61 protein-coding genes and 1 tRNA gene (2 of these 62 cut by a window edge) are annotated in these 55,010 nt (G+C 63.8%); 20 read left to right on the top strand and 42 right to left on the bottom strand.

Features of this window, described 5'->3' with window-relative positions:
- The 8 genes from HDG32_RS16670 to HDG32_RS16635 all read left to right on the top strand — a co-directional run.
- Nucleotides 1-233, top strand: partial view of a PAS domain-containing sensor histidine kinase gene (locus HDG32_RS16670; RefSeq protein WP_184069013.1) — the 3' portion only. Its footprint begins 2,194 nt before the window's first position; 233 of the gene's 2,427 nt are visible here — the last part of the coding sequence; its start codon lies off the left edge, out of view; it ends in the stop codon at nt 231-233.
- The gene (esaR, locus tag HDG32_RS16665) at nt 234-923 is read left to right on the top strand and encodes a response regulator transcription factor EsaR (RefSeq protein WP_184069010.1); all 690 of its coding nucleotides are present in this window, start codon (nt 234-236) and stop codon (nt 921-923) included.
- 93 nt (nt 924-1,016) lie between these two features.
- Nucleotides 1,017-1,092: transfer RNA gene (locus tag HDG32_RS16660), tRNA-Phe, on the top strand.
- Between the two features lie 395 nt (nt 1,093-1,487).
- Nucleotides 1,488-2,219, top strand: coding sequence for a 7-cyano-7-deazaguanine synthase QueC (gene queC, locus HDG32_RS16655; RefSeq protein ID WP_184069007.1), 732 nt, complete (start codon nt 1,488-1,490; stop codon nt 2,217-2,219).
- A 54-nt stretch (nt 2,220-2,273) separates the two neighbouring features.
- Nucleotides 2,274-2,906, top strand: a complete 633-nt coding sequence (queE, locus tag HDG32_RS16650; protein WP_184069004.1) for a 7-carboxy-7-deazaguanine synthase — start codon at nt 2,274-2,276, stop codon at nt 2,904-2,906.
- 9 nt (nt 2,907-2,915) lie between these two features.
- Nucleotides 2,916-3,371 (top strand): 6-carboxytetrahydropterin synthase QueD, encoded by a 456-nt coding sequence (queD, locus tag HDG32_RS16645; protein ID WP_184069061.1) that lies wholly within the window; start codon nt 2,916-2,918, stop codon nt 3,369-3,371.
- 191 nt (nt 3,372-3,562) lie between these two features.
- Complete coding sequence (locus HDG32_RS16640) at nt 3,563-4,345, top strand: HpcH/HpaI aldolase/citrate lyase family protein (RefSeq protein ID WP_184025828.1); 783 nt, start codon at nt 3,563-3,565, stop codon at nt 4,343-4,345.
- Nucleotides 4,346-4,374: 29 nt separating this feature from the next.
- Nucleotides 4,375-5,076: a tetratricopeptide repeat protein gene (locus HDG32_RS16635; protein ID WP_409340037.1), complete on the top strand. Its 702-nt coding sequence runs from the start codon at nt 4,375-4,377 to the stop codon at nt 5,074-5,076.
- 83 nt (nt 5,077-5,159) lie between these two features.
- Here the strand turns inward: HDG32_RS16635 and rodA are convergent, their stop codons facing one another.
- From rodA to HDG32_RS16610, 5 genes are all read right to left on the bottom strand, one after another.
- On the bottom strand, nt 5,160-6,308 hold the full coding sequence (gene rodA / locus HDG32_RS16630; protein ID WP_184025834.1) for a rod shape-determining protein RodA: 1,149 nt from the start codon (nt 6,306-6,308) through the stop codon (nt 5,160-5,162).
- Between the two features lie 10 nt (nt 6,309-6,318).
- Nucleotides 6,319-8,694, bottom strand: a complete 2,376-nt coding sequence (gene mrdA, locus HDG32_RS16625; protein WP_184068997.1) for a penicillin-binding protein 2 — start codon at nt 8,692-8,694, stop codon at nt 6,319-6,321.
- A 79-nt stretch (nt 8,695-8,773) separates the two neighbouring features.
- Nucleotides 8,774-9,286 carry a rod shape-determining protein MreD gene (gene mreD / locus HDG32_RS16620; RefSeq protein WP_090802227.1) on the bottom strand — a complete coding sequence of 171 codons (513 nt, stop codon included), beginning with the start codon at nt 9,284-9,286 and terminating at the stop codon, nt 8,774-8,776.
- A complete protein-coding gene (gene mreC, locus HDG32_RS16615; protein WP_184068994.1) occupies nt 9,283-10,419 on the bottom strand; it encodes a rod shape-determining protein MreC in 1,137 nt (378 codons plus the stop codon). The genes mreD and mreC overlap by 4 nt, the downstream gene beginning before the upstream one ends.
- A 155-nt stretch (nt 10,420-10,574) precedes the next feature.
- Nucleotides 10,575-11,618 (bottom strand): rod shape-determining protein, encoded by a 1,044-nt coding sequence (locus HDG32_RS16610; protein ID WP_004189550.1) that lies wholly within the window; start codon nt 11,616-11,618, stop codon nt 10,575-10,577.
- A gap of 372 nt (nt 11,619-11,990) precedes the next feature.
- Between HDG32_RS16610 and gatC the strand changes: the two genes are divergently transcribed.
- From gatC to HDG32_RS16585, 5 genes are all read left to right on the top strand, one after another.
- Nucleotides 11,991-12,290, top strand: a complete 300-nt coding sequence (gene gatC / locus HDG32_RS16605) for an Asp-tRNA(Asn)/Glu-tRNA(Gln) amidotransferase subunit GatC (protein ID WP_184068991.1) — start codon at nt 11,991-11,993, stop codon at nt 12,288-12,290.
- Between the two features lie 158 nt (nt 12,291-12,448).
- The gene (gene gatA, locus HDG32_RS16600; protein WP_184068988.1) at nt 12,449-13,936 is read left to right on the top strand and encodes an Asp-tRNA(Asn)/Glu-tRNA(Gln) amidotransferase subunit GatA; all 1,488 of its coding nucleotides are present in this window, start codon (nt 12,449-12,451) and stop codon (nt 13,934-13,936) included.
- A gap of 5 nt (nt 13,937-13,941) precedes the next feature.
- A complete protein-coding gene (gatB, locus tag HDG32_RS16595; RefSeq protein WP_184060899.1) occupies nt 13,942-15,417 on the top strand; it encodes an Asp-tRNA(Asn)/Glu-tRNA(Gln) amidotransferase subunit GatB in 1,476 nt (491 codons plus the stop codon).
- Between the two features lie 143 nt (nt 15,418-15,560).
- Nucleotides 15,561-16,400, top strand: coding sequence for a PPK2 family polyphosphate kinase (locus tag HDG32_RS16590; RefSeq protein WP_184068985.1), 840 nt, complete (start codon nt 15,561-15,563; stop codon nt 16,398-16,400).
- 52 nt (nt 16,401-16,452) lie between these two features.
- Complete coding sequence (locus tag HDG32_RS16585) at nt 16,453-17,238, top strand: exodeoxyribonuclease III (protein ID WP_184025852.1); 786 nt, start codon at nt 16,453-16,455, stop codon at nt 17,236-17,238.
- Nucleotides 17,239-17,283: 45 nt separating this feature from the next.
- Here HDG32_RS16585 and HDG32_RS16580 read toward each other — a convergent pair whose 3' ends face one another.
- From HDG32_RS16580 to argB, 7 genes are all read right to left on the bottom strand, one after another.
- Nucleotides 17,284-18,579: a M48 family metalloprotease gene (locus tag HDG32_RS16580; RefSeq protein WP_409340035.1), complete on the bottom strand. Its 1,296-nt coding sequence runs from the start codon at nt 18,577-18,579 to the stop codon at nt 17,284-17,286.
- Nucleotides 18,576-19,970 carry an AmpG family muropeptide MFS transporter gene (locus HDG32_RS16575; RefSeq protein ID WP_184068979.1) on the bottom strand — a complete coding sequence of 465 codons (1,395 nt, stop codon included), beginning with the start codon at nt 19,968-19,970 and terminating at the stop codon, nt 18,576-18,578. The genes HDG32_RS16580 and HDG32_RS16575 overlap by 4 nt, the downstream gene beginning before the upstream one ends.
- Before the next feature lie 14 nt (nt 19,971-19,984).
- Complete coding sequence (metW, locus tag HDG32_RS16570) at nt 19,985-20,593, bottom strand: methionine biosynthesis protein MetW (RefSeq protein WP_090802214.1); 609 nt, start codon at nt 20,591-20,593, stop codon at nt 19,985-19,987.
- Nucleotides 20,590-21,735, bottom strand: coding sequence for a homoserine O-acetyltransferase (locus HDG32_RS16565; RefSeq protein ID WP_184068976.1), 1,146 nt, complete (start codon nt 21,733-21,735; stop codon nt 20,590-20,592). The genes metW and HDG32_RS16565 overlap by 4 nt, the downstream gene beginning before the upstream one ends.
- A 321-nt stretch (nt 21,736-22,056) precedes the next feature.
- Nucleotides 22,057-22,767: a nucleoid occlusion factor SlmA gene (gene slmA, locus HDG32_RS16560; RefSeq protein ID WP_184068973.1), complete on the bottom strand. Its 711-nt coding sequence runs from the start codon at nt 22,765-22,767 to the stop codon at nt 22,057-22,059.
- Nucleotides 22,768-22,808: 41 nt separating this feature from the next.
- Complete coding sequence (locus HDG32_RS16555) at nt 22,809-23,576, bottom strand: pyrimidine 5'-nucleotidase (RefSeq protein WP_184068970.1); 768 nt, start codon at nt 23,574-23,576, stop codon at nt 22,809-22,811.
- Between the two features lie 152 nt (nt 23,577-23,728).
- Nucleotides 23,729-24,628, bottom strand: a complete 900-nt coding sequence (gene argB, locus HDG32_RS16550) for an acetylglutamate kinase (protein ID WP_184068966.1) — start codon at nt 24,626-24,628, stop codon at nt 23,729-23,731.
- Between the two features lie 265 nt (nt 24,629-24,893).
- Between argB and HDG32_RS16545 the strand changes: the two genes are divergently transcribed.
- From HDG32_RS16545 to HDG32_RS16535, 3 genes are all read left to right on the top strand, one after another.
- Nucleotides 24,894-25,118 (top strand): cysteine-rich CWC family protein, encoded by a 225-nt coding sequence (locus HDG32_RS16545; protein WP_184068962.1) that lies wholly within the window; start codon nt 24,894-24,896, stop codon nt 25,116-25,118.
- A gap of 336 nt (nt 25,119-25,454) precedes the next feature.
- Nucleotides 25,455-26,765: an ATP-binding protein gene (locus HDG32_RS16540; protein ID WP_184068959.1), complete on the top strand. Its 1,311-nt coding sequence runs from the start codon at nt 25,455-25,457 to the stop codon at nt 26,763-26,765.
- On the top strand, nt 26,762-27,304 hold the full coding sequence (locus HDG32_RS16535) for a response regulator transcription factor (RefSeq protein WP_184068956.1): 543 nt from the start codon (nt 26,762-26,764) through the stop codon (nt 27,302-27,304). Before HDG32_RS16540 ends, HDG32_RS16535 begins: the two co-directional genes overlap by 4 nt.
- Before the next feature lie 133 nt (nt 27,305-27,437).
- On the opposite strand, the gene hslU is transcribed toward HDG32_RS16535, so the two are convergent.
- From hslU to HDG32_RS16480, 11 genes are all read right to left on the bottom strand, one after another.
- On the bottom strand, nt 27,438-28,784 hold the full coding sequence (gene hslU, locus HDG32_RS16530) for an ATP-dependent protease ATPase subunit HslU (protein WP_090802203.1): 1,347 nt from the start codon (nt 28,782-28,784) through the stop codon (nt 27,438-27,440).
- 10 nt (nt 28,785-28,794) lie between these two features.
- Nucleotides 28,795-29,331 carry an ATP-dependent protease subunit HslV gene (gene hslV, locus HDG32_RS16525; protein ID WP_184051150.1) on the bottom strand — a complete coding sequence of 179 codons (537 nt, stop codon included), beginning with the start codon at nt 29,329-29,331 and terminating at the stop codon, nt 28,795-28,797.
- 339 nt (nt 29,332-29,670) lie between these two features.
- Nucleotides 29,671-30,090 (bottom strand): RNA polymerase-binding protein DksA, encoded by a 420-nt coding sequence (dksA, locus tag HDG32_RS16520; RefSeq protein ID WP_090802202.1) that lies wholly within the window; start codon nt 30,088-30,090, stop codon nt 29,671-29,673.
- Nucleotides 30,091-30,772: 682 nt separating this feature from the next.
- The gene (locus tag HDG32_RS16515) at nt 30,773-31,873 is read right to left on the bottom strand and encodes a GTP-binding protein (protein WP_184068953.1); all 1,101 of its coding nucleotides are present in this window, start codon (nt 31,871-31,873) and stop codon (nt 30,773-30,775) included.
- Between the two features lie 237 nt (nt 31,874-32,110).
- Nucleotides 32,111-33,313, bottom strand: a complete 1,203-nt coding sequence (locus HDG32_RS16510; RefSeq protein WP_184068949.1) for a class I SAM-dependent rRNA methyltransferase — start codon at nt 33,311-33,313, stop codon at nt 32,111-32,113.
- A gap of 61 nt (nt 33,314-33,374) precedes the next feature.
- Nucleotides 33,375-34,298: a tyrosine recombinase XerC gene (gene xerC, locus HDG32_RS16505; protein WP_184068947.1), complete on the bottom strand. Its 924-nt coding sequence runs from the start codon at nt 34,296-34,298 to the stop codon at nt 33,375-33,377.
- Between the two features lie 30 nt (nt 34,299-34,328).
- Complete coding sequence (locus HDG32_RS16500) at nt 34,329-35,087, bottom strand: DUF484 family protein (protein WP_184068944.1); 759 nt, start codon at nt 35,085-35,087, stop codon at nt 34,329-34,331.
- A gap of 57 nt (nt 35,088-35,144) precedes the next feature.
- On the bottom strand, nt 35,145-36,080 hold the full coding sequence (dapF, locus tag HDG32_RS16495; RefSeq protein WP_184068941.1) for a diaminopimelate epimerase: 936 nt from the start codon (nt 36,078-36,080) through the stop codon (nt 35,145-35,147).
- Between the two features lie 297 nt (nt 36,081-36,377).
- Nucleotides 36,378-36,848 (bottom strand): DNA-binding transcriptional regulator, encoded by a 471-nt coding sequence (locus tag HDG32_RS16490; RefSeq protein WP_184069058.1) that lies wholly within the window; start codon nt 36,846-36,848, stop codon nt 36,378-36,380.
- A 2-nt stretch (nt 36,849-36,850) separates the two neighbouring features.
- Nucleotides 36,851-37,159 (bottom strand): DUF4258 domain-containing protein, encoded by a 309-nt coding sequence (locus HDG32_RS16485; protein ID WP_184068938.1) that lies wholly within the window; start codon nt 37,157-37,159, stop codon nt 36,851-36,853.
- A 140-nt stretch (nt 37,160-37,299) separates the two neighbouring features.
- Nucleotides 37,300-37,503 (bottom strand): hypothetical protein, encoded by a 204-nt coding sequence (locus tag HDG32_RS16480; protein WP_184068935.1) that lies wholly within the window; start codon nt 37,501-37,503, stop codon nt 37,300-37,302.
- 717 nt (nt 37,504-38,220) lie between these two features.
- On the opposite strand from HDG32_RS16480, the gene HDG32_RS16475 reads away from it, so the two are divergent.
- The 3 genes from HDG32_RS16475 to HDG32_RS16465 all read left to right on the top strand — a co-directional run bounded on the left by HDG32_RS16475 (nt 38,221) and on the right by HDG32_RS16465 (nt 40,367).
- Complete coding sequence (locus tag HDG32_RS16475; protein ID WP_184068931.1) at nt 38,221-38,997, top strand: hypothetical protein; 777 nt, start codon at nt 38,221-38,223, stop codon at nt 38,995-38,997.
- A gap of 10 nt (nt 38,998-39,007) precedes the next feature.
- Complete coding sequence (locus tag HDG32_RS16470) at nt 39,008-39,424, top strand: DUF4279 domain-containing protein (RefSeq protein WP_184068928.1); 417 nt, start codon at nt 39,008-39,010, stop codon at nt 39,422-39,424.
- A gap of 619 nt (nt 39,425-40,043) precedes the next feature.
- Nucleotides 40,044-40,367 carry a Rha family transcriptional regulator gene (locus HDG32_RS16465; protein ID WP_184069054.1) on the top strand — a complete coding sequence of 108 codons (324 nt, stop codon included), beginning with the start codon at nt 40,044-40,046 and terminating at the stop codon, nt 40,365-40,367.
- A 794-nt stretch (nt 40,368-41,161) separates the two neighbouring features.
- On the opposite strand, the gene HDG32_RS16460 is transcribed toward HDG32_RS16465, so the two are convergent.
- The 19 genes from HDG32_RS16460 to HDG32_RS16370 all read right to left on the bottom strand — a co-directional run bounded on the left by HDG32_RS16460 (nt 41,162) and on the right by HDG32_RS16370 (nt 54,709).
- Nucleotides 41,162-41,752 carry a hypothetical protein gene (locus HDG32_RS16460; RefSeq protein WP_184068925.1) on the bottom strand — a complete coding sequence of 197 codons (591 nt, stop codon included), beginning with the start codon at nt 41,750-41,752 and terminating at the stop codon, nt 41,162-41,164.
- Nucleotides 41,743-42,234 (bottom strand): hypothetical protein, encoded by a 492-nt coding sequence (locus HDG32_RS16455; protein ID WP_184068922.1) that lies wholly within the window; start codon nt 42,232-42,234, stop codon nt 41,743-41,745. The genes HDG32_RS16460 and HDG32_RS16455 overlap by 10 nt, the downstream gene beginning before the upstream one ends.
- A 4-nt stretch (nt 42,235-42,238) precedes the next feature.
- Nucleotides 42,239-43,108: a hypothetical protein gene (locus tag HDG32_RS16450; protein ID WP_184068920.1), complete on the bottom strand. Its 870-nt coding sequence runs from the start codon at nt 43,106-43,108 to the stop codon at nt 42,239-42,241.
- 280 nt (nt 43,109-43,388) lie between these two features.
- The gene (locus HDG32_RS16445) at nt 43,389-43,763 is read right to left on the bottom strand and encodes a single-stranded DNA-binding protein (RefSeq protein ID WP_184068917.1); all 375 of its coding nucleotides are present in this window, start codon (nt 43,761-43,763) and stop codon (nt 43,389-43,391) included.
- A gap of 91 nt (nt 43,764-43,854) precedes the next feature.
- Nucleotides 43,855-44,118: a hypothetical protein gene (locus HDG32_RS16440; protein WP_184068914.1), complete on the bottom strand. Its 264-nt coding sequence runs from the start codon at nt 44,116-44,118 to the stop codon at nt 43,855-43,857.
- Entirely contained in the window at nt 44,115-44,513 is a 399-nt protein-coding gene (locus HDG32_RS16435; protein ID WP_184068911.1) for a hypothetical protein, read from the bottom strand. Before HDG32_RS16435 ends, HDG32_RS16440 begins: the two co-directional genes overlap by 4 nt.
- A complete protein-coding gene (locus tag HDG32_RS16430) occupies nt 44,510-44,845 on the bottom strand; it encodes a hypothetical protein (RefSeq protein ID WP_184068909.1) in 336 nt (111 codons plus the stop codon). The genes HDG32_RS16435 and HDG32_RS16430 overlap by 4 nt, the downstream gene beginning before the upstream one ends.
- 288 nt (nt 44,846-45,133) lie before the next feature.
- Nucleotides 45,134-47,908 (bottom strand): DUF927 domain-containing protein, encoded by a 2,775-nt coding sequence (locus HDG32_RS16425; RefSeq protein ID WP_184068907.1) that lies wholly within the window; start codon nt 47,906-47,908, stop codon nt 45,134-45,136.
- Complete coding sequence (locus HDG32_RS16420; RefSeq protein WP_184068904.1) at nt 47,901-48,245, bottom strand: hypothetical protein; 345 nt, start codon at nt 48,243-48,245, stop codon at nt 47,901-47,903. The genes HDG32_RS16425 and HDG32_RS16420 overlap by 8 nt, the downstream gene beginning before the upstream one ends.
- Nucleotides 48,238-48,639, bottom strand: a complete 402-nt coding sequence (locus HDG32_RS16415) for a hypothetical protein (RefSeq protein WP_184068901.1) — start codon at nt 48,637-48,639, stop codon at nt 48,238-48,240. The genes HDG32_RS16420 and HDG32_RS16415 overlap by 8 nt, the downstream gene beginning before the upstream one ends.
- Before the next feature lie 43 nt (nt 48,640-48,682).
- Nucleotides 48,683-48,880 (bottom strand): hypothetical protein, encoded by a 198-nt coding sequence (locus HDG32_RS16410; RefSeq protein ID WP_260336493.1) that lies wholly within the window; start codon nt 48,878-48,880, stop codon nt 48,683-48,685.
- Between the two features lie 28 nt (nt 48,881-48,908).
- Nucleotides 48,909-49,130 carry a hypothetical protein gene (locus HDG32_RS16405; RefSeq protein ID WP_184068895.1) on the bottom strand — a complete coding sequence of 74 codons (222 nt, stop codon included), beginning with the start codon at nt 49,128-49,130 and terminating at the stop codon, nt 48,909-48,911.
- A 228-nt stretch (nt 49,131-49,358) separates the two neighbouring features.
- Nucleotides 49,359-49,625, bottom strand: a complete 267-nt coding sequence (locus tag HDG32_RS16400) for an XRE family transcriptional regulator (protein WP_184053157.1) — start codon at nt 49,623-49,625, stop codon at nt 49,359-49,361.
- Nucleotides 49,626-49,765: 140 nt separating this feature from the next.
- Nucleotides 49,766-49,996: a helix-turn-helix domain-containing protein gene (locus HDG32_RS16395; protein ID WP_184068893.1), complete on the bottom strand. Its 231-nt coding sequence runs from the start codon at nt 49,994-49,996 to the stop codon at nt 49,766-49,768.
- Nucleotides 49,996-50,706 (bottom strand): Rha family transcriptional regulator, encoded by a 711-nt coding sequence (locus tag HDG32_RS16390; RefSeq protein ID WP_184068890.1) that lies wholly within the window; start codon nt 50,704-50,706, stop codon nt 49,996-49,998. The genes HDG32_RS16395 and HDG32_RS16390 overlap by 1 nt, the downstream gene beginning before the upstream one ends.
- Before the next feature lie 3 nt (nt 50,707-50,709).
- Nucleotides 50,710-50,937, bottom strand: a complete 228-nt coding sequence (locus tag HDG32_RS16385; protein WP_184068887.1) for an AlpA family transcriptional regulator — start codon at nt 50,935-50,937, stop codon at nt 50,710-50,712.
- 113 nt (nt 50,938-51,050) lie between these two features.
- Nucleotides 51,051-52,133 (bottom strand): hypothetical protein, encoded by a 1,083-nt coding sequence (locus tag HDG32_RS36430; RefSeq protein ID WP_260336492.1) that lies wholly within the window; start codon nt 52,131-52,133, stop codon nt 51,051-51,053.
- Between the two features lie 3 nt (nt 52,134-52,136).
- Nucleotides 52,137-53,429: a site-specific integrase gene (locus HDG32_RS16375; RefSeq protein ID WP_184068884.1), complete on the bottom strand. Its 1,293-nt coding sequence runs from the start codon at nt 53,427-53,429 to the stop codon at nt 52,137-52,139.
- A 395-nt stretch (nt 53,430-53,824) separates the two neighbouring features.
- Entirely contained in the window at nt 53,825-54,709 is an 885-nt protein-coding gene (locus HDG32_RS16370; RefSeq protein ID WP_184068881.1) for a lipid A biosynthesis lauroyl acyltransferase, read from the bottom strand.
- 285 nt (nt 54,710-54,994) lie between these two features.
- Between HDG32_RS16370 and metK the strand changes: the two genes are divergently transcribed.
- Nucleotides 54,995-55,010 carry the start of a methionine adenosyltransferase gene (gene metK / locus HDG32_RS16365; RefSeq protein ID WP_184068878.1) on the top strand. The gene runs 1,175 nt beyond the window's last position, so the window shows 16 of its 1,191 coding nt (coding positions 1-16); it begins with the start codon at nt 54,995-54,997; the stop codon falls past the right edge of the window.

Genomic DNA, 55,010 nt, shown 5'->3' with positions numbered 1-55,010 from the left:
GTCTGGGACTTGCGATGGTCAAGAAGATCGTCGACGAACATGGCGCGCGCATCGACATTCGCAATCGCATGAAGGCCGGCGACGTGATCGAAGGCGCGCAGATTTCGATTCTCTTCCTTCAACTGGCGGACGACCCCGCGCAGCCGGGTGCACCTGGTTTGGGTGCCCATCCGGCGCACGGCGGCGCGTCGCAGGGAACGACAAAAGCAACAGTGCAGACAAGGGCAGCGTAAATGGCAACCATCCTGGTGGTAGATGATGAAATGGGCATCCGGGAACTGCTCTCGGAGATCCTCAGCGACGAGGGACACGTCGTGGAGGCCGCTGAAAACGCGCAGGAGGCGCGCGAGTTCCGTCTGCGTCAGGCGCCGGACCTCGTGCTGCTCGACATCTGGATGCCGGACACCGACGGCGTGACGCTGCTCAAGGAATGGGCCGCGCAAGGTCAATTGACGATGCCCGTGATCATGATGTCCGGTCACGCGACGATCGACACCGCGGTCGAGGCCACCAAGATCGGCGCGCTCAACTTCCTCGAAAAGCCGATCGCGTTGCAGAAGCTACTAAAGGCGGTCGAGCAGGGACTCGCGCGTGGTAACGCGGCGGCCGTGCCTGGCGGCGTGGCTGCGAAGCCGGCGTTGCCGGTCAGCGCATCGTCAGTCGCGTCGGCGGCCGCGTTGCCGATACTGTCGTCCGATGGCGTCGGCGGCGGCGCGCTCGCCGCGCAAACCGCGTCGATCTCGTTCGACATTCCGCTGCGCGATGCGCGCGATGCGTTCGAGCGCGCGTACTTCGAATATCACCTCGCGCGCGAGAACGGCAGCATGACGCGTGTCGCGGAGAAGACCGGTCTCGAGCGCACGCATCTTTATCGCAAGCTGAAGCAACTCGGCGTCGATCTCGGCAAGAACAAAGGGGAGTGAGCGCCACGTGTTGCATGCGAACGCGGCCCGGCAAATTATTTATGAAGGGGCTTGCTGAACTGCGGATCGCTTGATATAGTTTCGTTCTTCGTTGGCCCGGTAGCTCAGTTGGTAGAGCAGCGGATTGAAAATCCGCGTGTCGGTGGTTCGATTCCGCCCCAGGCCACCAGGATTCAGCCCCAGGAAATCGCAAGATTCCCTGGGGCTTTTCCGTTTGGCGGACAAGTCGTCACTTCGGCTTGCCATGCAGTTGAAGCCGCGCGCGTGGGGCAGCTGGCGTCGGCGACATTCGGTGTCGCGTGATAAAATCGCGCCAGTTCAAGGACTTGCATGCAGGCGTCGCACGCGGTCGTGCACCGCGCGAATGCAGTGCCGAGCATGTCGCACCGAAGCACCCAATCCTTCGCCCGACGATCGGCGGTATAAGCGCCCAGTCACGTTCCCGCGCAACGCGCGACCTATACTGCTTTGGGCCGGCACAGTGCCGGCACACGTCGCGCCGCGTTGCTTGCATGGCGCACCTCGCGCAGCGCGACGTGGCACTCTCATTCACGGAGTATCACGGTGATCCGCAAAGACGCTAAGCGTAGCGCGCTCGTGCTGTTTTCCGGCGGCCAGGATTCTGCCACGTGTCTCGCGTGGGCGCTCGACCGTTACGACACGGTCGAAACGGTCGGCTTCGATTATGGTCAGCGTCATCGTGTCGAACTCGAATGCCGCGAAGGATTCCGTCAGGCCGTCGCGCGTGCGTTTCCGGCGTGGGCCGATCGTCTCGGCGACGATCACACGATCGACCTGTCGCTGCTCGGCGCGATCAGCGACACCGCGATGACGCGCGAGATCGAAATCGAAGCCACGGCCAATGGGTTGCCGAACACGTTCGTGCCGGGCCGCAATCTGATGTTCATGACGATCGCCGCGGCCATCGCGTATCGGCGCGGTTTGCAGGTGCTGGTCGGCGGGATGTGCGAGACGGACTTCTCGGGCTACCCCGATTGCCGCGACGACACGATGAAGGCGCTGCAGGTCGCGCTGAATCTCGGCATGGACGCGCGCTTCGCGCTGGAGACGCCGCTGATGTGGCTCGACAAGGCCGACACGTGGCGCCTCGCGCGCGAGCTCGGCGGCGACGCATTGGTGGAACTGGTGCGCGTCGAGACGCATACCTGCTACGTCGGCGAACGGGCCGAGTTGCACTCATGGGGCTTCGGCTGCGGCGAATGCCCGGCATGCCGGTTGCGCAAACGTGGCTATGAGGCCTACCTCGCCGGAGAAAAAGTCACCGAGCCGGTCTGACGGCTCGCGCGAGAGCGCCCATCATTGATTCAGGAACACAGGACAGAAAGCAGCATGACGTACGCGGTCAAGGAAATTTTCTACACGTTGCAGGGCGAGGGCGCGAATGCCGGGCGGCCGGCCGTGTTCTGCCGTTTCGCGGGCTGCAATCTGTGGTCCGGCCGCGAAGAGGATCGTGCGGAGGCCGTCTGCCGTTTCTGCGACACCGACTTCGTCGGCACCGACGGCGAGAACGGCGGCAAGTACCGCACACCTGACGACCTGGTCGCGATGATCGCGTCGCAATGGCCGCAGGGCGAGGGCGAACGCTTCGTCGTGTGCACCGGCGGCGAGCCGATGCTGCAGATCGATCAGCCGCTCGTCGACGCGCTGCACGCGGCCGGCTTCGAGATCGCGATCGAGACCAACGGCTCGCTGCCGGTGCTCGACACGATCGATTGGATCTGCGTGAGCCCGAAGGCCGACGCGCCGCTCGTCGTGACGAAGGGCAACGAACTGAAAGTCGTGATCCCGCAGGACAACCAGCGCCTCGACGACTACGCCAAGCTCGACTTCGAGTATTTCCTCGTCCAGCCGATGGACGGCCCGTCGCGCGACATCAACACGAAGCTCGCGATCGACTGGTGCAAACGTCATCCGCAGTGGCGCCTGTCGATGCAGACTCACAAGTATCTGAACATTCCCTGATTTGCCGTGCTGACGATTACCCGAAAACTCGAATTCGACGCGGGCCACCGCATTCCCGATCACCGCAGCCAGTGCCGTAATCTGCATGGCCATCGCTACGTGCTCGAAATCACGCTGCAAGGCGATCTGGTCGACACCGAAGGCGCGCCCGATCGCGGCATGGTGATGGACTTCGCCGACGTGAAGTCGCTCGCCAACGAGCACCTGGTCGACAAGTGGGACCACGCGTTTCTCGTCTACGAAGGCGACACGCAGGTGCGTGACTTCCTCGACAGCATGGCGGGTCACAAGACGGTCGTGACCGATCGCATTCCGACCGTCGAAAACCTCGCCGCGATTGCGTTCGACATTCTCGCGAACGTCTACGACGCGCACTACGGCGTGAACCTGCGCCTGCACAAAGTGCGTCTGTACGAGACGCCGAATTGCTGGGCCGAGGTGGTCCGCGACTCGCTTCCCACCTGAATCCACGCCCCGCCACGCGAACGAACTCTCGCGTTATTGTCACGGTATGATCGTTCCGACCAACACACGGAGCGAGACATGCCGGTCACCGCATCGCGTCGCAGCAGGCAACGAGGCCGTCAGCGCCCCGGTGCCTGCCTGATCCACTATCTGGCCCCGCTTCGCATTGCAAACCTGCGCGAGGCCAGCCGATGAGCACCTTCACCAACTCCCTCAAACAACGTCTGAAGGACAACGCGCCGCTGATCGGGCTGTGGTTGTCGCTCGGCAGCGAGGCCGCCGCGGAAGCACTCGCGCACGCCGGCTTCGACTGGCTGCTGATCGACATGGAGCACGCGCCCAACGATAGCGGCGGCGTCGAGTCGCAATTGCGCGCGATTGCCGCCGCCCATCTGCCGAGCGAGCCGGTGGTGCGGGTGCCCGCGAGCGAGCCGTGGCTCGTCAAGCGCGTGCTCGACGCCGGCGCGCGCACGCTGATGTTCCCGAACATCGAATCCGCCGAAGACGCGGCACGCGCCGTGCGGCTCACCCAATATCCGACCGCCGAGGCGCTCGACGGCCTGCGCGGCGTCGCGGGCGTCGTGCGCGCGGCCGGTTACGGCATGCGGCGTGATTACGTGCAGACGGCCAACGCACAGATCGCGACGATTGTGCAGATCGAATCGGCGCGCGGTCTGCGGGAGGTCGAGCAGATCGCGGCGACGCCGGGCGTCGATTGCGTGTTCGTCGGGCCGGCCGATCTCGCCGCGAGCCTTGGTCATCTCGGCGACGCGAAACACGCGGACGTGCAGGCGGCGATGGCGCGTATCGTCAGCGCGGCGGACAAGGCCGGCATTGCCGCCGGCATCTTCGCGATGGACGTGGCGAGCGCGCGGCAGCATCGCGACGCCGGTTTTCGCTTCGTCGCGCTAGCCGCCGACGTGATCTGGATGTTGCGCGCGACGCGCCAGGCATTACAGGAGGTGAGGTCATGAACGGCACAGTGCAGGGGGGCGCCGGGCGGATGATCACGCGAGTGACCGCGCAAGTGACCATGGCGGCGGCGCTGCTCGCGACTGGGGCGTGGAACGCCGCGTATGCACAGGATCGCGTCGCCAAGGCGAACGATCCGCAGACGCAATCCGCGGTGGCCGACTACAACGCCGGCAACCTTGGCGCGGCGCTGAGCGAATTCCGCCAGGCCGCCGAGCGCGGCAGCCGGCTTGCGCAGTTCAACTACGCGATGATGCTGCTCAACGGCGAAGGCACGCCGGTCAACGTCGACGAAGGCAAGAAGTGGCTGCGCAAGGCCGCCGACGCGAACATGTCGCACGCGCAATACGTGTACGGCAAGATGTACGACGATGGCGAGTTCGTCGAGCGCGATCCGGTGGAGGCGCATCGCTGGTTCATGAAGGCGGCCGCGCAGGGCCATGTGCAGGCGGAGCTCGCGCTCGCGAATCAGTTCCTCGACGGACGCGGTACCGAGCGTGACAACAAGCAGGCGTTCGTCTGGTACAAGAAAGCGGCGCAGGGCGGCGACATGACCGCGCAGTACGTGACCGGCTCGTTCTACGAGCGTGGCGGCGATGGTGTCGACCGGAATCTGAATGTGGCGCGCGCGTATTACGCTGCCGCGGCGGCGCAGGGCGATCCGGCCGCGCGCCTGAAGTATCAGCAGTTGAGCGCGCAGCTGCGCGATCAGAAGGAAGTGAAGCCGCAGTAATGAAGCAGCAATAAAGCAACAGGGCGCTCGCAACGAGCGCCCCTTTTTTGCATTGTCGTTTGCTGCGTGCCGCTAGCTACGGGTTAGCTCTGCATCAACCGCTTCTGTCGCGCGACGCTCATGATCAGCCCGATCGCGACGCCCAATGTAGTCAGCGCGGTGCCACCGTAACTCATGAACGGCAACGGCACGCCGACCACCGGCAGAATCCCGCTCACCATGCCGATATTGACGAACGCGTACGTGAAGAATGCCATCGTCAACGAGCCGGCCAATAATCGCCCGAACAATGTCGCGCCGTTGGCCGCGATGTAGAGCCCGCGCGCGATCAATAGCATGTACAGCGTGAGCAGCACGATTCCGCCTGCCAAACCGAACTCTTCCGAAAACACCGCGAAGATGAAGTCGGTGTGCTTCTCGGGGATGAACTCCAGATGCGCCTGCGTACCCTTCAGCCAACCCTTGCCGAGCGGGCCGCCCGAGCCGATCGCGATCACCGCTTGAATCGTGTGGAAGCCTTTGCCGAGCGGGTCCGAGGTCGGATCGAGCAGCGTGCAGATGCGGTGCTTCTGGTAGTCGTGCATCAGCGGCCACTGCACTTCGGGCTGACAGATCTTGTCCTGGAACGCCGCGATCGACGCAACCGCAATCACGGCCGCGATCAGCACCGGCACGATCAGCTTGAAGCTCAGCCCCGCGAAGTAAATCACGAACAGGCCGGCCGCGAACACGAGCACGGCCGTGCCGAGGTCGGGCTGCTTCGCGATCAGGCCGACCGGCACGATCAGGATCACGAAGCCGACCAGGTAGTCGTACCAGCGCATCACGCCTTCGCGGCGCTGGTAGTACCAGGCGAGCATCAGCGGTGTGGCGATCTTCATGATTTCCGATGGCTGGATCACCACGCCGACGTTGATCCAGCGCTTCGCGCCCTTGCGCGTAAGGCCGAACATCGCGACCGCGACCAGTAGCGCGATCCCGAACGCGTAGAGCGGGACCGCGAAGCGCATCAGCGTATTGGGCGGCACATTGGCGAGCCCCCACATCAGCACGAAGGTGAGCAGGATGTTGCGCAACTGGTCTTCGACGCGGCCCGGCATGTCGAGTGTCGCGCTGTACAGCGTGACGATGCCGACGCACAGCAGCAGAAACACGATCAGTGCGAGCGGACGGTCGAAGCCTACGAACATCCGCTTGATGCGCTCGAGCCAGGCGCGCTTGTCGAATTGCATGCCTTTCTCCTTATTCGTCGATGCCGCCGGCGGCCGGCTGGCGCGGCGACGCGCCCTGGAAGCTGTCCTCGCGCGATGGTGCCGCTACGGTCGGCGCCGGCTCGCTTGCCGGACGGGGTTGGTGCGGGGCGCCGGACGTACGCGACGCAGATTTCTTTGCCGCGGACGAAGCCGATGCCGGCTTCGCCGCCGAGGCCGCGCGCGCTGCGGTGGCCGAAGCCGCTGCCGGCGCGCTGGCCGGCACCGTTGCCGCCGCGCCAGCCGACGCCGCCACCGGCGCAGACGCGCCATTCGCGCCCGAAGCCGCAACGGCCGCCGACGCACCCGAGGCCGCCGCGGCAGCCGCCGCCCCAGGCATCGGCAGTGCCGTAAAGCCCGCCGCAATCTTGAGCGAGTGAGCGCTCTCATGCGAGGCCGGCGTATCGCCGACCTGCGGCGCGGATGCTTCGAGCGTGGTCGATGCCGCTACCGCGACGGCCGCTTCTTCAGCGCCGGGCTTGTTCTTGCCGACCAGGTAATAGTCGAGCACCCTGCGCGCGATCGGACCGGCCGCCTCCGCGCCCCAGCCGCCGTTTTCGACGACCAGCGCGAGTGCGATCTTCGGTTGATCGGCCGGCGCGAAGGCGATGAACAGCGCGTGATCGCGCAAATTCTCGGCAACCGCGTGACCTTTGTAGTTCGCGCCTTGCAGCGAGTACACCTGGGCGGTACCGGTCTTGCCGGCCGCCTGATATGGCGCGCCCGCGAACACTTTGGCCGCCGTGCCGTTCGTGACCACGCCTTCCATCGCGCGCTTGATGAAGTCGATGTCCTGCTGCTTGACCGCGATCTTGTCGCTCGGATCGCGCACCACCGGCCGCGTGTCCTTCGTGATCGGATTCTCGATGTCGCGCACGAGGTGCGGCTTCATCACGACGCCGTTGTTCGCGAGCGTTGCGGTGGCATGGGCCAGCTGCAGGATCGTGAACGAGTTGTAGCCCTGGCCGATGCCGAGGCTGACCGTTTCGCCTTCGTACCACTTCTGCTGCTCGGGGCGGCGGTACGCGTGGCGCTTCCAGTCGGTCGACGGCAGGATGCCCTTCGCTTCGCCGGCGATGTCGATGCCGGTGATCTGCCCGAAGCCCCACGGCTTCATGAAGTTGGCGATGTTGTTGACGCCGAGATCGTGCGCGAGCATGTAGAAGTACGTGTCGTTCGACACGACGATCGCGCGGTTCATGTCGATCCAGCCTTGGCCCGAGCGCACGTCGTTGCGGAACGTGTGGCCGCCGAACGTGTAGTAACCGGGGTCCTGGAAGCCCCAGCTCGGCGTGCGCTTGTGCAGCGTCAGCGCGGCGAGCGCCATGAACGGCTTGTAGGTCGAGCCCGGCGGATAGGTGCCGTGCAGCGGCCGGTTCAGGAGAGGATGGTCGGGCGAGTTGTTCAGTTCGTCCCAGGTCTGCTGGTCGATGCCGTCGACGAAGGAATTCGGATCGAAGCTCGGCGCCGACACGAACGCGAGCACGTCGCCGGTGGACGGCTCGATCGCGACGAGCGCGCCGCGGTGTCCGGCGAACGCCTGCTCGGCGACCTGCTGAAGGCCGATGTCGAGCGACAGCACGAGGTTGTTGCCCGGCGTCGCCTGGGTGCGCGACAGCGTACGCACCGGGCGGCCGCCCGCCGTCACCTCGACTTCCTCGAAACCGGTCTGGCCGTGCAGCTCGGTCTCGTAGCTCTGCTCGACGCCGATCTTGCCGATGTAATCGGTGCCCTTGTAGTTGTTCGCGTCAAGACGCGGATCGTAGTGGTCCGGGTCGCTGTCGTTCTGATCGCTGGCGTCGTCGATGCGGTCCTGGTCGCGTTGCGAAATCCGTCCGATGTAGCCGATCACGTGCGCGGCGGTCGGCCCGAGCGGGTACTGGCGGAACAGCCGCGCGCGCACTTCGACGCCAGGGAAGCGGAAGCGCTGCGCGGTGAAGCGCGCGACTTCGTCGTCGGTCAGCCGCGTGCGGATCGGCAGACTTTCGAAGTTCTTCGAGTCTTCCTGCAGCTTCTTGAAGCGGCGACGGTCGCGCGCATCGATCGACACGACGGCGGCGAGGTTGTCGATCACGTTATCGAGCGTGTCGTTCAGCTTCGACGGGGTGATTTCAAGCGTATAGGCGGAGTAGTTCTTCGCGAGCACGACGCCGTTCCGGTCGGTGATGATGCCGCGGTTCGGCACGATCGGCGCGACGGAGATGCGGTTTTCATCGGCTTGCAGCGAGTACTTGCTGTAGTGCCAGACCTGCAGGAACAGGAAGCGGAAGCCGATCAGCCCGAAGCAGACAAACACGAACAGGCCCGCCGCCGCGACGCGCAGGCGGAATTTCGTGAGCTGCTGTTGAGTGTCCTTGAATTCGGTCATGCGATTCTGCAAAAGGCCGGCATGCGGCCATCAAGAGTGTGCGCCCAAACTGGCCGTGGCCGGTGGGCCCGATGCGGGATCAAATGGGGCGCGTATCGTCCGGGTCGGCGGGGCGGCGCTGCGGCATCAGCAGCAAGATGCTGGCGACCGGCCACAGCGCCGCTTCGACGAAACCGTCGATCAGATAACTCCAGCCCGGAAACGCCGCGCCGGTCAACAACCGGATCACGAACGGCACCAGTTGCGCGACGACGAGCAGCGGCATCACCGCGAACATTTGCACGCCGAGCGACATCCACAGCACGCGGCGGTGAATCGTGATCGCGCCGTACGACAGCAGCGTGTAGGCGAGCGCGTGCTCGCCGAGCAGGCTCGCGTTGTGCACGTCCATCAGCAGACCGAGCAGAAACGCGATGCCCATGCCCACCTTGCGCGGCTGATGGACATTCCAGAACAGCAGCACGAGTGCGACGAAATCGGGCACGCCGGCGAGACGCCCCCACGGCATCAGGTTCAGCAGGAACGCGGAAGCGAGGCTGAACGCGATGAAGTACGGGTTGACGGGCTGCAGGATGTATTGCGGGCGATTCATGGCTGAGCCCCCGGCTCGGCTTGCGGCTTCACGTTCTTCGCGGCGGCCGGCTTTTCGGCTTTTCTGTCGGCTGCGGGCTTTTCGGACTTCTTGTCGGCCGCAGCTTTGCCCGGCGCCTTTTCCACGGGTTTGGCTGCGGGCTTTTCGGTCGGCGCTTTGTCGGCGGCGTTCCTGTCGGCTGGCCTGGCGGCGGATTTGTCCGCCGCGCCCTTGCCGTCCGCTGCTTTGGCGCCCTTCTTCGCTTTCGCTTCCTTCGCGACGGTTGCCGCGTCGGGTTCGTCCGCCGGGCGCGGCGGCGCGTTGTTCTGGACGTGCAGCACGAGCACCTGACGCGCACCGCGCACCGCGGCGACCGGCAGACTGACTACGCGCGCAAACGCGGTGTCGGCCTGCTTGTCGACGCGCACGACCTTCGCGACCGGCAGCCCCGGCGGATACACGCCGTCGAGGCCGCTCGTGACGAGCTCGTCGCCGGTCTGGACGTCGGCGCTGATCGGCACGAAGCGCAGATCGAGCGTGTCACCCTTCGGCGTACCGTAGATCACGCTGCGCAAGCCGGTGCGCAGAATTTCGACCGGCACCGCCTGGTCCTTGTCCGTCAGCAGCGTGACTTCGGCCTGCAGCGGGAACACCCGTGTGACCTGGCCGATCACGCCATCTTCGTCGACGACCGGCGAGCCGTTCTGGATGCCTTGCTGCGCGCCGCGTCCGATCACGACCTTCTGCGTGAACGGATCGCGCGTGTCGTACTGGATTTCGGCGGGCAGCGATTGCGTGGTGAGGCTCTGCGACAGTTGCATCAGCGCGCGCAGATGGCCATTTTCGGCGGCGAGCGACGCGGCCAGATTGGCCTGCTGCGACAGCCGCAGATCCTTCGCGCGCAGCTTCGCGTTCTCGTCGCGTAGCGTGGCGCTCGTCACGGCGAGGTCGGCGGCGCCCATGAAGATGTCGCGCGGCACGAGCGCTGCGCGCTGCAAAGGATAAAGACCCGCGCCGAGCACGCCGCGGACGATTTCGAGCGTCTGGAAGCGAGCATCGGAGATCAGCAGGGCGAGCGCCAGCACGACGAAGAACACCAGTCGGGCCAGAGCGGAGGGGCCTTGCTTGAACAGGGGCGGCGGACTGTATTCCATGGTCGGCGCCGGGGGCGTGAGCGGTTGGGTGAGACGGCGACGCGCAAGGCGCGCGCGGTCAGCGCGCGGAGGCTGGTCGGCCCAGCCAACGACAAAGCGGCCCACAAGGGGCCGTGTGCCAGATCCGCGCTACTGACATGGGAGGAAGGGCTCGCTTACTCGTACGAGAAGATGCTGCCGAGCTTGTCCATGCGTTCGAGCGCCATGCCCGAGCCGCGCACGACGCAGGTCAGCGGGTCTTCGGCGACGAGCACCGGCAGGCCGGTTTCTTCGGCGAGCAGGCGATCGAGGTCGCGCAGCAGCGCGCCACCGCCGGTCAGCATCATGCCGCGCTCGGCGATGTCCGCGCCGAGTTCCGGCGGCGTCTGTTCCAGTGCGATCTTCACCGACGACACGATCTGGTTCAGCGGATCGGTCAGCGCTTCGAGGATTTCGTTGCTGGAGATCGTGAAGCTGCGCGGAATGCCTTCCGACAGATTGCGGCCCTTCACTTCCATTTCCTTGACTTCGGAGCCAGGGAACGCGGAGCCGATTTCCTTCTTGATCGCCTCGGCGGTCTGCTCGCCGATCAGCATGCCGTAGTTGCGGCGGATGTAGTTGACGATCGCTTCGTCGAACTTGTCGCCGCCGACGCGCACCGAGCCCTTGTACACGATGCCGCCGAGCGAGATCACGCCGACTTCTGTCGTGCCGCCGCCGATGTCGACGACCATCGAACCCGTTGCTTCCGACACCGGCAGGCCCGCGCCGATCGCGGCAGCCATCGGCTCTTCGATCAGATACACCTGCGAGGCGCCCGCGCCGTGCGCGGCTTCCTTGATCGCGCGACGCTCGACCTGGGTCGAACCGCACGGCACGCAGATGATGATGCGAGGCGACGGCGAGAACATGCGCGATTCGTGAGCAGTCTTGATGAACTGCTTGATCATCTGCTCGGTGACGGTGAAGTCGGCGATCACGCCGTCTTTCATCGGGCGGATCGCCTCGATGTTGCCCGGCACCTTGCCGAGCATCTGCTTGGCTTCCTTGCCGACTGCCTGAATGGTCTTCTTGCCGTTGGGGCCGCCTTCCTGGCGGATCGACACGACCGACGGTTCGTCGAGAACGATGCCCTTGCCGCGCATGTAGATAAGGGTGTTGGCGGTGCCGAGGTCAATCGCCAGATCGTTGGAGAAGTAGCTGCGCAAAAAACCGAACATTCAAAATCCTGTCTCGCTGGGGGCCGGGCCTCGCACCGTATGCGTAGGGCGGCAGCGGAAAAATAACAGCTTCAACCGGGCGGTAGCGACGCCACATGAACTTGAAGCCGCGGGGGAGTCTACCGGAGGCCGTTGCAAAGCCAGGGCGGAAAGCGCCGGACGTTCTTGGAATTGTCCGTAAGGCCTTGGTAAGTCGGTCCGGGTTTGGGTCGAACGCGTAATGATACCTTATAATTTTGGATGTTTTGAAGGAAACGGAGCGCACATTTTGTCATTGCCGCTCCTTTTTCTGGATTGTCCTATCTTGTCGTAACCCGCTGTTACAACGCGACTTTTTAACTGTTGTGACATTCCACCCTTTCCGGTGACTGCATGGCTCTGACCCTGACCGATGTAAAACGCATCGCGCATCTCGCGCGACTCGAACTGGCCGATGCCGACGCCGAGCACACGCGTGCCCAGCTCAATGATTTTTTCGGCCTCGTCGAGCAGATGCAGGCGGTCGATACCACCGGCATCGCGCCGCTTGCCCACCCGATCGAGCAGATCGAAGACGTCGCGCTGCGTCTGCGTGACGACGTCGTCACGGAGACGGTCGAGCGCGAGGCTTTCCAGCGCCCCGCGCCGGCCGTTCAGGACGGCCTGTACCTCGTGCCGAAGGTGATCGAATAAGACCCGCCCGGCAGACCCCGGGTCTGGCGTCGGCGCGAGCCTCCGTGGTCCAGACGCGCGTCCTCGCCGCGAACCTTGCCGGGCCGGTCTGCCGACGGGCAACCGAACGCCTCCACGGCGGCGTGACCACGCTGCCGCGCTTTCCAGGATAAAACGCAATGCATGAAAAAAGTTTGAGCGAACTGCGCGCCGCGCTCGCGGCCAAGGAATGCTCCGCAGTCGAACTGGCGCAGCTGTACCTGAAGCGGATCGACGCGGCCAATAGCCTGAACGCGTTCATTCAGGTCGATCCGGAACTGACGCTCGCGCAGGCGAAAGCCGCTGACGCGCTGCTGCACACGGGCCATGCGGGCCCGCTGGTCGGCCTGCCGATTGCGCACAAGGACGTGTTCGTCACGAAGGGCTGGCGCTCCACGGCCGGCTCGAAGATGCTCGCGAACTACGAAAGCCCGTTCGACGCGACCGTGGTCGCGCGTCTGCAGAACGCCGGCATGGTGTGCGTGGGCAAGACCAACATGGACGAGTTCGCGATGGGTTCGTCCAACGAGAATTCGTATTTCGGCGCCGTGCAGAATCCGTGGGACCGCAAGGCCGTGCCGGGCGGTTCGTCGGGCGGCTCGGCTGCCGCCGTGGCCGCGCGTCTCGCGCCCGCCGCGACCGGCACCGACACCGGCGGCTCGATTCGCCAGCCGGCGTCGTTCTCGGGCATCACCGGCATCAAGCCGACGTACGGCCGGGTGTCGCGCTACGGCATGATCGCGTTCGCGTCGTCGCTCGACCAGGGCGGCCCGATGGCGCAAAGCGCCGCGGACTGCGCGACGCTGCTCAACGCGATGGCCGGCTTCGACGAGCGCGACTCGACGAGCCTCTCGCACGAGCGCGAGGACTACACGCGCTATCTCGGCAAGTCGTGGCAGGACGGCGGCACGGACAAGCCGCTCGCCGGTCTGCGCATCGGCCTGCCGAAGGAGTATTTCGGCCCCGGTCTCGCCGACGACGTGCGCGCGTCGATCGACGCCGCCTTGAAGCAGTACGAAGCGCTCGGCGCGACGCTCGTCGAGGTGTCGCTGCCGAAGACCGAACTGTCGATCCCGGTCTACTACGTGATTGCGCCGGCCGAAGCATCGTCGAACCTGTCGCGTTTCGATGGCGTGCGGTTTGGCCATCGCGCGGCCGAGTACCGCGATCTGCTCGACATGTACAAGAAGTCGCGCGCCGAAGGCTTCGGCCCGGAAGTGAAGCGCCGCATTCTGGTCGGCACCTACGTGCTGTCGCACGGCTACTACGACGCGTACTACCTGCAGGCGCAGAAGATCCGCCGCATCATCGCGCAGGACTTCCAGCAAGCGTTCAAGCAGTGCGACGTGATCATGGGACCGGTCGCGCCGTCGGTGGCGTGGGACATCGGCGCGAAGGGCGACGATCCGGTGCAGATGTATCTGGCCGACATCTATACGCTGTCGGTGAGCCTCGCCGGCCTGCCGGGCATGAGCGTGCCGTGCGGTTTCGGCGCGGGCGCGAACGCGCAGCGTCCGGTCGGTCTGCAGATCATCGGCAACTATTTCAACGAAGCCCGGATGCTGCAGGTGGCCGACGCGTTCCAGCGCTCGACCGACTGGCACCGTCAGGCACCGGCAGGAGTGTGAGCACTATGACCAAACAATGGGAAGTCGTGATCGGTCTGGAGACCCACACGCAGTTGTCGACGCATTCGAAAATCTTCTCGGGCACCGCGACCCAATTCGGCGCCGCGCCGAACACGCAGGCGAGCCCCGTCGATCTGGCCTTGCCCGGCACGCTGCCGGTGATGAACCGCGGCGCGGTCGAACGCGCCATTCAGTTCGGCCTCGCGATCGGCGCAACGGTGGCGCCGCGCAGCATCTTCGCGCGCAAGAATTATTTCTACCCGGACCTGCCGAAGGGCTACCAGATCAGCCAGTACGAAATTCCCGTCGTGCAGGGCGGTCAGGTGACGATCCAGGTGCCGGCCAATGAAAAGGCGGGCAAGGAAGCGTACGAGAAAACCATCAACCTGACGCGCGCCCACCTCGAGGAAGACGCGGGCAAGTCGCTGCACGAAGACTTCGCGGGCATGACCGGCATCGACCTGAATCGCGCCGGCACGCCGCTGCTCGAAATTGTCACCGAGCCGGAAATGCGCAGCGCGGCCGAGGCCGTTGCCTACGCGAAGTCGCTGCACACGCTCGTCGTGTGGCTCGGCATCTGCGACGGCAACATGCAGGAAGGCTCGTTCCGCTGCGACGCGAACGTGTCGGTGCGTCCGGTCGGCCAGAAGGAATTCGGCACGCGCACCGAGACCAAGAACCTGAACTCGTTCCGCTTCCTCGAAGAAGCGATCCAGTACGAAGTGCGTCGCCAGATCGAACTGATCGAAGACGGCGGCACGGTGGTGCAGGAAACGCGTCTGTACGATCCGGACAAGCGCGAGACGCGTTCGATGCGCAGCAAGGAAGACGCGCATGACTACCGCTATTTCCCCGACCCCGACCTGATGCCGCTCGTGATCGACGCCGCGTGGGTCGAGCGCGTGAAGAGCGAGATGCCGGAACTGCCGGAAGCGATCCAGCGGCGCTTCGTGTCGCAGTACGGACTCACGCCGTACGACGCGAACGTGCTGACCTCGAGCAAGGCGACGGCCGCTTACTACGAAGCGGTGGTCGCCAAGTTCGGTGCGGCCAACGCGAAGGTCGCGGCGAACTGGGTGATGGGTGAAGTGTCGTCGCAGCTCAATCGCGAAGGCCTCGACATTGCCGCGTGCCCGGTCTCGGCCGCGCAGCTCGCGCTGGTTCTGCAACGTATTGCCGACGGTACGATCTCGAACAAGATCGCGAAGGAAATCTTCCTCGCGATCTGGGAAGAGAAGGCCACCGACGAAGCCGCCGCCGATCGCATCATCGAGGCGAAAGGCTTGAAGCAGATTTCGGACACCGGCGCGCTCGAAGCGATCATCGACGAAGTGCTCGCCGCTAACCAGAAGTCGGTCGACGAATATCGCGCCGGCAAGGAAAAGGCGTTCAACGCGCTGATCGGCCAGGCGATGAAAGCAACCAAGGGTAAGGCCAACCCTGCTCAGGTCAATGAATTGCTCAAGAAGAAGTTGTCCTGAGTTGAAGTGCCGCGGGCCGGGCGTGATCGCGCCCGTGTCACCACGGGCCGTTGCCGGATCGAAGCAGGGCAACGGCCCGTTTTATTTTGCGGACCCGCTTCAGCCGGTTAAGCGTAGGTAAGCGTAGACCTTGGAGTGTATGCATGACAAAGCAACCCGATCTCGACGATTTCCGCGTGCCGTATTTCGACGACGGCAAGAAAAAAAACCACTTCTCGCTCGACCATTTCGATCCGAAGGCGAAGCCGTTTTCGAGCGGCTCGAAAGACGCTGACCGCGCGCGTCTGTCGGAAGTAGGCCTGCTGCTCGACAACCTGCAGGAGCGGTTGCACGCGCAGCGCACGCGCCGCGTTCTGCTAGTGCTGCAAGGCATGGACACGAGCGGCAAGGACGGCACGATCCGCGCGGTATTTCACGAAGTCGATCCGCTCGGCTTGCGCATCGTGCCGTTCAAGGCGCCGACGCCCGTCGAACTCGCGCACGACTTCCTGTGGCGCGTGCATTCGCAGGCACCCGCGGCCGGCGAGTTGACGATCTTCAACCGCAGTCACTACGAAGACCTGCTCGTGCCGACCGTGCTGGGCGCGCTCGACGCCGCGGCGTTCCAGCAGCGGTGCCGCCACATCCGTCAGTTCGAGGAGATGCTCGCCGACAGCGGCGCGACGATTCTCAAGTGCATGCTGCACATTTCAAGGGACGAGCAGCGTGTGCGTTTGCAGGAGCGCATCGACGATCCGCTGAAGCACTGGAAATTCGACGTGTCGGATCTCGAAGCGCGCAAGCAGTGGGACGCTTATCAGTCCGCGTATCGCGACACACTGGCCGCGACGTCGACCGAATACGCGCCGTGGTACGTGATTCCGGCCGAGTCGAAGACGCATCGCAACGTGATGGTCGCCGAACTGCTGCTGCGCACGCTCGACGCGCTGAAGCTCGAATATCCGCCGGCCAAGGAATCGCTGAAGGGCGTCAAGGTCGAGTGAACGCGGCCTTGCCCCTTGGCTTCAGAAACGAATCGAACAAAAGAGGAAAGACATGTTGCGTGTGATTACCGCCAACCTCAACGGCATCCGCTCGGCGGCGAAGAAGGGCTTTTTCGACTGGTTCGGCGAACAGGGCGCCGACGTGCTTTGCGTGCAGGAAATCAAATGCTCGCAGGATGATATGACGCCGGAGTTCATGGCGCCGCATGATTTCACCGGCTATTTCCAGCATGCGGTAAAAAAGGGTTATAGCGGCGCGGGCGTCTATACGCGTCATGAGCCGGACGAAGTGGTCATCGGCTTCGGCAGCGAGGAGTTCGACCCGGAAGGGCGCTACGTCGAGCTGCGTTTCGGCAAGCTGTCGGTGGTCTCGGTGTATGTGCCGTCGGGGTCGAGCGGCGACGAGCGCCAGCAGGCCAAGTTCCGTTTCATGGACGAGTTCATGCCGCATCTCGCCGAACTGGCGAAGGAGCGCGAGGTGATCGTGTGCGGCGACGTGAACATCGTGCACAAGGAAATCGACATCAAGAACTGGAAGAGCAACCAGAAGAATTCGGGCTGCCTGCCCGAAGAGCGCGCATGGCTCGACAAACTGTTCGACGAAGTCGGTTATGTGGACGTGTTCCGCACGCTCGACCAGCGGCCCGAGCAGTACACGTGGTGGAGCAATCGCGGTCAGGCGTATGCGAAGAACGTCGGGTGGCGGATCGATTACCAGATCGCGACGCCGGGCATCGCAAGCAAGGCGAAGCGCACCGACGTGTTCCGCGACATCAAGTTCAGCGACCATGCGCCGCTGACCGTCGACTACGACCATAAGGTCAAGATCAAGAAGTAAGCAAGGCGCGGCGCTTGAGCGCGCCGCTCTCCGACAGCACCGATATCAGTCGCGCGCAGGCTTGCGGGTCGGCCGACCGATGCCTGCATAATCGGGCAACTCGTCGACGCTCTTGCCGATTGCCTTCGCGTACAGCGGCAGCATGTCCGGCAGCCGCTTGATGATGTCGTCGCGGCGCGCCGGCGTGTACGGGTGCACGTAGATGAAGCCCTGGCCGCGACTGCCGCGCGTCGCCTGCGCGAGCTTATCCCACAGCGTGACCGCCGCGCGCGGATCGAAGCCGGCGCGCGACGCGATATCGCTGCCAATCACGTCGGCTTCGGTTTCGTCGGTGCTCTCGTACTTCATTTCCAGCAGACGCGAACCGATGCCGAGCGGCGCCATGCCCAGATCGGCGAGGCCGAACAGTTGCGGAATCGTGCCGGACGAATCGAGCTGGCTCGCCTGCAACTGACCGAGCCGCATGCGCGCGTGCTCGCGCAACGCGTGCGCGATCTCATGGCCGATCAGCATGCCGACCTCGTTGTCGTTCAGGCGGACGCGATCGAGAATCCCGCTATAGACGACGATCTTGCCGCCCGGCAGGCAGTACATGCGGATGTCGTTCGAGCGCACCACCGCGACTTCCCACTTCCAGAGCCTGGCTCGCTCGTTCCATTTCAACGAGTACGGAATCATCCGGTTGATGATCGAGCGCACGCGCGTCACGCGCGCGTCCGTCTCGCCGTACAGGCGGTTCGCGTGGCTGGCGCCGTAGACGATCTGGCTGAACTCCTCGGCGGCCTGCGCCTCGAGTATCGACGACGGGATCAGGTTGCGGAACACCATGTAGCCGCCGTAGCGCAGTTGCGGGCTCACGTAGTAGGGCGGCGGGACGGCCGCGGGGGGCGATGCCGCGGCGGGCGCTTTGGCGGCGGCGGGAGGGGGCGCGGGCTGCGGCGCGGAGCCGGAGGTAGCGGCGCCCGGAGCGCTACCGCTAGCGCTGGGCGTGCCCGGGGCACCGGCGTTGGCGCCGGTGCTGTTATTCGCGCCAGGATTGGCACCGCCGGCGCTGTTGTTGCCGCTGTTGCCGGCTGCAGCCGAAGTCGCGTTTTCCGCGGCGCTGGCGCCGCTGGTCGCGGACCTGGCCGCAGGCATCGGGGCCGGGTTGGGCGTCGCACCGCTGGTGGTCGCGGCGGCCGGCGCGCGCGCTTGCGCGCCGCTCACCGGGCTGGCGCCAGTCGCCGGCGTGCCGGCCGCATAGGCGCCCGCCGGCATCGCCAGCGCGACGCTCGCGCAACCGAGGACGCTTACGGCGCCGAGTGCGGCGCGGCGCGCGCGGGTCGGAATCGGTACCTTCACGACCGGTCCCTCCACGGCGCGATACGCACCAGCAGCAGCATGCCGGGCACCGCGAGCGCGGTGCAGAGGATGAAGTAGTTGAACCAGCCCATCCGCGCGACCACATAGCCGCTCGCCGCCGACGCGAGCGTGCGCGGCACCGACGCGAGGCTCGTGAACAGCGCGAACTGTGTCGCGGTGTAGCGCGGATCGGTGGTGCTCGCGATAAACGCGGTGAACGCGGCCATCGTGAGACCGGTGGCGAAGGTCTCGAAGCCGTACACGAGCGCGAGCGCGACCGAGCGTGGATCGAGCTGCACGCTCCAGTCGATGCCGACGAACGACAGCAGCTTCGTCGTCCCCTGGCTCAGTGCGACGGCAATGTTGTAAATCGCGGCAAGTCCGGGCGAATCCGGCCCGAGATGCGCGAGCCACGCGAAGCCGAGCGTCGACACCATCTGCAGCAAACCGAAGATCCACAAGCCGCGGCCGATGCCGATCTTCATCAGCCAGATCCCGCCGACGATGCCGCCCGCGAGACTCGCGCCGAACGCCGTGGTCTTGGCGATCACGCCGATCTGCGTGCGCGAAAAGCCGATGTCGAGGAAGAACGACGTGGACAGCGTGGTCGCCATCGTATCGCCGAGCTTGTACAGGAAGATGAAGCCGAGCACGAAAAGGGCAGCGCGCCAGCCGTCGCGCTGAATGAATTCCCTGAACGGCTCGACGATCGCCTCGCGCAGATTCTTCGGCGGCTCGCCGTGCACCTCGGGCTCGCGCACCACCAGCGTCATCAGAACGCCCGGCAGCATGAACGCGGCCGTCACGATGAAGACGGTGCTCCACGGCAGATGATCGGACAAAATCAGCGCGAGCGAACCGGGCACGAGCGCCGCGATCTTGTACGCGTTCACGTGCACCGCGTTGCCGAGGCCCTGCTGCGTGTCGCTGAGCAATTCACGCCGGTACGCGTCGATCACGATGTCGGAGCTCGCGCCGAAGAACGCGACCAGAGCGGTCAGCGCGGCGACGGTCCAGATCGATTCGCGTGGCGACACGAAACCGAGCGTCGCCATCGCGCCGGCCACGAGCAATTGCGTGACGAGCATCCAGCCGCGCCGTCTGCCGGGCCGCCAACCGGGCACGCGCGGTACGTAGCGGTCCATCAGCGGTGCCCAGACGAATTTCCAGGTGTACGGAAACTGGATCAGCGCGAAGAGGCCGATTTCCTTCAGATTGACGCCTTCCGAGCGCAGCCACGCCTGCACGAGGTAGACGAGCGTAAACAGCGGCAATCCCGACGTGAAGCCGAGAAAGACGCAAATCAGCATGCGCGTATTCAAAAACGCGCGCCAGCCGGGATGTTCTTCGTGAGCGGTAAGTGCGGGCGCCTCGTGCGGCGGGTTCGACATGTGGATAAGTGACGTTAGCTTTTCTTGACGCGATAGACCGCAAGACTACCACGCCAGTTCACGCCCCAACGCACCACCTGTCCGTCATGCAGCACGACGCGATCGAGAATCTCGATGCCGACCTCGGGCGCGAGCGCTTCGAAGTCCTTGATCGTCAGCACACGCACGTTCGGCGTGTTGTGCCATTGATAAGGCAGCGACTTCGACACCGGCATACGCCCCTGCAACACCGACAGCCGATGCGCCCAATAGCCGAAATTCGGAAACGACACGATGCATTGCTTGCCGACGCGCACCGTCTCGCGCAGGATCGCCGCGGTCTGATGAATCGTCTGCAGCGTCTGCGACAGCACCGCGAAATCGAAGCTGCCGTCTTCGAACAGGCGCAGGCCGTCTTCGAGATTCTGCTGGATCACGTTGACGCCCTTCTGCGTCGCGGCGAGCACGCCGGCGTCGTTGATCTCGATGCCGTAGCCCTGCACGTCCAGTTCTTCGTTCAGCAGCGACAGCAACGAGCCGTCCGCGCAGCCGAGATCGAGCACGGTCGCGCGCGGTTCGACCCAGCGGGCGATCGCGCGGAAGTCCGGGCGCAATGCCAGGTAATCAAGTGCTCGCTGGTTCATGCGTTGACCTCGTTTGCAATGCGTTCGTAGTAGGCGCGCAGCAGGTTGTGATAGCGCGCATCGTCGAGCAGGAAGGCGTCGTGGCCGTGCGGCGCGTCGATCTCCGCATAGGTGACCGTGCGCTTGTGGTCGAGCAGCGCCTTCACCAGTTCGCGCGAGCGTGCCGGCGCGAAACGCCAGTCGGTCGAGAAGCTCGCGATCAGATACTTCGCGGTGGTGTGCGCCAGCGCGGCGGTCAGATCGCCGTCGAAGGCCTTGGCCGGATCGAAGTAGTCGAGCGCGCGCGTGATCAGCAGGTAGGTGTTCGCGTCGAAGTAGTCGGCGAACTTGTCGCCCTGATAGCGCAGATACGATTCCACTTCGAACTCGACGTCGAAGCTGAAGTTGTAGTCATCGAGCGCGCCTTCCGCGCGACGCAGCGAGCGGCCGAATTTTTCGGCCATGTCGTCGTCCGACAAATACGTGATGTGGCCGATCATCCGCGCGACGCGCAGGCCGCGTTTCGGTTTCACGCCGTGCGCGTAGTAGTTGCCGCCGTGGAAGTCGGGGTCCGACAGGATCGCCGAGCGTGCGACCTCGTTGAACGCGATGTTCTGCGCGGACAGTTTCGGCGTCGATGCGACCACGATGCAATGCGCGACCCGCTCCGGATACATCATGCTCCACGCGAGCGCCTGCATGCCGCCGAGACTGCCGCCCATCACGGCGGCGAAGCGCGTGATGCCGAACGCGTCGGCGACGCGCGCCTGAGCGTTGACCCAGTCTTCGACGGTGACGACCGGAAAGGTCGCGCCATACGGCTTGCCGGTCGCGGGGTCGATGCTCATCGGCCCGGTCGAGCCGAAGCACGAGCCGAGGTTGTTCACGCCGATCACGAAAAACCTGTCGGTATCGAGCGGCTTGCCAGGGCCGACCATGTTGTCCCACCAGCCGATGTCCTTCGGATTGTCGGCGTACACGCCCGCCACGTGATGCGATGCGTTCAGCGCGTGGCACACGAGCACCGCATTGCTGCGCGCGGCATTGAGCGTGCCGTAGGTCTCGACCATCAGGTCGTAGCCTGCGAGCGAGCTGCCGTTGCGTAATGGCAGCGGCTCGGTGAAATGCATTTTTTGGGGAGCGACGATGCCGATGGATTCCATTCATTCCGCCATTGAGTCAACAGGGCGGCTAAACGGCGTCGGCGAAGCACGAAGAGAAGGACGATGTGCGAAGCTGACGACCTCTTTAGCCGCATTTATAGTGAACCGCGGGCCTGGGGCCAAGGGTTCGCGCGCCCGCAATCGAGTCAGCAAATCGGCGCGTGAAGGGGTGTGAAACCGGGTGCAACGTGCTTCGGGATGCCTTGGCGCGGTCCCTTATGCATCGGAAGGCCGCGGCAACATCAGGCGCAAAGTATAGCGGAAAATTCCGCGCGGCAGCGGCACGGGCGATGCCGCGCGAAGGGGGCGAGTCCTCGCGGACTACTGAAGAATCAGCAGCAGTTGCTCGTCCGCGTGTTCGGCGGGCGGCCGCGCGAAACCGCTGCGCACATAGCGATGCCAGCGGCCGATCACGTAGCTCACCACCAGGCTCGCGCGAATTGCAGGATCGTAGTCGGCAGGCAACGCAGCGGATTGCGGTGCGGTCTGCGGGCCGGCGTTGCCTGTGACGTCGTTATTCGCACGGGCAAGCGCTTCGGTCTGCGCCAGCCGCAAGCACTGCTTCAGCGATGCCTCGACGCGCTCGAGCATCTGGTTCACGCGCTCGGTGAGTCGCTCGTGCTCGCCGATCAGCGCCTCGCAGGTCAGCACGCGCGTCATGCCGGGATTTTTCGCGGGAAAGTTGAGCAGCATCAGCGCGATCGCGCGCGCCTGCAGCACGCCGTTGTTTTCGTGATTGGTGATCTGGTTGATGAGGCCGAACAGCGTCTGCTCGATGAACTCGATCAGCCCTTCGAACATCTGCGCCTTGCTGGCGAAATGGCGATACAGCGCGGCTTCCGACACACCTAGCCGGGCGGCGAGCGCGGCCGTGGTGACCTTCTCGCGCTTCGGCGCCTCGAGCATGCTGGCAAGCGTCTGCAGGATGTGCACGCGACGCTCGCCCGGCTTCGGACGCGGCGAGCGTGTGGCGGCCGGCGCCGCGGGGGAGGCTGCGGCTGAGGTTTCGTCAGGCTTGTCGATCGGCTGCATGGCTGTGGTCCCCCGGCTGATGTCGTTGGCGGCTTTCGTCCCTACTGTCCCGGCGTGCGTCCCTTCCATCGAACCGAGCGCGTGCCCGGTCGTAGCGATTTTAGCGAACGAATGCTGCGGTCGACATAATGCGGCCGGCCGGTGCCCGGCAGGCGCGTCGGTACACCGTCCGCGCGCGGCTTGCGCGCCAGGTGCCCGGTGATCCACACGGTGCGGATGCCGAGCCGTCGATAGTTTTTCAGGTGCGAACGCGTGTCCTCGACGAGGATCGCGTCTTTCAGCGACACGTGCGCGTCGCGCATCGCGCGGCGCAGCATCGCGTGATCGGGCTTCGCGCGCCATTGGCGGCGATCGCGCATGTGCTCGATCGCGATCACGCGCTCGAATAGCCGCTCGATGCGCAACTCGGCGAGCACCGCGCGCGCGTAGGTTTCGGGCGCGTTGGTCAGCACGATCTTGCGGCCCGGCAGCGCCGCGATCAGACGCGCGACGCCGCGCTCGTGACGGATCATCGAGCAGAGGTCGGGGAACGTGTGCACGACCTTCAGGAAGTCGTGCGCGTCGAGCGGATGGTGGCGCGTGAGACCGAGCAGTGCTGCGCCGTAGCGCAGCGTGTAGCCGGTGCGCAGACGGTTGGCTTCGTCGATGTCGACTTGCAGCGCGTCGATGATGTACTGGGTCATGCCGCGATTGATCGCGGGGAAAATGGCATGTGACGCGCGGTGCAGCGTGTTGTCGAGATCGAACAGCCAGACGGGCTTGCCGCCTGCGAGGTCAGGACGGCGGCGCCGCGAAGTGGGGGTGCGCATGGTGAATTTCTTCAGCCGCTGACAGGCGTTTCATGCTGCGGATGCGCAGAGATTGCTGCATCAACGCTCGGGGGCGCGCATGGACTGCCGGCCGCGAGGTGGGGCACAGGCGTCGCGCGGACGCAACCCCTGTGCCGGGGATGCCGCAACGATCAATGCGAGCGGATCATCGTGCCGAACGGCTGTTCGGTCAGAATTTCGAGCAGCACCGAGTGCTCGATGCGGCCGTCGATGATGTGCACCGAGCGCACGCCGCTCTTCGCCGCATCGAGCGCGGACGAGATCTTCGGCAGCATGCCGCCGGAGATCGTGCCGTCTTCGAACAGACCGTCGATTTCGCGCGCCGACAGGTCGGTCAGCAGATTGCCTTCCTTGTCCATCACGCCGGGGATGTTGGTCATCATGACGAGCTTTTCGGCGTTCAGCACGACCGCCAGCTTGCCCGCGACGAGATCCGCGTTGATGTTGTACGACAGGCCGTCTTCGCCGCAGCCGATCGGCGAGATGACCGGAATGAACGCGTCGTCCTGCAACGCCTTCACGACCGCCGGGTTGATCGACTCGACTTCGCCGACCTGGCCGATGTCGACGTACTGGCCCGGAGTTTCGCGATCGGGCATCAGCATCTTGCGCGCGTGGATCAGGCCGCCATCCTTGCCGGTCAGGCCGACCGCGTGGCCGCCGAAGTGGTTGATCAGCATCACGATGTCCTGCTGCACCTCGCCCCCGAGCACCCATTCGACGACTTCCATCGTCTCTTCGTCGGTGACGCGCATGCCCTGGATGAACGTGCCCTGTTTGCCGATTTTCTTAAGCGCCTGGTCGATTTGCGGACCGCCGCCGTGCACGATGACCGGGTTGATGCCGACCAGTTTCAGCAGAATCACGTCGCGCGCGAAGCCCTGCTTCAGACGCTCTTCGGTCATGGCGTTGCCGCCGTATTTGATGACCACGGTCTTACCGTGATACTGACGGATGTAAGGCAGCGCCTCGGCCAGAATTTCGGCTTTCAGGGTGGGCGCAATCTGCGAGAGGTCGGGAAGCTCGGACATGGCGGCAGGCTCGGGCACGGAACAGTTGAAACAGCGCGAATTGTACAGGACTGGCGCGCTGCAACAGGGTTTTCGGCCGCGGCGCGAGCGACGGGCGGTGCAGGCTTGGCGTACCGCACCATGACGCGCCGCGGGGGTGGCGAACAGCAAGCGTAACGCACTTGCGTGACGGCTGTGCATTGGCCGAACGGACGACTGCACCTGAGCGTGTCAGTCATGGCATCATGGCTTGATCAATGTCCCCGGCCCTGAGCGCCGATCTGCGATGAAATCGTCTTCCCCCCGCTCCGAACGCAGCGCACGCTGTCCGCGCTGCGGCAATGCTTTCGACTGCGGCATGCAGACTGAGCCGTCCAACTGCTGGTGCCGCGCGCTGCCGCCGCTACCGGTCGAGCGGTTAAAGCCAGGCGGCCGGTGTCTGTGCCCGGAGTGTCTGGCCGCGGAGATTGCACAGGCGACACACGCGGCGAGTGAGCATGAGCGGCCGTGATGGTCGGATTTGCCCCGGGGCCGATCAGAAACCGCCGGCGCGCGGCGATGCTGCGCCACCCGCGCCCGCAGATCGCGCACAATCGCTTCCAGCGCCGGCTCCCATTCGCCGAACCGCGGCTGCCGATCCGCGGCGATCGCGTCGGCGTGTCGGCTGGCCATCTGCAGCGTGTAGCCGGCGCGGAATTGTGCGACGGCGTTTTCCGGGTCGAGTGGGGCAATAATGGCGGGCGTCGCCGAGCGGGTGCAGTTTGGCCGCGGCGGCGAAGCAACGGGCTTTCATCTGCCGCGGCGCCACTGGCTCGGGCCGCGGCGGCGTAACGGGTAGACTAGGGTCATGCACCGTATAACCAACACCGGCCGCGTCAATCTCGGTCATCTGTTCTGGCTGCGCAGCCTCGCGATCATCGGTCAGCTGCTGACGATCGCGTTCGTGCAGATCTTCCTCGGCGCCAATCTGCCGTTGCCCGCGATGCTGCTCGTGATCGGGCTCGAGGTGCTGTTCAACGCGCTCACGTGGTGGCGCGTGTTGCAGCAGCGTCCCGAGTCCAACCTCGAGCTGTTCGGGCAGATCTGGGTCGATCTCGGAGCGTTGTCGGCGCTGCTGTTCCTGTCCGGCGGCACCACCAACCCGTTCGTGTCGCTGTACCTGCCATCGCTTGCGATCGCGGCGGCCGTGCTGCCGTGGTATCTGATGGCCTGGCTCGCGGCGTTCGCGGTCGCCTGCTACGCGATGCTCAGTTTCGATTCCGTGCCGCTCAATCTCGAGAATCCCGCCAACCTGTTCGACTACTACCGCTCGGGCATGTGGGTCAACTTCATGGTCAGCGTGGGGCTGATTGCGTGGTTCGTCGCGCGCATGTCCCGAGCGCTGCGGCTACGTGACGCAGCGCTTGGAGAAGCGCAGCAGCGCTTGCTCCACGACGAACGGGCGGTCGCGCTCGGCGTGCAGGCGGCCACCGTGGCCCACGAAATCGGCACCCCTCTGTCTACAATCGCGATGTTGTCCGAAGAATTGCGCGACGCGGCGCGGACCGACGCGGGACTCGCCCCCTACCGCGCCGATCTCGAACTGCTCGAGCAGCAGATGATGTTGTGCACGTCGGCGCTCGCGCGGTTGCGCAGCCGCGCAACGACCACGACGAACCGCCAGCCGGTCGACGAATGGCTCGAATCATTTGCCGGGCAATGGCGCCTGCGCCATCCTCACGTGAAGTTCGAGCGGCTTGGCACACCGCCCGCCGATGTCAGTCTCAACGACACGGTGGCCGTCAGCCAGATACTGACGATCCTGCTCGACAACGCCGCGCGCGCGAGCCGCGATCACGTGACACTGTCCTGCGTGCTCGCGCCACGCGGCGACCAGATCGTGTTCGAAGTGTGCGACCACGGTCCGGGCATTCCGGCCGCGCTGCGCGGCTCGCTCGGCGCGATGCCGGTGGAGAGCACGCAGGGCGGTCACGGCGTCGGCCTGTATCTGGCGTTTTCGGCGGCGGCGCGTCTGAAGGGATCGATCGAGCTGACCGACGCCAACGGCGGACGGCCGCGCGGCACGCGTGCGGTGCTGCGACTACCGCTCGCCGCGCGCAAGATTTCCGGAGCGAGCCCACATGGCGCCGCGCCATCCAACACGGAGAAACAGGCATGAGCGAGAAGAATTTTCTGGTGATCGACGACGACGAAGTGTTCTCCGGCATCCTCGCGCGCGGCTTGACGCGGCGCGGCTACACGGTGACCGAAGCACACGACGCGGACGAGGCGATCCGGCTCGCGAATCAGCAGAAGTTCAGCGAGATCACCGTGGACCTGCATCTCGGCAACGACTCCGGCCTGACGCTCGTCGCGCCGTTACGCGATCTGCAGCCCGATGCGCGCATGCTCGTGCTGACCGGCTACGCGAGCATCGCCACCGCGGTGCAGGCGGTCAAGGACGGCGCCGACAACTATCTCGCAAAGCCCGCCAACGTCGAGACGATCCTGTCGGCGCTGCAAAGCGAGGCGAGCGCGTTGCAGGCCGAGGAGGCGATCGAGCATCCGCAGCCGCTGTCGGTGGCGCGGCTCGAATGGGAGCATATCCAGCGTGTGCTCGCAGAACACAACGGCAATATCTCGGCGACCGCGCGCGCGTTGAACATGCATCGGCGCACGTTGCAGCGCAAGTTGGCGAAGCGGCCGGTGAAGCAGTAGGCGGCGATCTTCTGGCGCGGCGTTGGCTGTTCGAGGCGCCGCCGCGGGAAGGGCGGCACAAAACAGAACGGGCTGCCTATGCGAAGGCAGCCCGTTTTTCATACATCAGCGCTTCGCGCTGCCACCGCGCATGTCAAAGCACGTAGCGCGACAGATCCTCGTCTTCGGCGATTTCGTTCAACGCGCTATCGACATACGCCGCGTCGATCTGCACTGCATGGCCCGAATGATTGCCGGCCGAGAACGACACTTCTTCGAGCAGTTTTTCAATCACCGTATAAAGACGCCGCGCGCCGATGTTCTCGGTCTTCTCGTTGACCGAGTACGCGATCTCGGCGAGACGGCGGATGCCGTCGTCGGCGAATTCGAGGTGCACGTCTTCGGTCGCGAGCAGGGCCTGGTATTGCTTGACGAGGCTCGCGTCCGTCGACACGAGGATCGATTCGAAGTCGTTGACCGACAGCGAATCGAGCTCGACGCGAATCGGGAAGCGTCCCTGCAGCTCGGGAATCAGATCGCTCGGCTTCGCGAGATGAAACGCGCCGCTCGCGATGAACAGGATGTGATCGGTCTTCACCATGCCGTACTTGGTGTTGATCGTCGTGCCTTCGACGAGCGGCAGCAGATCGCGCTGCACACCCTGACGGGACACTTCACCGCCGCCCGCTTCGTTGCGCGACGCGATCTTGTCGATTTCGTCGAGGAACACGATGCCGTTCTGCTCGACGTTCTGCACCGCCTTGCTCTTCACCTCTTCGTCGTTCAGCATCTTGCCGGCTTCTTCGTCGGTGAGCACCTTCAGCGCTTCCTTGACCTTCATCTTGCGGCGCATCTTCTTGCCGCCGCCGATGTTGGCGAACATCGAGCGGATCTGCTCGGTCATGTCTTCCATGCCCGGCGGCCCCATGATGTCCATGCCGACCTGCGGCTGCTCGACGTCGAGCTCGATTTCCTTGTCGTCGAGCTGGCCTTCGCGCAGGCGCTTGCGGAACGTTTGACGCGTCGTGCTGCCTTCATCGGCGGTGTCGGTCGAGCTCGAGCTCGAACCGAAGCCGACCGGCCGTGCGGTTGGCAGCAGGATGTCGAGGATGCGGTCTTCGGCCAGATCGCCGGCCTTGGTCCGCACCTTGCGCATTTCGGTTTCGCGGGTCTGCTTGACCGAAATTTCGATCAGGTCGCGCACGATACTGTCGACGTCGCGGCCCACGTAGCCGACTTCGGTGAATTTGGTCGCTTCGATCTTGATGAACGGCGCGTCCGCGAGTTTCGCGAGACGCCGCGCGATTTCGGTCTTGCCGACGCCGGTCGGTCCGATCATCAGGATGTTCTTCGGCGTGATTTCCTGGCGCAGCGGTTCGTCGACCTGCTGACGGCGCCAGCGGTTGCGCAGCGCGACCGCCACGGCCTTCTTCGCGCGGCCTTGGCCGATGATGTGTTTGTCGAGTTCGGAGACGATCTCGGCGGGGGTCATGGTGCTCATCGATGGGTCCTTACTCGATCGTCTCAATGACGCGGTTATGGTTCGTGTAGATGCACATGTCGCCGGCGATTTCCAGCGACTTCTCCACGATGTCGCGCGGCGACAGCTCGGTGTTGTCGGCAAGCGCCTTCGCGGCCGCCTGCGCGTACGCACCGCCCGAGCCGATCGCACAGATGCCGCCTTCGGGATCGAGCACGTCGCCGTTGCCGGTGATGACGAGCGTGGTGGTCGCGTCCGCGGCGATCAGCATCGCCTCGAGACGACGCAGCATGCGGTCGGTGCGCCAGTCTTTCGCGAGCTCCACGGCCGCGCGGGTCAGATTGCCCTGATGTTTTTCCAGCTTCGCCTCGAAGCGGTCGAGCAGCGAGAAGGCATCCGCCGTGCCGCCGGCGAAGCCGACCAGCACCTTGCCGTTGTAGATGCGCCGGACCTTCTTCGCGCCGCCTTTCATGACGATGTTGCCGAGCGTGACCTGGCCGTCGCCGCCGAGCGCCACCTTGTTGCCGCGGCGCACGGAAACGATCGTCGTGCCGTGAAATTGCTCCATATGCGTTCCTCTTTGCAAAACGGGTAGGAGGCGGCAGCGCTGTGCGCTACCGCATGAATCCAGTCAGCGGACGGCGCGCCGGCTGGCGCGCTCGTGAGCGCATGTCGGATCTATTTTAGGGCGCGCGCGGTCATATCAAGATCCGCCGGAAGGCCTAGGACGAAAAACCGAAAATCCGCTCAGGGAGCCTGAGAAACGAGGCGGGAAGGGACGGCGGGGCGGGACGGAGGGCGGAGCACGCGCGGATGTCGCGCAAAAAGAAAAGGCGCACGGTTCACCGTGCGCCTCTCGACGAAGCAGCGTTTTCAGGGCGCTAAGCCGAAGCCGCGCCGCAGATAATCAGTCGCCGAACAGCTTCTGGCGCAGTTCGCGGCGCTCCTGGGCTTCGAGCGACAGCGTAGCCGTGGGCCGCGCGAGCAGACGCGGAATGCCGATCGGCTCGCCGGTTTCCTCGCACCAGCCATAGTCGCCCGCCTCGATTCGCGCGATCGATTGCTGCACCTTCTTCAGCAGCTTGCGTTCGCGGTCGCGCGTGCGCAGTTCGAGCGCATGCTCTTCCTCGATCGTGGCGCGATCGGCCGGGTCCGGCACGATGACCGTTTCGCGCAGGTTCTCGGTCGTCTGGCCGGCATTGCGGAGAATGTCCGCCTGCAACTGTTCGAGCCTGTTCTTGAAGAAGGCGAGCTGATCCGCATTCATGTAATCCTTGTCGCTCATCTTCAGGATTTCGGCTTCGGTCAAGAGTCGTTTCGTCGTCATCTGGCTTACTTCTTCAATGTGAGGCAAAACTCATAGGGCCCGCACTTTCGTATTGTCCGCAAACGCGTCGCGCGGACGCGCAGCGCAGGGTGGCCACGAACGTTGGACTGTCGTGACGCCGAAGCGCCTGGCGCCCACACACCGGGCGTTGCTAGCTACGCCGCTGCGGGGCCGAACTCCTCTGGAAACCGATTCACACATGCTCCTGAGGCATCGCTCGCCGACGAGCGCGTGCCCTTTCAGGCCGTGCCCGCCGGCGTTTTCGGCGTGTCTCCGGACAAGATTTTCCGGCGCCGTTCCAGGCCCGTCGCGGGATACGCGCGACCGGGCAATTCGTTGTCATTCTCCAGTGGGCACGTATTGTAACTGAATCACAATACGGCACCGCAACTGCTGAAAGCCGGCCTGCGGCGCTGCGATATCCCGAAAATATAACGCGCAGAAAGCCAAAAAGCGATGGTCGTGCACGCTTTAATACAGCAGGGTTTTCACGCGTTTTTCATATGGCCTGGATTCGAAAGGCCTCGGCGCCGCGGCGTCGCAGTTTCAGCAGAGGATTCACGCCCGCGCAGTCGGCGGCGGGCGTCTCACCGCACTAGAAGTAGCACGGCGCATGCCGCGCTGCGCGCGGCGTGTCGTGGGCTTGCTCCGAGGCTTGCTTGCGCGACGGCGCTGCGCCCGCTCAGGCGAGGCAGGCGTCGAGACCGTCGGTGATCAGATCGCGCGGCAGTTCGATGCCGATGAACACCATCTTGTTGGTCTTCTTCTCGGCCGGTTGCCATTTCGCGGCGAGGTCGCTGCCCATCATTTGATGCACGCCCTGGAACACGACCTTGCGATCGACGCCCTTCATGTACAGCACGCCCTTGTAGCGCAGCAGGTGCTCGCCATAGATCTGCAGGATGCCGCCGAGGAAGTCTTCGAGCTTGTTCGGATCGAACGGACGATCGCTGCGGTACACGAACGACTTGATCTTGTCGTCGTGATGCGCATGGTGGTGATGTCCGTGATCCTGGCCTTCGTGATCGCAATGGCCATGGTCGTGATCGCAATTGGCGTGATCGTCGTCATGGTCGCCGTGCGTGTGACCGTGCTCGTCGTGCGCGTGCGCGTGGCTATGCGCGTGTTCGTCTTCGCTCAGGAAGTCCGGATCGATTTCGAGCTTCGAGTTCAGGTTGAAGCCGCGCAGATCGAAAATTTCCTTGATGTCCGCCTCGCCGAAATTGACGACCTTGATCGCCGCCTTCGGGTTCATGTGCAGCAGACGGTGGCGCAGATCGCCCACGTGCCGCTCGTCGACGAGATCGGCCTTCGTGATGAACAGCCGGTCCGCGAAACCGACCTGGCGCTGCACCACTTCGTGCTCGTCGAGCTGATGGTTCGCGTGCTTCGCGTCGACCAGCGTGATGATCGCGTCGAGCAGGAATTCGCTCGCGATCTGGTCGTCCATGAAGAAGGTTTGCGCGACCGGGCCCGGATTCGCGAGGCCGGTGGTTTCGATCACGACGCGGTCGAAGTCCACTTCGCCCGCCTGCTTCTTCGCGGCCAGCTCGTTGAGCACGCGCGACAGGTCGCCGCGAATCGTGCAGCAGATGCAGCCGTTGCTCATCTGGATGATCTGCTCGCTCGTGTCCTGCACGAGAATCTCGTTGTCGATGTTCTCTTCGCCGAACTCGTTCTCGATGACGGCGATCTTCATGCCGTGCTTTTCGTTCAGGATGCGCTTGAGCAGGGTGGTTTTGCCGCTGCCGAGAAAGCCGGTCAGGATGGTGACTGGAATCATGTGGGTCGCCTGTAAGTCGTGAAACGGTGCGTGATCGGACGCTAGCGCGCAAGGCTAGCCAGATGCGTTAGGCGGGTCGCCGCAGCCAGATGGCGCGGACCCTGTCCAGCCGGTCATTGAAACATATTTGCCAGGCGGGCGCAGGGGCGGCCGCCCTGCGGCCGGCTGATGGCCGCCTGCGCGGAGGCGGGCCGCTGCTGCCGCCGCCACGCGCAATCATCGGGAAAATAAGGGCGATCAGGCGATTTGCAACAGCAGCCCCTTCAGATACTCGCCTTCGGGGAACGCAGTGAGCAGCGGATGATCGACGCCCGCGCCAAGGCGCTTCAGGATGCGTGCGTCGACGCGTGCGTCGGCGGCCGCGCCCGACACGATCTTCTGGAACAGCTCGGGATCGATCGCGCCCGAGCACGAGTACGTGAACAGCAAACCGCCCGGGCGCAGCAGCTTCAGGCCCGTCAGATTGATGTCCTTGTACGCGCGCGAGGCGCGGTCCACGTGCTCGCGCGATGGCGCGAATTTCGGCGGATCGAGCACGATCAGGTCGAAGCGTTCGCCTTCGTCGTAGAGGCGCCGCAATGTCTTGAACGCGTCGGCGTCGAGCCAGCTCGCGCGGTCGGCGTCGAAGCCGTTGGCCGCGACGTTCTGCTGCGCGAGCGCGAGCGCTTCACCCGACGAATCGACCGACACCACGCGCTTTGCGCCACCCCTGAGCGCCGCGAGCGAAAAGCCGCCGGTGTAGCAGAAGCAGTTCAGCACGTCGCGATCTTTCGCGAACTGCTGCACGAGCAGGCGGTTATCGCGCTGGTCGACATAGAAGCCGGTCTTGTGGCCGTTGCGCACGTCGACGTGATAGCGCACGCCGTTTTCGCTCGCGATCAGCTTCTCGGAAGGCGGCTCGCCCGCGAGCACGCCGGTGATCTGCTCGAGCCCTTCCTTCTGACGGATCGACACGTCCGAGCGCTCGTAGACGTTCGGGCAGCCGGTCGCGCCGACCAGCGCCGCGACGATCGCGTCCTTCCACGCTTCGACGCCGGCCGCCATGAACTGACAGACGATCTGGCTGCGCTGATCCGCGTCCTCGGCGACGTAGTAATCGACGATCAGGCCCGGCAGACCGTCCGCCTCGCCGAAGATCAGCCGCACGGCGCCGGTGTCGCGCACCATCGCCTGACGATGCGCGAACGCGCGCTGCACGCGGCGCTTGAAGAACGCGTGATCGATCGGCTCGGCTTCGTCGAAGCTCCAGACGCGCGCGCGGATCTGCGAGTGCGGGCTGTAGGCGGCGCGGGCGAGAAAGCGGCCATCGTGCGCGCGCACGAGCACGGTCGCACCGGGCGCGGGGCGGCCGTCGACGTGCTCGATCGCATTGGCATAAACCCACGGATGGCGGCGCAGCAGCGATTTTTCTTTCGACGGTTTGAGCGTAACGGTATTCATCAGGTGTAGGTAAAGTGCAAGCGAAGGCGGCGCGTCGTGGCGCGCGGCGTCAGTCGCGTGATCAGTTGCGTTTCTTTGCGCGAGGATGCGCGCTGTCGTAGACGTGGGCGAGGTGCTGGAAATCGAGGCCCGTATAAACCTGCGTCGCGGTGATGCTCGCGTGGCCGAGCAGCTCCTGCACGGCGCGCAGGTCGCCGCTCGACTGCAGCACGTGCGTCGCGAACGAATGGCGCAGCACGTGCGGATGCACGTTGGCCGGAATGCCGGCGGCGAGCGCCGCGCGCTTCACGCGCTCGCGCACGACGTTCGGCGACAGCCGGTTGCCGCGCGCCGACAGGAACAGCGGATGCGGATCGTGGCGGACCATCGGTTCGCGCACCGCGAGCCATGCGTTCAGCGCCGCGACCGCCTTGCTGCCCACCGGCACGACGCGGCGCCGGTTGCCTTTGCCGAGCACTTCGACTTCGCCGGAATCGAGTTTCAGCCAGCCGGCCGAGCGATAGCCGTCGACGTCGGCGAAACGCACGTCGAGGCCGACCAGTTCGGCGAGGCGCAAGCCCGACGAGTAAAACAGCTCGAGCATCGCGTGATCGCGCAGGCCTTCGGGCGAGTCGGCGGCCGGGCTGTCCATCAGGCGCGCGGTGTCGTCGACGGAAAGCGCCTTCGGCAGCATTTTCGCCTGCTTCGGCGCGCGCACCGCGGCGACCGGATTGGCCGGCAACTCGACGTGGCCCGCGAGCCAGCGATAAAACGCCCGCCATGCCGACAGCCGATGGCCGATCGACCGCGCGGTGAGACCGCCTGCATGCGCGCGCGCGACGGCGCCGCGGATGTCGACGGCGGTGAGGCTTTCGAGCGCTCGGCCTTTGGCGAGCTGCTTCAGTTCCGCGAGCTCATGCGTGTAGCCGCGCAGCGTGTGCGCCGACAGCCGCCGCTCGTGCTCGAGATGCGACAGGTAGGCGGCGATCGGGTCGGCGGCGGTCACGGTACGCGGTGACGTTGCGTGGTGCGCGGCTCAGCGCGGCAGCAGCCGGCTCAGCGCGGCGCTCGCGAGCGCGCCGATCTGCGTGAGGAAATCGGTGGCCATGCCTTCGTGGAAGCGCCGCGGGTCGGATGAGCCCATCACGAGCAGGCCGAACGTCGGCGCGTCTTCGACACCTTCGGGGTCGCGCAGCGCGAGCAGCGCGATCGATTCGGTGCTCTGCGCCGTCCCGTTCGACGCGACGCCGAGGTCGTCGGTCGCGCTCGTTGCCGCGCTTGCCGCCGGGTTGGTCGTCCCGTTGGACGCGACCGCAGCTTGCGCGAGCCATTGCGCGGCCTCGAAGCCGGTGTTCGCGCCGCAGTACGGCGTGCTCAGGCTGCCCGCGAAAATGCGCACTTCCTCGCTGACGTGGCGCGCGAAGTCCGCTTGCGCATACGGCTCGGCGACGTCCCACACGCGCAGTGCCGCTTGCGGCACGTCGAAGATGTCGCGCAGACCGCTGGCGATCGTGCGCGGCAGCGCGTAGGGATCGCGCTCGGCCATCACACGGATGGTCCAGCGGTTGAATTTCGACGCGATGCTGTCGTTCTCGTGACCGTAGCGCAGCAGTTCGGCAAGACGCCGCTCCAGATGCTTGTTCTTGTCGCGCAGCATCTCCATCTGCCGCTCCTGCAGCGACACCGCGGCTTTGCCGTGCGGGTTCGCGAGCCGGATCGTCGCGAGCGCTTCCGCGTGTTCGACGAAGAATTCGGGATTGGCGAGCAGGTATTCGGCGACTTCGCGATCGTTCATGGTTTCGGCTAGAGGACTACGGGACGGCCGCCTCACGGCGGCGCGTCGGTCAATGAGTTAGACGGAGGGTGCCATGTCGGCCGGGCTGGACGGATTGTGCTGCGTCGAGTCCGACGAGGCGCTCGACGCCTCTTCGGCCAACTCGATCTCCCCTTCGAAGACGGTGGCTGCGGGGCCGGCCATCAGCAGCGGCGCGCCTGGGTGCGCGCTGTCCCACGTGATGGTCAGATCGCCGCCGTGCGTATGTACGAGCACCGGCGAATCCAGCCGCCCGCGCCGGATGCCGGCCGCGACCGCCGCGCACGCGCCGGTGCCGCACGCGAGCGTTTCGCCCGCGCCGCGTTCGTAGACGCGCAGCCTGATCTCGTTGCGGTTGACGATCTGCATGAAGCCCGCGTTGACCCGCTGCGGGAAGCGCGTGTGCCGCTCGATGGCCGGACCTTCGGCGAGCACCGGGAACACCTCGGCATCGTCGACGACCTGCACGGCGTGCGGATTGCCCATCGACACCACCGACATCCAGCGCGTCGTGCCGTTCACGTCGAGCGGCCAGAGCGTATCCGCGCCTTCGCGGCGGCCTTGCAGACCCTTGGTCGCGAACGGCACGAGTTCGGGATCGAACACGGGCGTGCCCATGTCGACGATCACTTCGCCGTTGTCCTGCATCGTCAGCGTGATCGTGCCTTTCTGGACCTGCACGCGCACGCTGCGTTGGTCGGTGAGACCGCGCTCGCGCACGAACTTAACGAAGCAGCGCGCGCCGTTGCCGCAGTGTTCGACCTCGCCGCCGTCGCAATTGAAGATGCGATATCTGAAATCGACGCCTTCGACGGTCGGCTTTTCGACCAGCAGCAACTGGTCGGCGCCGACGCCGAAATGGCGGTTCGCCAACGCGCGCACCTGCGCCGTGGTTAGATCAACCGGTTGGGTATAGCCGTCGAGTACGACGAAGTCGTTGCCCGCGCCGTGCATTTTGGTGAATTTAAGCTTCACAAACCCTCTGTGTTCCTTGTGGCATAAAGCTTTGCGCGATGCTGATGGCGGCGACTTTTGTTCTGGCTACCCACCTGGCTACCCATTTGGGCCGCGCTGGACTGATAGCGAATGATACACGTTGATACAAGGAAGGCAGGGAGAGAACGGGGAGTGATGGGGTGAGAGTGATAACCTTACAATGCCTTACAGATGCTCGTCGGAATAGTTCGGCTGAGGGGGCACTGTGCGGGGATCGCGTCGGGTATCACACCCGCAAACGCTGGCGCGCGGTGCGCGGCGCAGACTGGTCAGCCGTCAGGCGATCTCGCAATCGGCTGCTTCCTGTGGCTCGATCTTCGACGCCCATCCCGACCGCGCCTCTTTCATCACGATCCGCTGCTTCTCGGCGCGCTCGATTGCGTTGATGCGCTCGATGGCTGACGCGATCGGCGCATTGCCCTCGGCGCGGGCCAGATAAAGCAGCCGGATCAGCTTGTCGGCCCACCGCGGCACTTTCCCCGACTTCTCCCACCGCGCGATCGCCTGTTCGTTGTTGCCGAGCATCGCGGCAAGGCCCGATTGCGACTGCATCAGGCCGGCGCTGCGCACATAGCGAAACTCCGCGCCGCTCAGCGGAGAGGGCTTCTTTGCGAGCACCAGGCAAATCGCGACCCCCAGCCCGTCAAGGTCGTTGATGGAGACGCCTTCGCCGTAGGGCGTCTTGTGCTGCTTGTAGCCGTTGACCAGCCACACGTTTTTAAGTCCGCCGTCTGTGTAGTGGTACATGCTCACCCCTTTGTGACTTCCATTACGGTAATGACCAGCAGATCGGGTGCAGGATGGTCGACCAGCACGACAACGCCGACATTGACTCCGGAGACATAGCGCTCCATGACGCAGCGCAGGCCGGGTGCCTTCATGTCCGGCTCGGGCTCGCGCGCAATGATGCCTTTGCGCAACGTCTCGAGCACCATCGGATCGTTGATTTTCCGGAGCCGCATCCGCTCGCGCGCATGGTTGACGAAAACGATGTTCGCCGAGTCGTGCGCGCACTGCTGAATGTGTTTTTCGAGTTGTCGTTTCGACGGCTGCGCCACTCATCCACCTATCAAAATGATAGGCGAGACTATACCCAAGTTGTGCCAAAAACGGCGCGAAAAGTGATGGGGGCGAACCCTTGCAGCCTGGTTGCCGCTCCGGTATGGCGATGGCCGAGTGGCGGGCTGTCGGGGTGCGGCTACGCCTTCGGCGGCTCGATCAGGGTCGCCAGCCGGTGAATCTCTAGTGCCATCGCCAGAAACCGCGCCGCCCATCCGGGGATGGGCGTATGTCCCTTGACCCATCGGCTCGGCGTGTTCTTGTCGACATCGGCCATTCGGCAGAAGTCCGATTGTTTCCAGCCGAGCTGTGCGAGTGCGGCTTCGAATTCAGCGGGTGTCATGGTTTCTCGCGTGCGAGTGAGAGGGAAAGTGCGGCGAGCATAGCATGAATCCCGAAAAGGGGATGTTATGGCCTACAATGTCCGCAATTTTACATAAAAGCTGTTATCACATTGTCGACCTGTGGATAGATTTTGTCCGCTTTACCGGAATTGCACGTCAATAAAGGGGTCTGCGTGATGTCCCTGTTTTGCTTATTTTTTGGGCAATGACGTGCACGGGAGTTATCCACAGGGCGCAACGAGACGGGCCGCATCCCTGATGCACGAAGGGCTGCCTTCAGCGTGTCGAGGTTCGCATCGGCCGCGGCGATGCGCTTTCCGAGCAGAAGGCGCACCCGTCGGCAATCGTCATAAATTGTCGTGTGCAGTTTTCCGCCCCTGTTCCGTGCTACGTATACCCGCCTCAGATCGACGCGGAGGAAACATGTCGTTTCCCGAATGGGGGTGTTCGTACAATCGCGCTGCACGTGCCGGCTCGTGACGTGCAGGAGGTGGATCGCGGCTGGAAATGTCATAGACCGGCGGTACGGTCGCTGCCCGCGAGCATCCGCGCTAAGGGCGCGAAAAACCGCAATGTTCTTGGGGGCGCCTTTTTCTGTTTCATCGAAAGCCATGGAGATTTTGGGCGGTCGCCCATGTACGTACTGCCTGTCGCACGGTACTTATCTGACTGCTGTCAACCCCGGCAGCGCCTTCAGATAGACCATCGACACACCTATGTCCCTGTCCGTACTTGAAACGCACTCCGTAGAGCTGTTCTGCCAGCGGCCACCGGGTGGCTGTTATGTCATCTGCGACGAACGGCACTATAAAGCGTGCCTCGGCAAGGCCGCAGACCTTGAGAGGGCCAGGGCGGAGACGCGGGAATTTCTTGCTATCGCCGCACTGAATCGCAGGAAGTGGGAGGAAGACCGGAAGCTGGTCAGGAATCTCATTGGCCGCAGCTGGCTGTTTTTTCATAGGGTCCGGGACCGCGATCCTGACGCCGATGGCTGGTGGGTCATCGTTGCGCTTCTCGAAGAGGTTCGCCGGGGCAAACTGCTTGCCGTTAAAGGTCCGCGTCACGGCCTGTTTCCGTCACCGTACAGCAGCACGCCGTTAATGAATCCCGTAGCGAAGGCCGGCAGTCAGCCGAACGGCGAACCCATTCTGTCTGTGCAGTACGATCCGGCCACCTGGCAAACCCAACTGAACGCTGCCCGCGCAGCCAGAGCTAGCGATAGAGGCGCATCAACGCTGCTCGGCGATGCGCAGCCGTTTGAGTATGTGCCTGATGCGTTGAGCGGCGATGTCGTTGAACTCGCCGCGAGCACGAACAACCCAAACTACGCGGCGAAGATGCTGGGGTATGACCGCAAGACGTTTGGGGCTATCTTGCACAGGTTCAAGCCAGGCAATGGCTTGGGGCCAGCCGATAACGTCATCTGGCATGACAACGGCGACGTGTACTTTAATGGTAACCACATCGGAAATTTTCATGACTGGGCAAACTGAGGCCGCTCCAATGGCAGATCACCAACTTGCGCACGCGACCTTTTACATATCCGGCGACTCATTGGAGCCAGCCTTTTGGACGGCGTATTTCGACATCAAGCCGGATACAGCGATTACCAAGGGACAGCCGTTCACCACACCGTCTGGCCGACCGAGCAGCGCGCCGGGCCGCGTTGGCCTTTGGGGCCTGCGCAGTGAGGGCGCAGTTCGTAGCGATTCACTTGAGCCGCATTTGCGTTACCTGATTGGGCGCCTGAATCTGCCGAGAGCGGAACTCGGCCAACTGCTCGCAGACAAGGGACTTCGGATGCGCTTCTTCTGTTACTGGTACAACGAGAGCGGCGACCGCGTGCCCGATGTGCCCGACGATATCCGCACCCTGATGGAAGCGATGGGCGGCACGGTCGAGATTGACGAGTACCGATAGCGCGGCGTGAGCCGGCCCAAACGCAGAAGCCGACCCTCGCGAGTCGGCTTTTTTGTGCCCGTCTTTCCCGGCTGCCAGTTCGACGCCGCTCCCCCCAAACGGGGGAACGGGAAATCTGGCGGCGCGTCTGCGTGATCGCGTGGCGCCCTTCGAGCGACGGTTAATGCCGTCCGCCGCCCCTTTTTATAGACGGAAAAAACCCCGCCTAACCCGCGCGTAATGGACTGAAGAAATTCGGCGCGCATTAACTAGCCGGTACAAACGGGCGTTGTTTCGTTTGGACTTGTTTTTCGCACCGTGCGAACTTTCGCAGTAACGGCTAACCCCGCGCGGCCTTGCGCGACAGGGCTTTGCGGACGTCTCCCGCTTGCACCTATTCGTGCTTTCGTTCGGCCTTATGCAGACATTGCCGGGTCGTCCGCTCCCTGTACCTGGACACTTTGCGGCCCGCGCCCGCGTGGTGGAGTCTGTGTTTTTTCCGTCAGAGCCCCTGGTTTGCGTAGCTCGGATTGCGTCCGGGAAGCTGAGTAGGCGCTCACGGCGTTTCTTTCCCATTCCACTCCTTTTAATAGGGGAAAAAAACTCCCGGTCTCCGTGGTAACCGGCGTGGTAGCCGAAAATAACAGCCGAATGCCCCAGTGATTTTGCAGAAGCCAATTTTGGATTTTGTACGGAAGCTAGCGCGACGCAGCGGGGTAAGTCTCAGCCGTTCTATGTGCTGACAAAAGACGGGTTCATGTTTCTCGTGATGGGATTTACCGGCAAGGCAGCCGCCTCAATGAAGGAGGCGTTCATTGAGGCGTTCAACGCGATGGCCGAGCACAATCGTGCGAGTGGCAACCAGCCGCTCTGCTTGGCTGGCGGGCCTTCGCGGGGCGCTTCCGGTGGCAACCGGTCCCCGCTTGGTTCGCAGTCGGCAAGGCCGTTTTCCGTGCGAACCTGAGCGCGAATCAACGGCCGCGAACCAGCCGCAAAGCCGTGACGGGCGGCGCGCTCGCCGTGGTTCGCACTGACCGATGGCTACCAGCGTGCGAACCGCCCAAACCGTGGTAACCAGAGTGGTAACCGCCAGCGTGGTAACTGCGTTTTCCGTGGATACCGCAGTGGATACCGCGCGTTGGGTACCTATGCGTCGAGGCCGAGACCGCGGGCACTCTGGCGCTCCGTAACAGCGTGCCCAGCTGTTACATCGACTGTTACAGCCGCCGTGTTACAGGATCGGCGGCGCGAACCTTAACAAACCTGAACATTTCGCCCGCACACGCAAAGTGCGGTTTCCGTGGAAACCTGTGTGGCAACCTCGCGATCGGCAACCAGCGGCTCAGCCTTTGCCGGCGGCCCTTCGCGGGTCGTTTCCAGTGGAAACCTGCCGCCGATGGTTCGCAGCCGGAAACCGCGTTTTCTGTGCGTACCGCGCTGCGTACCTCCTCTGTGCGTACCAGCGCGAGAGCCATATCCGCAAACGGTTTCCGCTCAGGCTGAGGCGCAGGCATTCGCGCCAACCTCAACTTTTCTCAACCTCTCATGGGGTCCGCTTCCGTTTGGTTGCGTGGCCGTTGCGTGCGGCCCCTGCTGGCGAGCCTTGCGCCGCGTTGATGGCTAGTTTCCAGTGGCAACCGGAGTGGTAACCGGCGCGAGAACTGTGACCCTCAAGGCTTTCAGTCCATCGGGCACGGTGGGTGGCGCCGGGGGCCTGCTCTTCGGTGCGTCGACATCGGCGCGCACTCTACGCCGAACTCACTCGGTCTCGGTCAGGGCATCGTAGGCCGCCGACGTGGCGCCTCTAACAATCGATGCGCGATTCAGAATTGCATAGCACTGGTTCTTGTCCTTCGTAGCGAACTCTCGATAGGGATTTTGGACACCATCGAACAGTAGCCAGGCGTCCTTAAGGCAACGACGAATCTCAACGAGTTCACCGAGCTGTCCGTCGCTAATACTAGGACGCTGGCTCAACGCAGATATGCGCTCGAGCAGATCGTCCATCGTCCGACGGAACATTGTGGCGCGCGGGTGATTGGGCCACTCCATATGGTGAAAAGTTGCTAGGAAGTCCTCTGGCAAAAAGACCTCAGGCGAATGGTCAAATGTGCGTGTCAGGTCGCGGAGCGCCTCGTCGGCTTCGTCAGCTATTGCGCGAACGGCGGCGGCCAGAGCGAGGTTGGAAGTTCGGCGCTCGCTTTCGCGTAACCGCCGGTCTTTGCGAGACTGAAGCCACGGAAACATGAAGGCTGAGACCACGGCCAGAATGCTCCCGATTGCCTGAACCCAACCCGACAGGCCGGCGTTGTTGTTGGTCCAATTGAGCACAGCTTGAATTATGTCCACGGCCACAAAGTCTTCGGATGCAAAGCGGCCAATACTACGTGGCGGCCGCCGGTGCGGCCAGCAATATTCCATGCAACGCGAGTCGTTGCGTTGTCATCCGGCCAGCCACGCGGCCACCCGGCGCTCATCGTCGGGCGGACCATCGAGGAGCGGCACGCGCTCGAGCGCCAGTGGCGATCCGCCGAAGGGAGCGCGACGATATCCACCGCGTCATCGCGGTCCGCACGCGCGATCAGGCCCACATACATCCGAGGCCCGCCGGGGTGTTCGTAGCGGCGCACGACTATGGGCAGGCCGAGCAGGGGCGTGGGTGCGTACCGTGGTCCGCGGCAGTCGCATAGGTGCACGCCACGAATCAGGCCGGGGTCGAGCGACCCCTCGGCCAGCGGTGCGGCGAGCCGCCCGGCCTTGATCGCCTTGCGCACGGCGCCTTCAGAGCCGCCTTCATGGCGAGCGAATTTGCGAATCGAGACTTCGGCCAATGCGTTACCCCTGTCCTGCTGACACAGAAGCGGACGGTTGACCGGAGGGGGAATCGAGATCGTTTCGCTGAAGAAAGCGGGTCAATTTATCGAGCGAATTCGCGCCATGCGCTGCGGCCTCGCTTGCGATGCGCTTCACGACTTCTTCGTCAATCGAGAGATCGAGTTCTCGACGCATTGCAAGGATTGCCCCTGACTGCAATTCGGTCAATTTCGACAAATTTTTGGCTAAGTACTCGATAGATCGAGCAATTGACTGTCGATATCGCAGGGTTGCTTTGTCGCGGTCCTCTATCATTGTGGCAAGCAGCTTTTGGTGCCCTTCCCATTGCTGCATCACCCGTGCAAATTGGACTGCATTTCCTCCCTGGAGATTGCAGGCCTTCATCATTTCAGTCAGTGCGTTTCCATTGGCAAGCTCCTTGTCGATTAGCAGCGCCAATTGGGTCACTAACATGAACTTCGCTACTGACTCGGCTCGCCTAATTGCGAGCTCCGCGAAGATCTCCCCCACAAACTGAGCAAGATGGAATGTAGCCGTGACTGTCTCTGCCGATCCGACTGCATGGATTCCCGCAAGTGCGGCAGTCACGGCCTTCATTTGTTCGTTGGCTTTCGCGGAATCGGTTTCCGCTCCTGTCATCTCTCCGAGAACGTGTGACGCTTTGGCTGCCTCCTGAAGGGCCGGCAAGAATACGTCCCGTCTCAGGTCCATTCTGCGCTTGGCCTCAGATTGTTTCGCGGCGTCTTCGAGCTGCATTCCAAGCATCCGCCGCGCGTTTGCATTCGCGCGCCACGTAGTGAAGCCGCTGATAGCTGCGGCGATAACGGCCCCGAGTATCGCAGCCCAGACCTCCTTCGGAACCTGGGCCATCGTTGACCCTGCCGATGCGAGAAGTGCGCTCCATTCGGACGCCGTAGTCGCAAGTGCTGTGCTTGCAGTTGACATTGGCATAGCGGCCCCCAAAGGTTGACGTTTTAAATGTTCAAAGCTTGGCGGCCCATTGTGGCAGTGTTCTCGAATCAGCACAGCGAGGCACTCGCGCACTCGGTCTGGAGCGGCGAGCTAGTTGTGCGATCCATCCAGGAAAGCGGTTTGTGCGAGGTCATACCTCACGTCGAGCATACGTTCAGCAAAAGCCACGTCGTCTGGCTCAAAGATCGTCGTCGAATTCGCCGGTCGGCGTGGCTGGCGGCGTTGCCACGCCCTGCGCTGCACGGCGCTTGCGCCGCACGTGATAGGCGGTCAGCACCGCGTGCGCCACCATGTCGAGCGCCGGGCGGGCTTCGCCGTGCTTGTCCGTCCAGACCTTCGGCGAAAGCGTGCCGGCCAGCGCCACAGCGTCGCCGTCCTCGAGCGCGAGCAGCGCGGCGGCGGCCGTATCCGAAAACGTGATGACGTTCACGAACAGCGTTTCTCCGTCACCGACGGCGGCGCGCACCTTCGCAGTAACGAACGCCTTGCCACTCTGTCCCGTGCGTGTTTGCGCGGTGCCGTACAGCTTCCCCGCGATCAGTCCATCGATCATGCAACTCCCCCTTGGTTATTGAGTGGCCGCCGCGGCTCGCCGTCCGCCATCGGGACGCGAATGCGACCGGACACCGCTTTCGGTTCGCACATCATTGTGCGCCCCCCTCGATATCCGAGCGATAGGGCGGCAACCCGAGCGACGAGGCCATCACGTCTATCTGACGATGCATGACGTTCAGCGCGACCATGCAGCCGCGCAGGATCATCTGCGTCTCCTCGTCCAGATTGTCGCCGCGCTCGGCGAGGTGGTGCGCGATGTGCGCCTGTATGGTCGCAGGATCGAGGCCGCAGTTTTCGCGAAGCAGGCGCTCGGCGGTTTCGTTGGCCAGGCCATATTCTTCCTGGAGTCTCATAGACGCGTCCCCCTTGTGTGACGGGCGCCGCTCGCCCGCGCTTGCTTGTAGCCGCGCTTCGTCAGATCCTCATTCGCCCGCCACGTGCGCCGGGCAGCCTCGTCGCGGGTGGCTACCTTCGCGCGCATCGCCTTCACGCGTTCGCGGAAGTAGTGCAGGTTCGGCAGCAGGTCGGCGAGTGGCCCGCGCATGGCTCGCGTCATCACGTCGTCCAGCAGCTCACGCGCCCAGCCTTCGAGCGCCGCCAGTTCCTCCAGCATCCCGGCCAGATCGGCGCGCAACCGCCGCACGTCATCCGGTGACAGATACGGCCCCCACGGCAGATGCGCGCCGCCGTCCGGATCGACGGGCGCTCGCACTCGGGCGGTGGGGGTTTTCGGGGTGCGCTCATTCATCGCAGCCTCTCATCGGGCGAGCGCGACGGTTTCTTATCAAGCGCGATGCGCGCGTCGATCTCAGCCTCCGCCACATCGAGCCGCTCCCGGTAATGGTGCAGGTTGGCCAGCAGATCGCTTACCGGCGCGTGTAGCGCCAGATACATGACGCTGCACAGGAACTCCTCCGCCCAGCATTCGTAAGCGGCCACCTGCTCAACGAGCTCTACCAGATCGCCGCGCAGGCTGAGTATTTCATCACCCGACAGACGCAGCCCCCAGGGAAGCCTGACGCCCGCCAATGGAATGACTTTCTCGCTCCAGGGCGATCCATTTGGATTTTCATAAAACATGTGTGCCTCCCTTGTCCGGTTCCGCGAGTTGACGGATTCGCCCCACCCACTCTTTCTTGAGGCGTAACTCACGTAACTGGCGTAACAGCCCTATGCGGTAAGGGTTTGCGCGGTTACGCCGGCTTTGGACTGGGCGTAACCCACGTAACGGATGGGGTGGTTGATGACATTGGGTTACGTCAGTTACGTCATCACTGAACCCGGCGTAACCGCTGAAAGCCTTTGCTGGTGGGCTCGTTACGTTGGTTACGGGAGTTACGGCACAAAATGCAATGTCCGCTGTGAATTTCATTCCCCGCCTCCCTCGATCGCGCTGGGGTCGATGTGATAGAGGCGTTTCTTCCTTTCCGGCGTGTGCGTCACTTTCGCAATCTCCACTTTGCCTCTATCAGCAATGGCGCCCGCTTCGTCGAGCGCGCGCAAGGCCCGATTGAAGTCGTTGCCCTTTGTCGCTTCGCGCAAGCCTCCAGACGTGAACAGGTACAGTCGCCGCTCGCCGTCCTGTTTCCAGTACCCAGCGCGATCGCGGATCAGGTCGGCACTTCCCTCGATGTTCGAAAACCGGCTGTCGCCGTAGCGGTCAATGAAGTCGGCCACCGCGCGCAGGATGGCGGCGTGCTCCGCGCTTTGACCACCGGGGGGACGTTCTCCGCGCCAGAGGTTGAACGCATGAAGGGCGGCGCGGGTCGGTTCATCCGATTGCCACGGCACGATGTCCCATGCGATCGCCATTTCCCCGGCCAGCGCACACACCGCGAACAGACGCGCCGCCCGCCGCTCCTGTCCCTCCGCCGCGTCGAATCTCTCCAGAAGACCATGCAACGCATCGGCGAGCCGAAAATCAGCGCGCAGCTCGCGCACCAGCGCCTCAATGAAGCGCGGCCCGGCGTGGCCGTAGTGCGTCGCCGCCATTGCGCGCATTTCGTCCGACAGCGCGCTACCCGATGCGCGTCCGTGCAGTGTTTCGAACACGCCGTATGTGCCGGTGACTGGCACGTCCAGCAGGCGCACGGCCTGGCCCGCCTTCGCCTCGATGCCGCCGGCCGCCATGCGTGCCGCAACGGTCGGTTCGCCCGTAGAGAGCACGAAAACGCGCCAGCGCGTCGCCTGCCGGGCCTCACCGTGCCGGTTCGCGCGTGTTTTTCCCATGCCGTTGGCAAGCGCATAGGCTGTCTCGTACAGGTCGTGCGGCTTGATCTCGCCGATCTCGTCCAGCATCAGCAGTGTGTCTGAGTGGAGCGCAGCGGTCCCCTCCAGACCATTTGAAGTAGCCCGCCATTTCCTCTCAAAGCGCGGACTGCCCCAAATGCTGATTGCGGCCCGCGCCGCTGTCGTCTTGCCGTGTGACGAGTCGCCGTACAGATGCGCACCGCCTCCGTCAATGTTCAACGGACCAAGTAAGGGTCCAGCGAATCCGGCGCACATGGCGAACACCAGCAGCGGGTTATCGACGGCGAGCGCTGCGAGCTCGCGCCATTGCTCGAACCTGCCGGCGGTCGAATACGGCGCGGTGCGCCCGGTTGACTGGAACCAGATATCGTCTGCGCCGATCACTACTTCGGGCAGAACGAATGCGCCGGCGTGCCAGCCTGTCACGCTCGCCGCACGCATCGTCAGCTTTGGATGCTGACCCGCGATATAGCGCGGCACGGCCTGCCGGTCATTCAGATCAAACACCAGCCCTTCGGATAGCAGCACGGCGCGCACCTCGTTTCCGTCGCCAGCGAGCATGGACATGGGCATCGCCCATTTCTTGCGCCTGCCGGCCGGCGACAGCAGCTCGAGCAACCGGCCATACTCGGCATCTTCCTGATTGCGTGTGATGGCCGCGACCCACAAGGGCGAACTGATCCACTTGTCGACCATCTCTGGCGGCGCGTCGCCCTTGCCGAGCTTGACGCCATGCCAGTACACACCCGGCTTCATCCGCCTGCCGTCAATCTCCTGCCACGCGTCATAAACGCGCCAGCACGGACGCTCCTCGATGCGGGGGAAGCTGGCTGAACCATGATCCATTTCCCCTGCCAGTTCGACGGCTTGCGCACTATCAACGCACGCGCGTGCCACTTCGGCACCGCGCAGTACGAACAGGTCATTGATGTCGGTCGCGTCGTCCGGACGGTCATCGCCGAAGTCAGGGATAACCAGCGCGCCGCCGACGGACTGGGCGGCTTCAAGTGCCTTTCCGGCTCCGTTGCCGATCTCGCCGTGAATCAGGATCACGGCTTGGGGATGGGCGGCGCGCATCGCCTCGGCTACCTTCGGGAGATTGCCTGCCGACAGGGCGGCTACCGCAAGGTCCGTCCCGTAGAGCTGTTGATGCGTAAGCGCGCTTGCCACGCCTTCGGCGATCGCGATCCGGTGCACTGCGTCGCCCGGCTGCGAAGCGAGCCAGTACGCGCCGGCCTTTGTGCCGCCAGACAACGCTGTCTTGCGGCCGTCCCCGTCAATCATCTCCAGGCTCGTCACACCGTCCGCGGTTTCAATGCGAACGAGCAGCACGCGTGCCGTGAGCGGAACGTCTCCCTGTTTCGGGGGATAGTTCAGCAGCGCCGTCAGGTGCTTTACGTCAAGCTCGCGCAGCGTGGCGGGCGCGGTTAGTCCCTTGCGTATCAGGTACGGATGATCGTCGCGGGCCGGTGACGATTTCGCCAGCACCGCGAACGCGAGTGTTGCCGCCGCGCGGGCGCGCGTCAGGCGCTCGGCCTCCGCCTTTTCGGCGCGTGCGGCGCGATCTGCCCGGCGCTTCTCGATCTCCGCAGCATCGACGGCGGGCGCGGCGTGATTTGACAGCTGGAAGCCGTAATGCTTTGCGATCCCGTAAAGCGTGCCGATGGTGATACCGCCGCCGGAAGTCAGCGAGCGCCACGTGTCGCGTACGTCTGCAACGCTGTAGCTCGCGCCGCCCTTGCTCCACAGGTCGAATGCATCGAAACCGCCGTCACCGAGTTCGTGTTTCAGGGCAGCGCCGATGCGCCACCACTGTTCCCGCTCGATGTCGGGTGGGATGGCGGCGAGCGCCGCCTCGATGCGTTGCTGTTCGTCCACGATGATTTCACTCATTCGGTACCTCCTGCGCGCGCTCGATCTCGCGCCTGAGTGTGAAAAGAATTGATGCCGCTTCGTTGCGAATGCGGAACGAGTCGAATGCGCGGGCATCGAACGCAATCGCTACGGTGTAGTGCGGGATTGCGGCCACCGTGAATGGCTCGCGCGGCTCGCTGTAGTCGGAGCCCTGCAGGCGCGCTCGCTGACGTTCTGCGGCCTGTGCCAGCGCGTCGACAATCTCCACGCCGTCGACGTCGATCATGTGCGGGGCCACGCGCTCGACGGCCACGTAGAACGTGAACCGGTACGGCCATTCGGTCGATATCTTCAGGCGGTAGGCAGACTCAGGCATGGTCCGCCTCCTGTGAGGAGTCCTTATTGCCACGCTTACGCGAAGAAGCGGCGGTCTTTGCACGCGCGCTCCTCGCACCCGGTTCCTTGCCGAGCGCGGTCACTTCGCAGGAGATACGCTCAAGCAACACGAAGTCCGCTTCGCTCGCGACGAACGACAATGCCGCGATGATCGTGAGGCTGTCAGCCGCACCCCACAAGACCTGTTCGATGCCACCTTCGCCGAGTTGGGGGGCGCCCCCCTTGCTGTCGCAAATCAGATTTGCAAGGCCTGCGAGCGTGTCACTCAACGCGCCGGCCATTGTCTGCGCCGCGTCGGTTGCACCGCCGAGCCATTCAAGGTCAGCGGCCGCGAGGGCGGACATATCGGTGCGCTCTCTGAAAAAGTCGATCACGGTTGCGGCCGTCGCACATTGGCGCACGGGATGCTTTGTGTTCTTAGCCATGTGCCGCCTCCATCCCGCGAACCAGCGTTGCACGAACGTCGCCCAGGCCATCCTCGAACAGACCGAACAGCGCCACCTGCGCAGTGTTCGACAGGCCGGCGAACTGTTCTGCTACTTCTTCGAGGCTCAGCAGACTGGCGAGCGCCTGCAATTGATCGACGCGGATAACGGCGGCGTCCAGCTCGGTCATGCTGCTTTCTTGCTGTGTGCGTGCGAGGTTAGACATGGCTCACCTCCGCGCGCTTGAGTTGCTTTTGCAGGAGGTTGCGGGCGAGCGCGACAAAGCGCGGGGCATCCTCGGCGTCGATCCGCAGTTCGCCGTAGCTCGTCTGAATGGTGAAGCCTCGTTCCATGTCTGGAACCTGCTTTGCCAGTGCGTAGCCGATGCGGTCGATTTCCTCATTCGTGAGGGCTGCGGGCGTAGTCGTGTTCTTACGCATGGTCGTCTCCGCTTACCGTGTAGGAGTACTCAGCGCTTTCGATACGACGAATTACGCCGGGATTATTTGCGGACATTTCCGCCAGCAAGCGCAGCGCGTCGCCGGTAATGTCGAGCGCGTCTTGATACGTCTCCGCGAGCGCGGCGGCGCGCAAGGCGTTGGTGATGATGGATTGAATGGGAGATTGCGCCCGGCGATCGCGGGCGCGGTGGGGCTCAGGTGGCGCGGTTATTCGGGTGTTTTCAGGTCGATCGTTGCGCCCACTTCGCGCATCAGCGTCAGCACGTGATCGACCTGCGCAGGAGAGAGCGCTACCAACGCGCAGGCCATAAACAGGTTCGCTGGTGGAATCCCCTGTTGTTTCGCTTCCTCCGCATACTCGCGCCAGCGACGTGCGCTCTTCAGGCCGAGAATGTTGGCCATCTGCGCGCCGGAAAAGCCGAGCTTCTCCTTCCATTGTTTCAGTTGCGCCACGGATGGCGGTTCGTAGAGCATGGCGTGTCAATCCAGTGCGCACGGCGGCGCAAACGTAGGGTTGCATAGTATGGTTCCTTTCGGATAGCGGCCGCGCGGATGCGCTGCCCATACGGACAAATGTAGGCGGATTCCGCCTAGGTGTCAAGCAATGAGCCATGCTATCGGCCCTCCAACACGTACAAGCCCACGCGGTGACGCTCGCCGGCCTCGGTGGTGCGCCACACCCACGAGGTCGTGATGCGGTGGCCGAGCTTGCGCAGCTCGAACACGCGGCGCGGCGGGTGGATGATGTCGAGCTGGCGGCTCGCGTGCTGCGTGTCGATCGGGCCGCGCTTGAGGGCGCGGAGCAGACGATCGCGCTGGCCGGCGGCGGAGTTGCGGTCGCTCATCAAGCACCTCCGGCCAGCAAGCCGCTGCCGATCAGCGGCAGTTGCGCCGGCTCACCGCCGAGCTGGACGCGGTTGTGTTCGATGCGTTCGAAGTCGGCCGGGGTGGTGCTGCCGGACAGATAGCGCCAGGCGAACCGCAATGCGGCCACAACGTGGCGGCGCGTCATCTGCGCAAAGCTCACCACACCTGCATACGCGCACAGCATCCGGTACGCACGCGGCAAAGAGAGGCCGTGTTTCGCCATCATTTCGTCGGCCGCCTTGTAGAGCGGCAAGCGATCCAGTACCGTGCTGAGCGCATCGCTCTCCTCGAGCTGTGCGCCATTGTCGCGAAGGCTCAGGAATGCATCCACGAGCCGTACCTGTCCCGCGCGGGAGTTGCGGCCACCGATAAACGGCATTGCGATGAGTGCGCCGCGCTCGTCGAGTTCAATCATGCGCTGCTGGCGGTTCGACTCGTCGGTGTACGAGGTCTCCTCAAAATTGAGGCCATCTATCGTGCCGTCCGCGATCAGCGAATCAAGCGTGCGCATCACGTTGTCGTGACGGCGGCCGAACTCGCGCGCGATCGTCAGTGAATCCGTCACCGGCACGCCGCCGCGCAAGTGAACGATTTCCGCCAGCGCGGTATCATTGCCCGCGGTGGTCGTTGGTTGGGTCGCGTGCTTGTCGGAGCCGCGGCCCTTTTCGTTTCTGGAGGTCGTCGCCATCGATCAGCCCTCCACCGCTTCAGCAGACAGCGCACGGCGAAGCCGTCCTACTACCCAACGAGACGACGCGCCAATTTTCTGCGGCTTCTCGATCGAGCCATCGCGAACGCGCTGCCAGACGGTCGGTGTGGCAATTCCATAGAGCGCCGCGACAACGTGTACGTCGACGCGCGCCTCATCCGGGAGTGATGCGAAGGTGGACAGATAGTCCGCTTGTGTCTTGAGGGGCATGTATCGCTCCAGATTGGCGCGACACATAGACCCCGCTGTACCGCGCCGGATCGTATTTGATACGGGGCAGTGCGATTAGATATCGGGGCTCGCCTTCTGAAACGGGATGAATTTCAGCGCGTTTGCTTCGATTTTTTCCCACGGGAAGATTTTCGCGATTCACCAGCGGATTTTTTCCCGCCCTTCCGGAGGTAGGGCCGAACGGCATCGCGAGACAATGGCTCGGGGAGATCGGCGATCGCAGAGGCGAGGAGTGCGACGGTGCTGTCTAGTGGTTTGCCATATATCGCATTCATGCGAGCCGACAGTTCTCGGATGAGGAACGGCAAAAACCCGCCGTCGCTCCTTCCGGGCTGAGGGACGGGTAGAGGCGTATTGCCCGCGTCGCAGATGCGACCGAGCGAAAAATTCAGCACATCCATGAGCGAGGCCCCCTGAATCTCGTCGTGCAACCACCGAAACTTCTCCTCGGCAGACCGCGCGTGCCAGTCAGGGATAGGTTCATTGTCGAGAATTTCAATCGATTCCGGAGCGCCGTAACGATTGCCGTGATCGAATGCGAAGCGCGGACACCATGCGGTGCCGGCAAGGATTTTCTCTCCCCATTTGAACCGCGCGGCGAGGTTTCTGTGGCCGATGAAGTCCGCGAGCGCTGTGGTCATGAGAGCGTGAACCTCGCCGCATTCCTCTATTGCCTTGAGCAAGTTCTCCGCAGCCGAAATGACCTTGGTGAACGATTTGCCGCGCGCCGCTGCTGTGAGCTTGGGCATCGAACTGAAATTGCTCATGATCCCGTCCACCTCGCGAAGCATCCACTCGATTGCGTCATCGCGGGTCAGAATGAATCTTTTGAATCGCTCGTTGGCTATTGGCGTCGCCGCAATTGTCTCCCAGACCTTCTGCATCTCGGGGTTGTATTGGCAGAGTCGAGTCATGCGAGCGATCTCAATTTCGACCCATCGCGGATTGACGCCAAATAAGGGCTTCTGACCGTTCAGGTTCTCCCAGTGGCGATCGAGCCTCGCCCAATGAAGGGAGTTTAGTCGACCGTGATACCGCCGAATTATTGGGGCAGGCGTCCAATCAGGCAGGTAGCGCTTTCGAATAAGCTCATAGCGCCGCCTCCGCGCCTCGTCGCGACGCTCTTCTACCCCCATCCACTCTTCAATAGAACTCGTGACTTCATCCGGCTCCATCTCTTACCCCGTCTTGCGCATCGGCGTTACGTTCCACTGTTCGCCTGATTCGCAAACGCTCAGAAACCGCGCCCACAGCTCGAGCGCGGCCCGTCGCTCCTTCAGGTAGTCGCCCTTGTCGTAAATGCCTTCCATGCCGGGCAACTTGTGATTGAGTGCACGTTCGGCGATATCGCGATCGATGCCCATCGCGCGAAGGTGTGAGCGCGCCGTGCTGCGCAGGTCGTGCGGCGTGAGCGCACGAACGTTGCCCGGATGCGTGGTGAGATAGCGATCGATGGCCGCCGACATCGTGTTTGGGGCCTGTGGTGCATCGCTTTTCAGGCGCTCGCGCCGCGTCGCCTGTCTAGTCGGAAATACAAAGCGCGAACGCGCCGCTAGGCCGCGCAGTTCCTTGAACCATTCAACGACAGACGGGGCGAGCGGCACAGTGAAGGCGGCATTGTTGGAGGAGCGCGTTTTAATGCGGCCGGCCGGGATCGTCCACAGAGCATCGTCCAGTCGCAGCTCGTCCCACTCGGCATTGCATAGCTCGCCAGATCGAACACCGGTCGCGAGCAGGATGCGCAGCATCAGGCCGTTTTGTCTGCCGACGTCGTCTATCGTCTGCAGGAGTGTGCGCAGCTCGTTTTCTGTGAGCATCAGCCGCTGGCGGCGCGGCGGGCGTGCTCCAAGAATGGCGCCCAGCTCAATACCCCGGCAGGGATTTACCGCGACGATTCGCTTGCCCGCTGCGTGCGCAAAAAGCCGGGTGGCCGTATTGAGCATCAGTGATGATGTGGGCCACCGCTTCTTTGCGTCCTCGATCATCGCGATGATGTCGCCGGGTTCCACGTCGCGCGCGTGCATCGCGCCAAGCTTCGGCAGGATGAAACTGTCGAGGTGGTATTCGTGCGTCGCGCGAGTCTTTGCCGCCCTCGCGGGCAACACCTTGTTCCGGTAGTCGTCGACGAGCTGGCGCACGGTGAGCGCGGCAACAGCCGCCGTCTTTTCGCGCCGCCGGATCAGCGCCGGATTATCGCCGCTGTTGATCTGCACGCGTAGCGCAGCGGCTTCTTTGCGGGCTTGCGTCAGCCCCATGTCGGGATAGCGGCCGATGGTGACTTCCGCTCGGCGGCTGCCGTATCGGTAGCGCAGCACCCATGCCGCCAGTCCGGCCGCCGACAGCGTGAACGTGAGTCCGTCACCGTCCGCCTTGGCGATCGGTTGTCCGGCCTTGATCCAGTGCCGTATCTGTACGTCCGTGAGTACCTTGGATTCCCGCCGCGCCATCGCCCGCCTCTTCGCTTGATGCATTGGAGACAAGCGCGTGCAACTTAATCGGATTGGGCTGCTTTCTGGCTACCCATCTAGCTACCCATTTGGGGCGCGCTTGCCTGACAGCGGATGATACTGCTAGATCGCGTCTGATTGTTTACAGCCAAGCCAGACAACGGTTTGCGGGGGATTGCCGAGAGCGGAAGATAGCGCGTGATCGCGCAATATGCATCTTTTTACACTGGTGAATTTGAGCTTCACGTTTTCCGTGTATCCGTTGCTGCGTAGGGCTTCGCGCGTGCGGGCGGAGCCGAAAATCCCGGCCTCACCGGCCGTTGGGCGAATCGACCATTGGAGCCGTGCCCGGCCAATAGCAGATGATACACGTTGGCACATCGGAAACGGTACGGCTGGCAAGGAGCCCAGCCCCACCTTCAATACACCCCCGGTACCCCCGGCGGGCGCGTCTTGAACCGCTTGTGCACCCAGTAATACTGCTCGGGCATCAGCGGAATCTGCTCTTCGAGAAACTCGTTCATGCGTCGCGCATCAGCGTCATCGTCGCCGGTCGGATAGTCGTCCCAAGGTTTGAAGACCTTGAGCCGGTAGCCCTTGTAGTTCGGCAGCACCTCGCCGATGAACGGTACGACCTGCGCGTGCCCGACCTTGGCGAGACGGCCGACCGCGGTCAGCGTGCAGGTCGGCACGCCGAAGAACGGCACGAACGTCGAATTGCGCGCGCCGTAGTCCATGTCCGCGCCGAGCATCACCGGTTTGCGTTCGCGCAGCCAGCGCAGCACGACGCGCGCGCTGTCCGCGCGGCTCGCCATGTCCGCGCCGAAACGCGCGCGCGCTGCTTTCGCGGCTTCCTCGAACTCCTGATTCGACATTGGCTGATAGAGGGAGCCGCACTGGCGCTTCAGCGAGTAGTTCAGAAAGATCGAACCGGCCTCGATGCCGACAAAATGAAAGCCGAGAAATAATGTGGGCGGCAGGTTCGGGTCCGTCAGGTCGATCGCGCTGTCGAGCTGGACCAGCTTTTCGAGCTTCTTCGCCGAGCCGAACCACTGCACGCTGCGCTCGAGATAGCTGCGGATCGCATGACGGAAGTGCTTTTGCGCGACGTCCTCGCGGCGCTCGTCGCTCCAGTCGGGGAAGCACAGCTTCAGATTCGTATGAACGATGCGCTTGCGACGGCTCGGGATCTGGTAGAGCAGCCAGCCGAGCCCGTCACCGAGACGAGCGACCAATCCGTAAGGCAACAGCGCAAAGAGTTTGAGCAGCCCGATCGCGAGCTTCGCGCCGTAGCGGCTCAGCATGCAGCCTCCAGGCGCGCGGCGCCGCAGGGGGCGAAATTGTGGAAAGCGGAAAAATTGACGTGATACCGCACTCGTTTCGACTCTGTGACATTCAAAGGAAGTCGCTATAATAAGGGCTTCGCCGAGTTAATAGACAACTTGCGGGGCGAAGCCGGCGGGTGCGGTCCATGGGTTTTCATGGGTTATGCGTCCATCGGTCAGGTAATCCGCTAAAGCGTCGCCGCTTCAGACTCCCGAAGTCGGCTACGTGGAACGCAACCGTAACCACTAACAGGAGTCTGCAACGTGGCAAACGACTATC

Origin of the sequence: Paraburkholderia sp. CI2 (genome assembly GCF_014201055.1) — a bacterium.
GTDB lineage: Bacteria > Pseudomonadota > Gammaproteobacteria > Burkholderiales > Burkholderiaceae > Paraburkholderia > Paraburkholderia tuberum.
This window is presented reverse-complemented; position numbering and strand designations above follow the sequence as displayed.

What these genes read in the sequence shown, in the direction of transcription:
- HDG32_RS16375 (WP_184068884.1), bottom strand. Translation starts at nt 53,429, where the DNA reads ATGCATCAAGCGAAGAGGCGGGCGATGGCGCGGCGGGAATCCAAGGTA.
- gatA (WP_184068988.1), top strand. Translation starts at nt 12,449, where the DNA reads ATGCATGAAAAAAGTTTGAGCGAACTGCGCGCCGCGCTCGCGGCCAAG.
- HDG32_RS16405 (WP_184068895.1), bottom strand. Translation starts at nt 49,130, where the DNA reads ATGCGTAAGAACACGACTACGCCCGCAGCCCTCACGAATGAGGAAATC.
- HDG32_RS16510 (WP_184068949.1), bottom strand. Translation starts at nt 33,313, where the DNA reads ATGAATACCGTTACGCTCAAACCGTCGAAAGAAAAATCGCTGCTGCGC.
- HDG32_RS16635 (WP_409340037.1), top strand. Translation starts at nt 4,375, where the DNA reads ATGATCACGCGAGTGACCGCGCAAGTGACCATGGCGGCGGCGCTGCTC.
- HDG32_RS16585 (WP_184025852.1), top strand. Translation starts at nt 16,453, where the DNA reads ATGTTGCGTGTGATTACCGCCAACCTCAACGGCATCCGCTCGGCGGCG.
- HDG32_RS16515 (WP_184068953.1), bottom strand. Translation starts at nt 31,873, where the DNA reads ATGATTCCAGTCACCATCCTGACCGGCTTTCTCGGCAGCGGCAAAACC.
- HDG32_RS16410 (WP_260336493.1), bottom strand. Translation starts at nt 48,880, where the DNA reads ATGACCGAGCTGGACGCCGCCGTTATCCGCGTCGATCAATTGCAGGCG.
- HDG32_RS16425 (WP_184068907.1), bottom strand. Translation starts at nt 47,908, where the DNA reads ATGAGTGAAATCATCGTGGACGAACAGCAACGCATCGAGGCGGCGCTC.
- HDG32_RS16445 (WP_184068917.1), bottom strand. Translation starts at nt 43,763, where the DNA reads ATGATCGATGGACTGATCGCGGGGAAGCTGTACGGCACCGCGCAAACA.
- gatB (WP_184060899.1), top strand. Translation starts at nt 13,942, where the DNA reads ATGACCAAACAATGGGAAGTCGTGATCGGTCTGGAGACCCACACGCAG.
- HDG32_RS36430 (WP_260336492.1), bottom strand. Translation starts at nt 52,133, where the DNA reads ATGGAGCCGGATGAAGTCACGAGTTCTATTGAAGAGTGGATGGGGGTA.
- gatC (WP_184068991.1), top strand. Translation starts at nt 11,991, where the DNA reads ATGGCTCTGACCCTGACCGATGTAAAACGCATCGCGCATCTCGCGCGA.
- queE (WP_184069004.1), top strand. Translation starts at nt 2,274, where the DNA reads ATGACGTACGCGGTCAAGGAAATTTTCTACACGTTGCAGGGCGAGGGC.
- HDG32_RS16400 (WP_184053157.1), bottom strand. Translation starts at nt 49,625, where the DNA reads ATGCTCTACGAACCGCCATCCGTGGCGCAACTGAAACAATGGAAGGAG.
- HDG32_RS16540 (WP_184068959.1), top strand. Translation starts at nt 25,455, where the DNA reads ATGCACCGTATAACCAACACCGGCCGCGTCAATCTCGGTCATCTGTTC.
- HDG32_RS16575 (WP_184068979.1), bottom strand. Translation starts at nt 19,970, where the DNA reads ATGTCGAACCCGCCGCACGAGGCGCCCGCACTTACCGCTCACGAAGAA.
- mreD (WP_090802227.1), bottom strand. Translation starts at nt 9,286, where the DNA reads ATGAATCGCCCGCAATACATCCTGCAGCCCGTCAACCCGTACTTCATC.
- HDG32_RS16440 (WP_184068914.1), bottom strand. Translation starts at nt 44,118, where the DNA reads ATGAGACTCCAGGAAGAATATGGCCTGGCCAACGAAACCGCCGAGCGC.
- HDG32_RS16475 (WP_184068931.1), top strand. Translation starts at nt 38,221, where the DNA reads ATGTCCCTGTCCGTACTTGAAACGCACTCCGTAGAGCTGTTCTGCCAG.
- rodA (WP_184025834.1), bottom strand. Translation starts at nt 6,308, where the DNA reads ATGCAATTCGACAAGCGCGCCTGGCTCGAGCGCATCAAGCGGATGTTC.
- slmA (WP_184068973.1), bottom strand. Translation starts at nt 22,767, where the DNA reads ATGCAGCCGATCGACAAGCCTGACGAAACCTCAGCCGCAGCCTCCCCC.
- HDG32_RS16565 (WP_184068976.1), bottom strand. Translation starts at nt 21,735, where the DNA reads ATGGAATCCATCGGCATCGTCGCTCCCCAAAAAATGCATTTCACCGAG.
- metW (WP_090802214.1), bottom strand. Translation starts at nt 20,593, where the DNA reads ATGAACCAGCGAGCACTTGATTACCTGGCATTGCGCCCGGACTTCCGC.
- HDG32_RS16470 (WP_184068928.1), top strand. Translation starts at nt 39,008, where the DNA reads ATGGCAGATCACCAACTTGCGCACGCGACCTTTTACATATCCGGCGAC.
- HDG32_RS16450 (WP_184068920.1), bottom strand. Translation starts at nt 43,108, where the DNA reads ATGGCCCAGGTTCCGAAGGAGGTCTGGGCTGCGATACTCGGGGCCGTT.
- HDG32_RS16395 (WP_184068893.1), bottom strand. Translation starts at nt 49,996, where the DNA reads ATGAGCGACCGCAACTCCGCCGCCGGCCAGCGCGATCGTCTGCTCCGC.
- HDG32_RS16640 (WP_184025828.1), top strand. Translation starts at nt 3,563, where the DNA reads ATGAGCACCTTCACCAACTCCCTCAAACAACGTCTGAAGGACAACGCG.
- argB (WP_184068966.1), bottom strand. Translation starts at nt 24,628, where the DNA reads ATGTCCGAGCTTCCCGACCTCTCGCAGATTGCGCCCACCCTGAAAGCC.
- HDG32_RS16535 (WP_184068956.1), top strand. Translation starts at nt 26,762, where the DNA reads ATGAGCGAGAAGAATTTTCTGGTGATCGACGACGACGAAGTGTTCTCC.
- hslV (WP_184051150.1), bottom strand. Translation starts at nt 29,331, where the DNA reads ATGGAGCAATTTCACGGCACGACGATCGTTTCCGTGCGCCGCGGCAAC.
- HDG32_RS16430 (WP_184068909.1), bottom strand. Translation starts at nt 44,845, where the DNA reads ATGTTTTATGAAAATCCAAATGGATCGCCCTGGAGCGAGAAAGTCATT.
- HDG32_RS16490 (WP_184069058.1), bottom strand. Translation starts at nt 36,848, where the DNA reads ATGTACCACTACACAGACGGCGGACTTAAAAACGTGTGGCTGGTCAAC.
- mrdA (WP_184068997.1), bottom strand. Translation starts at nt 8,694, where the DNA reads ATGACCGAATTCAAGGACACTCAACAGCAGCTCACGAAATTCCGCCTG.
- dksA (WP_090802202.1), bottom strand. Translation starts at nt 30,090, where the DNA reads ATGACGACGAAACGACTCTTGACCGAAGCCGAAATCCTGAAGATGAGC.
- esaR (WP_184069010.1), top strand. Translation starts at nt 234, where the DNA reads ATGGCAACCATCCTGGTGGTAGATGATGAAATGGGCATCCGGGAACTG.
- HDG32_RS16390 (WP_184068890.1), bottom strand. Translation starts at nt 50,706, where the DNA reads ATGGCGACGACCTCCAGAAACGAAAAGGGCCGCGGCTCCGACAAGCAC.
- HDG32_RS16555 (WP_184068970.1), bottom strand. Translation starts at nt 23,576, where the DNA reads ATGCGCACCCCCACTTCGCGGCGCCGCCGTCCTGACCTCGCAGGCGGC.
- HDG32_RS16590 (WP_184068985.1), top strand. Translation starts at nt 15,561, where the DNA reads ATGACAAAGCAACCCGATCTCGACGATTTCCGCGTGCCGTATTTCGAC.
- HDG32_RS16420 (WP_184068904.1), bottom strand. Translation starts at nt 48,245, where the DNA reads ATGCCTGAGTCTGCCTACCGCCTGAAGATATCGACCGAATGGCCGTAC.
- HDG32_RS16610 (WP_004189550.1), bottom strand. Translation starts at nt 11,618, where the DNA reads ATGTTCGGTTTTTTGCGCAGCTACTTCTCCAACGATCTGGCGATTGAC.
- HDG32_RS16545 (WP_184068962.1), top strand. Translation starts at nt 24,894, where the DNA reads ATGAAATCGTCTTCCCCCCGCTCCGAACGCAGCGCACGCTGTCCGCGC.
- HDG32_RS16385 (WP_184068887.1), bottom strand. Translation starts at nt 50,937, where the DNA reads ATGCCCCTCAAGACACAAGCGGACTATCTGTCCACCTTCGCATCACTC.
- HDG32_RS16370 (WP_184068881.1), bottom strand. Translation starts at nt 54,709, where the DNA reads ATGCTGAGCCGCTACGGCGCGAAGCTCGCGATCGGGCTGCTCAAACTC.
- HDG32_RS16435 (WP_184068911.1), bottom strand. Translation starts at nt 44,513, where the DNA reads ATGAATGAGCGCACCCCGAAAACCCCCACCGCCCGAGTGCGAGCGCCC.
- HDG32_RS16500 (WP_184068944.1), bottom strand. Translation starts at nt 35,087, where the DNA reads ATGAACGATCGCGAAGTCGCCGAATACCTGCTCGCCAATCCCGAATTC.
- hslU (WP_090802203.1), bottom strand. Translation starts at nt 28,784, where the DNA reads ATGAGCACCATGACCCCCGCCGAGATCGTCTCCGAACTCGACAAACAC.
- HDG32_RS16480 (WP_184068935.1), bottom strand. Translation starts at nt 37,503, where the DNA reads ATGACACCCGCTGAATTCGAAGCCGCACTCGCACAGCTCGGCTGGAAA.
- mreC (WP_184068994.1), bottom strand. Translation starts at nt 10,419, where the DNA reads ATGGAATACAGTCCGCCGCCCCTGTTCAAGCAAGGCCCCTCCGCTCTG.